Consider the following 57,671-nt stretch of genomic DNA (forward strand, 5'->3'; position numbering starts at 1 on the left):
TGTGGACTGAACCCAGTACATATCACTGCTCATGGTGCGCTTTATTGGTATTGGGTCAATAACGGCTATACAAGTACCTTGGGGTTTCCCACAACTGATGAGACTGTGCAGGCTGATGGTAGTGTGACTTTGAAGTTTTCTAGTGGTGTTGAGCTGCGGTGGACTGAGGCTGGTGGGGTGAAACGAGTCCGCTAGGCCGCAAAATCATCGCCGATAGGCAATAGCACACTGGGGTCTTCAAGTCCCAGTAGGAGCAGGGGGTTCGTGTAATCGAGCCCCCTGCGCGCTGTTTCAGAGCCAGGAGCTGGTTCTCGCACTCCCCAGTGCAGGCAAAAGTTGGGGGCACAGTGCTGAATTTCAGAATCTAGCTGGGCGATGACGTCACCCGCCTGCACGCGGGTGCCCACGGGGAGTGGCTCGCTCACCGGCTCGAAGGACGACCGCCGCCCGTCCGGGTGCTCAAGGGTGAGCACCTGCCGATCCACCACGGTGCCGGCAAAAACTACCTCACCTTCATAAGGAGCAAGGACGTCCCCACCTGGCCCCAGCGCCAAATCAACCCCGCGGTGCCCGGAAGACCAGCGGACGGCGGGTTTCTCAAAGCCGCGCAGCACCTCAAGCTGGCCCTCCACCGGAGCCTGCCAGGGCGGCGTCCGCCCCTCAACAGCAGCAGGCGCCACAGCACCCACCAAGAACAGGGCGCACAACCAAACCCCTAGAAACCTAAGAAATGATCTAGAGGGCGATACGAGAGAAAACATAGCAAAACCTTCCGGCCGGAACCCGCACCTTACCCCTGGCAGCGCCAACCGTTGGTTGCCTCTATCTTTACCACTGGAAACCTGCCACCACAAGAGCCAAAACCCCGGTGATTAAAGCCCAATCATGCGGTATAGTTGTTGATTGCAGTTTGCCCCTGCGCCTGCCCAAAAAACGGGTAGAGCTAGGGCAAGGGGAATCCCTTTACATAGAGACCCCTCCTGAGCGAACCGTTCATGCGAGCCTCACCCAGGGTCTGACGTCGCGTAACGCGAAGCAACTAGCCTCTAGTTGATAAGGAACTCTCGGTCCGGCACATATGCCGGTGAAGGTCTGAGACTGGCTTCGTCACTCCAACGAACAGGTCTGAGCGTTACCAGGGGAGCGGGTTCACGCCCACAGGCTCCACATGTAAACCGATAACTACTATGCGCGGAGCGGAGCTAGCCTGGAATCAGGGGCCCGCCCGGCACCCACACTAATAAGGAGACGACATGCCCGTCGTAACTATGCGCCAGCTTCTCGATTCAGGTGTCCACTTCGGTCACCAGACCCGCCGCTGGAACCCCAAGATGAAGCGCTTCATCCTCACCGAGCGCAACGGCATCTACATCATTGACCTGCAGCAGTCACTGGCCTTCATCGACCAGGCCTACGAAGCTGTTAAGGCAACCGTTGCTCACGGCGGCACCGTTCTGTTCGTTGGTACCAAGAAGCAGGCTCAGGAAGCCATTGCTGAGCAGGCTACCCGCGTGAACATGCCCTACGTCAACCACCGCTGGCTCGGTGGTATGCTCACCAACTTTGCCACCGTTTCAAAGCGCATCGAGCGCATGAAGGAACTCGAGCAGATCGACTTTGACGATGTTGCAGGCTCACAGTTCACCAAGAAGGAACTGCTGCTTCTGCGTCGCGAGCACGAGAAGCTCGAGAAGACCCTCGGTGGTATCCGCAACCTCACCAAGGCCCCCTCACTGATCTGGGTTGTTGACACCAAGAAGGAACACCTGGCTGTTGACGAAGCTCAGAAGCTGGGTATCCCCGTAGTTGCTATCCTCGACACCAACTGCGACCCTGACGAGGTTTCCTTCCCCATCCCCGGCAACGACGACGCAATCCGCTCTGTCAATCTGCTCACCCGCGTCATCGCGGACGCAGTTGCCGAAGGTCTGCTGGAACGCGAAAACAAGAAGGCCGGCAAGTCAGCTAATGCTTCTGAAGAGCCCATGGCTGAATGGGAGCGCGAACTGCTCGAGCAGCACGAAGCTGCCAAGGCAGAAGCACCCGCTGAAGAAGCTAAGTAAAGCCTCATAAGAGAAACGGCACCCGCCCACATTCGGTGGGTGCCGTTCTCACCTTTCTTACCAGCACCACCGGTAAGAGCCCAATAGATTTCCCTAATCTGTTCAAAATATAAGGAGTTCACCATGGCGAACTACACCGCAGCCGACATCAAGGCTCTGCGCGAAAAGACCGGCGCAGGCATGCTCGACGTCAAGAAGGCCCTCGACGAGGCCAACGGCGACCAGCAGAAGGCAATGGAAATCATCCGCGTTAAGGGCCTCAAGGGCGTCACCAAGCGCGAAGGCCGTGCAACCGCAGAAGGCCTCGTTGCTGCACGCGTAGAAAACGGCGTTGGCTTCATGATCGAAGTTAACTCAGAAACTGACTTCGTTGCTAAGTCCGAGCCCTTCATCAAGTTCGGTAACGACGTTCTTGAAGCAGCAGTTGCCGCTAACGCTTCCACCCTGGAAGAACTCAAGGCAGCTTCTTACGAAGGTAAGACCGTTGATGAGCTCACCACCGAAGCAGGCGCCCTGCTCGGCGAAAAGATCGTTGTTCGCCGCGTAGCTCGCGTTGAGGGCGAGAACGTTGCTGTTTACCTGCACAAGACCTCCAAGGACCTGCCCGCTCAGGTTGGCGTTCTGCTCGCAGTAGCTGGCGAGAACACCGAGGAAGTTGCTCACGACGTAGCTGTTCACATCGCCGCTATGAGCCCCAAGTACCTCAACTCAGACTCCATCTCAGCTGAGGACATCGAGGCAGAGAAGCGCGTTGCTGGAGAAACCGCACGCGGTGAAGGCAAGCCCGAGCAGATCATCCCCAAGATCGTTGAAGGTAAGCTCAAGGCTTTCTACAAGGAAAACACCCTGCTTGACCAGGACTTCGCTAAGGACTCCTCCAAGTCCGTAGCTGCTGTTCTGGAAGAGAACGGTGCAACCGCAACCGCTTTCGAGCGTTTCCGCGTCGGCGCCTAATACTCGTCAGGTGTGATTGAGCACCAAAAAAGCTTATAGCTCAGGGGAGCCCCGCACAGGGGCTCCCCTTTGCCGTATGCTAGAAACAAAGCGCGCAAGGGATGCCGCAAAAAAATTTTTGACCTTTTCAGGAGGGCCACCATGGCAGAGTCAACCCGAACCATCCACCGCGACGATACCGGCCGACGCCGCGTCCTACTCAAGCTCTCCGGCGAGGTCTTCGGTGGCGGTGAAGTCGGCATTTCTACCGAGGTCGTCCGCGGTATCGCAGAACAGATTGCCTCAACCATCGGTCGGGTCGAAGTCGCAGTCGTTGTGGGTGGCGGCAACTTCTTCCGCGGCGCGGAGCTCTCAGAGGCCGGCATGGACCGCTCCCGCGCCGATAACATCGGCATGCTGGGCACCGTCATGAACTCCCTGGCCCTGCAGGACTTCCTGGAACAGGCCGGTATCGACACCCGCGTCCAGTCAGCTATCTCCATGCAGCAGGTCGCTGAAAACTACATCCCCCGCCGCGCCATCCGCCACATGCAAAAAGACCGTGTGGTTATCTTCGGCGCAGGCGCAGGCCTGCCCTACTTCTCCACCGATACCGTCTCCGCCCAGCGTGCCCTCGAAATCCACGCCGACGAGGTCCTCGTCGCCAAGAACGGCGTTGACGGCATCTACACCGCAGACCCCAACAAGGACCCCAACGCTGAGCGCCTCTACAAGCTCACCTACGACGAAGCCCTAAAGCGCAACATCCGCGTCATGGACCAGACCGCCTTCTCCCTCTGCAAGGACAACAACGTCACCATGCGCGTCTTCGGCATGCAGGGAGAAGGAAACGTGGCTCGAGCCATCCTCGGTGAGGAGATTGGCACCTTGGTTACTGCCTAGGTGCCTCGGATGATTCCGTGCCCTCTTGCGTGCTCGGTCGCTCGCACCCGGGCACTTCATTCGGTGAAGAAATCGGCACCTTGGTCACTGCCTAAACGCGCCACGACCACTAGACTAGATAAAGACTACCTATATCGCGCCCACTGACGGGCACAACCCTAAAGGACTAACAACAGATGGTTGAAGAAACCCTACTCGAAGCCGGCGAAAAGATGGACAAGTCCGTCGAGGCCCTCAAGAACGAATTCGCCTCAATCCGCACCGGACGCGCCAACCCCGCCCTCTTCGCAAACCTCACCGCAGACTACTACGGTGCCCCCACCCCCCTGCAGCAGCTGGCGTCCTTCCAGACCCCCGAAGCTCGCACCGTCCTGATTACCCCCTACGACAAGAGCGCCCTGGGTGCCATCGAAAAGGCGATCCGCGACTCAGACCTCGGTGCTAACCCTGCCAACGATGGCAACGTCGTGCGCGTTGTCATGCCCGAAATGACCGAAGAGCGCCGCAAGGAATACATCAAGATGGCCGGCCATAAGGCTGAAGAGGGCCGTGTTGCCGTCCGCAACACCCGCCGCCACGCCAAGACCGCTCTCGACAAGCTGGTTAAGGACGGCGAAATCGGCGAGGACGAGGGCTCACGCGGCGAAAAGGAACTCGACGCCCTGACCAAGAAGCACATCGACACCGTTGATGCTCTGCTGAAGTCCAAGGAAGCAGAACTGCTCGAGGTCTAAAACCGCATGACTGTTCACTCTCAAGAACAGCAGCCCCAGGCCTCTAAAGCCGGCAGGAATCTACCCGCCGCCATCACCGTCGGCCTCGTGCTGGGCGCGTTGCTGGCGGTGGGTTTGTTTTTTGTTCCCCTCATCCTTGTGCTCCTTGCAGCAGCTGCTGTTTCTGTGGGCACCTGGGAGGTCTGCCACGGGCTCAACCAGAAACGCGGCATGGGAATCCCCGTTATCCCCGCCGTCACCACCGCATTCATCATGCCGTTTGCCGCCTACTATGGGGGCGGTCCCTGGCTGATTTTTACGGTGGTCGCCTCAATCTTGGTGCTGATTGGCTGGCGCATCGTGGGGGAGCGCGACGGCATGATTATGTCGATCATGGGGTCCATCTTCGTGATGTCCTGGGTGCCCTTCATGATTTCCCTGGCCCTGCTGCTCTACCGCGAAGACTCAGGCCCCGGCAAGGTGCTGATGATCCTACTCATGGCTATCGGCAACGATACCTGGGGTTACATCGCTGGCGTCAAATGGGGTAAAACCCCCATGGCCCCCAAGATTTCGCCCAAGAAAACCTGGGAGGGCTTTGCCGGGTCGATGGTGGGCTCGATTATCGTGGGCATGATCTGTTCCCTCTTCATCGGCGATCCCTGGTGGTACGGCCTGGTCGTGGCAATCTTCCTGGTGATTGCTTCTACCGCGGGCGATTTGGGTGAGTCTATGGTTAAGCGCGAAATCGGTATCAAAGATATGTCGAATATACTGCCCGGTCACGGTGGCGTGATGGACCGCCTAGATTCCATTGTCTTTGCTATTGCTATCGGCTACGTGATTTTCTCGGTGCTCTCAGCCCTCTTCTAGAGCGGCACTGCTAGATATTGGAGGCTCAATGAAACATCAGGCTGAATCTTCCGGAGAGTTCCGGCGGGCCGGTGCCCAGGAGAAGGGCTACTCGGTTGCCGCAGTAGATTCTTTCTTCACCCGCCTTGCCGACGACTATGAGCTTATACTCTCAGGCTCTGAGCTGGGGAAAGACGTTCATACCTCATGCACGGTACGCGAGGCGGTTTTTGAGTCTGAGAAGGGCGGTTACGCCCCGGACGATGTGGATGCGGCCCTCGATAAGGTTGAGGATCGTTTCTGTGAGCTGGAACGCCACCTTTACGTACAGCGTTACGGCCAGCTGGCCTGGGACCAGGCGGTTGAGGAACTGCGGGAACTGCTGCTTGGCCGCCTAGAGCGCCCCGCCGGGCAGCGCTTTCGCAGGCCTGCCAAACGGCTGACCAAGGGGTACTTCACCAAGGAGGTTGATGCTCTCTGCGAGCGTCTCTTGTCCCATCTGAAGGGGGCGGACGTTCTCACCCCCGCTGATATTAGGGCAGCAGCTTTTAGTCCGGCAACGGGGGATATCTGCTATGAGGAAACTCAGGTTGATGCTTTCCTGGGTCGGGCTATCGAGTACCTCAAGGATACGGCCCAGTAAGCGAAGAAAAGCTCAATTGTGCGGACCACCTGAAATATTTCAGGTGGTCCGCACTTTTTAGTCCAGATACTTGTGTGTAATGCAGCTAACAGGCTAATGTGTTTTCAGTTACACAAAGGAGGTAGTGATGGCACACACATCACCTGAGTCTCATCAGCCCGTTATTGACGCTGAGGATGTTGACTTCCGGGCCGCCCAGAAAAGCGGTGAGTTTAAAGAGCTTCGCGCAACCCACAGGTCCTTCGTCTTTCCCATGACTGTGGCGTTTTTGGTTTGGTACCTGCTCTACGTCATTCTGGCGGTCTACGCCCCAGGTTTCATGGCAACTAAGGTGCTGGGCAACGTCAATATCGGCATTATCTTTGGCCTTTTACAGTTCGTTACCACCTTCACTATTACCGGCTGGTACGTAGCTTTTGCTAATAAGAAGCTTGACCCGCGCGCAAGCAGCCTTCGCGCTGATATCGAAGCAGGGCGCTACGCCCATAAGACTCACTAAGGGGTGAATCTCATGACGTCAACAGGAACTCTGCTGGCTGCTGAAGCTAGCACTCAGACCGTGGGCACCCCCTGGGTGAACATGGCGGTTTTCGGGGCTTTCGTCTTGGCCACCATGGTGGTGGTGCTTCGCGCCTCAAAGAACAATAAGACAGCGGCAGACTACTATGCAGGCGGTCGCTCATTTAGCGGTACCCAGAATGGTCTTGCTATCGCGGGTGACTACCTCTCGGCTGCTTCCTTCCTGGGTATCGTGGGTGCTATTGCTCTTCAGGGCTACGACGGCTTCCTTTACTCGATTGGCTTCCTGGTCGCCTGGCTGGTGGCCCTGCTGCTGGTGGCTGAGCCCCTGCGCAATACCGGTAAGTTCACCATGGCAGATGTGCTCTCTTTCCGTCTGCGCCAGCGCCCCGTCCGTATCGCCGCCTGTATCTCAACCCTGGCGGTTACCCTCTTCTACCTGCTGGCCCAGATGGCCGGTGCAGGTGCCCTGGTCTCCCTGCTGATGGGTATTAGCTCTAAGGCAGGTCAGTCGCTGGTCATTATCATCGTGGGTGTACTCATGATTGTGTACGTGCTCATCGGTGGCATGAAGGGCACTACCTGGGTTCAGATTATTAAGGCAGTTCTGCTGGTCTCTGGTGTTGCCATTATGACCATCTGGATTCTGGCTATCTACGGCTTCAATTTCTCTGCCATGCTCGGCTCGGCGGTTGAAACCTCCGGCAACCCGGCGATTCTTGAGCCCGGTCTCAAGTACGGTCTAAATGACCTGACCAAGCTGGACTTCATCTCTCTCTCCCTGGCTCTGGTTTTCGGTGCAGCTGGCCTGCCTCACGTTCTGATGCGCTTCTATACCGTTCCCACCGCCAAGGAAGCGCGTAAGTCTGTGGTGTGGGCTATCGTGCTGATTGGCCTCTTCTACCTCTTCACCCTGGTGCTCGGCTTCGGCGCTGCAGCTCTGGTGGGTGCGGACGCCATTACGGCAGCTCCCGGTAGCGTCAACTCGGCAGCCCCCCTGCTGGCCTTTGAACTGGGTGGCTCCCTGCTCATGGGTGTGATTGCTGCTGTTGCTTTCGCCACCATCCTGGCTGTGGTGGCGGGTCTTGCCATCACTGCGTCCGCCTCTTTTGCGCATGACATCTACACCAACGTTATCTGCAAGGGCAATGCTGACCCTGCCAAGGAAATCCGCGTTGCAAAAACCACCGTGGTTGTTATCGGTCTGCTCTCTATTGCAGGCGGTATCGGTGCCCAGGGGCAGAACGTAGCCTTCCTGGTGGCCCTGGCCTTTGCGGTAGCAGCTTCTGCTAACCTGCCCACCATTGTTTACTCCCTCTTCTGGAAGGGCTTCAAGACCCGCGGTGCCCTGTGGTCTATGTACGGTGGTCTGAGTATCTCGGTCATCCTGATTATCTTCTCCCCGGTGATGTCCGGTGCAGAAAGCTCCATGATTCCCGGCGCGGACTTTGCCTGGTTCCCCCTGGCTAACCCCGGTATCGTAGCGATTCCCGCTGCCTTCCTGCTGGGCTTCCTCGGTTCCCTCGGTGGCGATAAGGAAGATGAGATTAAGCAGGCTGAGATGGAAGTTCGCTCCCTCACCGGTGTCGGTGCAGAAGGAGCTATCGACCACTAAGAAGCAGTAGGCTCCTACCTCTCTGCCCCCATCGCTAGCAAGCTGTCAAAGGTGAGCTGGCGGTGGGGGTAATTTTTGCCGGGGCTGGCCCAGCCTGAGTGATTGCGTAAATAGTAAGTCAACACACTTGTAGTTTACTTAGTATTATCTTGGAATCTGATATAAACTTGAAGCACACTGAACAACTCGGGCTAGCCCCCGTAACCTCATGAAAGAAGGAAAACATGTCAATCTTCGGTTGGATCGTTCTTGGCCTCATTGCTGGTGCCCTCGCTAAGCTGATTATGCCCGGCAAGCAGGGTGGCGGCATCCTGGTCACTATGGTGCTCGGTATCGTCGGTGCACTGCTCGGTGGCTTCATCGGTAGCTTCATCCCCGGCCTGTCGGACGGCATCCAGAGCTTCAGCATCGGCACCCTCTTCACCGCCGTTGTAGGTTCACTGCTGGTCCTCTGGATCTACGGTGCTATCACTAAGAACAAGGCCTAAGCCCTAGCAGCTTACCCCTAAGTACCTAAGCCCCGGAGGGCGTCCTCGTGCAAGAGCAGACGCCCACCGGGGTTTTGTGTTGCCCGCGTGGGCAAGAGAACACCGGCACCTCAGCTCTGCGGGCGGACGCCGGCGGTAGGGTAGTGGGGCGCCACTAGAACACCGGCAGGCAAGGACCCCATGAAAAGCATCGCCAGAATCGTCAAAGCCACCAGGGAGCTATGGCCCTACTTCATTGGCATCATCATCTGCGCGGTGCTGACCAGCGCAACCTCCCTGCTAGCCCCCTTCATCATCTCCGGGGCAACCGATACCGTGGTGAACCACCTGAACGGTTCCACCCCCACAACCGGAGCAACCATCGCCTGGTTTGCCGTGGTCTACCTGGTGGCCCAGCTGGTGAGTGTGCTGACCACCAACATTGGTGGCTACATTGGTGATGTGATGAGTCAGCGCATGCGTACTATCCTGTCGGTGCGCTACTACGAGAAACTGCTCTCCCTGCCCCTGTCCTATTTCGACACCGAGCTGACCGGCACCATCATCGCCCGTCTCAACCGCTCCATCACCGAAGTCACCAACTTCGTCAAAACCATGAGCAACACCTTTATCTCCCTGGTGCTCACTACCGTGTCGGTGATCGTGATTAGCTCTCTCTACTATTGGCCCCTGGGGCTCCTGCTGATCGTTATTTTCCCGGTCTACTTCTGGCTCACCAGCAAGACCAGCGAAAAATGGCAGGTCTGGGAAGGCGAAAAGAACGAGAACATCGATATCGCATCAGGTCGGTTTGCCGAGGTCATCGGTCAGATTCGCGTGGTTAAATCCTTTGGCCGAGAGCGCCGAGAACTTAGCGACTTTGGCGGCCGCTTTGAGAAAACTATCGGGCTCACCCGTGCTCAGTCCAAGTTCTGGCACTCTATGGACGTTGCCCGTCTCTCTTTCCTCAATCTCATCTTCTTTGCCCTCTACCTGCTGATTTTCCTGCGGACTCTGGCCGGCGATTTTAGTATCGGCGACATGGTGCTGCTCATTCAGCTCCTTGCCATGGCCGTTGCCCCCATCAACTCACTTTCCTGGATTGTTGACACCGCCCAGCGCGCTATCGCCGGTTCTAAGGACTACTTCGAGGTCATGGAGCGCCAGTCGGACGCCCGCGCCCTGGCTATTACCGCAGGAGCTGCCGGGGCGCGTCCTGCTTCTGTTGCCCGCGAGGCAGCCACCCAGCTTTCAGCAGAGCCGGGGGACGAGCTCGTCCGCTTTGAGGGCGTAACCTTTGGCTACGAAGGTGAAGCAGATGTGCTGCACGGAATTGATCTTTCGGTACAGAGTGGAGAACGCATCGCCTTTGTGGGAGAGTCTGGCGGCGGTAAATCCACCCTCATGGCTCTGCTCGAAGGGCTCTATGACCCCCGTGAAGGCCGCGTGCTGGTGGACGGCATGGACATCGCCGGTAGTGATCTGGCCAAGGTGCGCTCGCTCATCGGTATGGTCTTCCAGGACTCATCACTCTTCTCGGGTACCATTGCCGAGAACATCGCCTACGGCCGTCCCGATGCTACCCGAGAGCAGATTATTGAGGCCGCCACCAAGGCGAACGCCCACGATTTTATCTCGAAGTTTGCGGACGGCTACGAGTCACTGATTGGTGAGCGCGGCCTGAAACTGTCGGGCGGGCAAAAGCAGCGCATTGCCATTGCCCGGGCTATGCTGAAGGACGCCCCGATTCTGATTCTGGATGAGGCCACCAGCGCCCTGGACACCAAGGCCGAGCAGGCCGTGCAGAAGGGGCTGGAAGAACTGATGGAGGGCCGTACCTCCCTGATTATTGCTCACCGTCTTTCCACCATTGCTACCGTGGACCGCATCGTTACCCTCAAGGAGGGACGCATCGATGAGGTGGGCAGTCCGGCTGATCTGGCGGCATCCGGCGGTATCTACGCTGAACTGCTGGGTCTGCAGACCGAGGGCGGTAAGGCGAGTAAGAAGAAGCTGCAGAGTTTCGACATCGTCGGTTAGGCAGGTAGGTACCATCTCAACAAGAAATGACCACCAACTAGGTGGGTTTTTCTCACCTAGATGGTACCTATCGGGGTGTAAAACTTAAAGGTATGAAGAAAACCATCCTCCCCACCCTGGCCTCTGGCCTGGCCGCGGCCACCGCTGGCCATTTCGCCTTTTGGGGCTACCAGCAGTATAAGTACGTCCACCCGGAGCTTTACCACTGGCGCCTCTTCATTGCCCCCCGCCCCGGCTACATGGCCTTGAAAGGACGCTACTCGCGCGAGCCCCGTCGTGCCTTTGAGCCGGTCGGGCCCCCGGCCCCGGGCGTCCGCGTCGAGGTCGTCGACGTTGCCCAACCCGGCCTGCCCGGGGGTCTGCCCTGCTTCCTCAACCTGCCCGAGCACAGAAAATATGACGGGGCTGTGCTCTGGATTCACGGGGGCGGTCATGTGCTCGGTTCAGCAGGCCCCGATCAGACCAAGGTCTCTCAGTTGGCTGCTGACCTGGGCGTGCCCGTCCTGTCGGTGGAGTATCGCAATGCCGGTGAAGCCCCCTTCCCCGCTGACCTGGATGACTGCTACGCTGCCCTGCGCTGGCTCCAAACCCAGGCCGAGGACTACGGTATCAACCCCGCCAAGATTGCGGTAGCTGGCTCCAGCGCCGGTGGCGGCCTCCTTGGCACAAAAAGCCCTGGATACCGGCCACCCGGTGGGCTTCCAACTGCTGGTCTACCCCATGCTCGATGACCGCACCGACCGCCCCGCCCAAGCCGGGCAAGGCCGCTGGCTCTGGACGGCCCTCGATAACAAACTGGCCTGGTCAGACTATCTGGGCGGACGCGCGGGCGCAGCTTCCCTGCCCGACTACGCCGCCCCCGCCCGCAGACAAAACCTTCAGGGCCTGCCTGCGGCCTGGATCGGGGTGGGCGATATTGACCTCTTCTACTCTGAGGACCACTCCTACCACCAGCATCTGCTGGCAGCCGGGGTCGAATCGGCCTTCTATGAGGTTCCCGGTATGTACCATGCCGCCCCCTCCCTCAACCCCCAGGCCCCCGTGATCAGGGACTTCAAAGAGGCCCAACGCTCAGCCTTGCGGGCCTTCTTTGAGGACTAAGAGGCCGGGGCAATCGGAAGACCTGTGAGAAAATAGGTGTATGCGATTTGGCTCAACTCAGCGCTTTGGCGCCTCCCGCGAAACCCTCACCGACCAGCTAGCAGACTTCCTGAAAGATGGGCGGACGGTCACCCTACTCGGCTCCACCGGCTCTATCGGCACCCAGGGGGTGAAGGTCATTGACCACCTTAACTCCCTGGCCGGGGCCGAAACTGGCAGCAAGGACGCTCCCGTGCGCGTCCTTGCCATCTCAGCCGGGTCCCGCTCCCTGCCGCTTCTGGCAGAGCAGGCGGCGCGTCTGCGTCCGCACCTGGTCGCCACCAGCGGTACCGAAGCGGACGCAACCACCCTGCGCTCGCTGTTGGCTGAGCTAGCACCGGGCTACAGCCCCCAGATTGAGTGGGGGGCGGACGCTGCCACCGCAGCTGCCCGGGCCGGGGCGGATGTCGTGCTCAACGGAATTACCGGCTCTATCGGCTTGGAACCCACCCTGGCTGCCCTGCACGCCGGTTCCCAGGTGGCCCTGGCGAACAAGGAATCCCTGATTGCCGGTGGTGAGCTGGTCAAGGCTGCCGTGGACGCCTCTGCCTTGGACCAGCCCATGATCCCTGTGGATTCTGAGCACTCGGCCCTGGCCCAGGCCCTGGCCTCGGGTACCGACCGGGAGATTGACCGGCTGGTGCTCACTGCTTCGGGCGGCCCCTTTAGGGGCATGACCTATGAGCAGCTGCGGGAGGTCACCCCGGCCCAGGCCCTGGCTCACCCCACCTGGGATATGGGCCTGGTAGTGACCACCAACTCGGCTTCTATGGTCAATAAGGCCCTGGAGGTGCTGGAGGCCCACCACCTCTTCGGCATTGACCTGGACCGCATTGATGTGACGGTTCACCGCCAGTCGGTGGTGCATTCTATGGTGCAGTTTGTGGACGGCTCCACCCTGGCCCAGGCATCCCCGCCCACCATGTTGCTGCCCATCGCCTTAGGGCTAACCTGGCCCCACCGGATTCCGGGGATCGCGCAGCCCTGTGACTGGTCGCAGGCCAGCGAGTGGACCTTCGAGCCCCTAGATAACAAGGCCTTCCCCGCGGTGGAGATGATTAAGCAGGCTGGCCAGCGGGGTGGCACCTTCCCGGCTGTTTTCAATGCGGCGAATGAGGAGGCGGTTGCTGCCTTCCACGCCGGCGCTATTCGTTTTACCGACATGATTGAGGCAACCGGGCGGGTGCTCGATGAGCACGCGAGTTCTTCGGCCCTGGCCGAGTCAGGTTCTCTGACCCTGGAGACTGTACTGGAAGCCGAGCGCTGGGCCCGCACCCGCGCCAACGAGATTCTGGGGCAGGCATAGACCTACCCCTGCGTAGGCGTATCTAAAGAGATGACCCCCTTGTTTCTCTCTTCACCCTGAGATAATCCATGGGGTGAAGAGAGAAGCGAGGGGGTCATCGTTTGATGTATGGAGTCTAGAAGACGGTGAGGCCGCGGGCGCGGAAGATGTCGCGGGCGGCTTCGGTGGCTTCTTTGCTGGGCGGGTGGACGTCCTTGAGCTTGTAGTCGTAGCCCAGGGACTCCCACTTGTCGGTGCCCATCTGGTGGAAGGGGAGTACCTCCACCCTCTCAACCACATTCCGCCAGCGGCAGACGATGTCGGCTACCTTCTCAATGTTGTCGGGGGCGTCAGTGTAGCCGGGCACCAGCACAAAGCGGATCCAGATTTTCTTGCCGAGGGCTGAGAGCCTGTCCCCAAAATCAATCGTGGGTTGCAGGGCCCGGCCGGTGAGCGCCTGATACACCTCTTCAGAGCCCGATTTAACATCGAGTAGCACCAGGTCTACATTATCGAGAAACTCATCTGAGGCGTGGGCCCCCAGGAAACCCGAGGTGTCAATACAGGTATGGATCCCCAGGGACTTGGCACTGATGAGGATATTCTCAGCGAAAGCCCGCTGCATGAGCACCTCGCCACCGGAGATGGTGATACCGCCGCCGGTGGCTTTGAAGACCTTGCGCATGCGCTTGATTTTTTTGATGAGGTCGGCTGCCATGACGGGTTTGCCGTCCTTCATGTTGAAGGTGTCGGGGTTGTGGCAGTAGAGGCAGCGCAGGGGGCAGCCGTTCATGAAGATGGTCATGCGGGTGCCGGGCCCGTCGACGGCGGTGACCAGTTCCCAGGAGTGTACAGACCCTAGCTGGCCTTCGCGCATGAGTTTGAGCTGGGCGCTGCGTTCGAGTTCTGTCAGCTCACCGAGGCCCCAGGTGCCGGCCCCGGAATGCCGGTCCGCCGGCGGAGTAAATGCTAGCTCGCCGGCGGTATCGGTTATCTCGTGAGAGATATCAAGTGACATGAAGAATCACTAAGCTCCGTGGTGGAAGGTGCGGGAGAGTACGTCCAGCTGCTGTTCGCGGGTGAGGCGCACGAAGTTGACGGCGTAGCCCGAGACGCGGACGGTCAGGTTGGGGTACTTGTCGGGGTTCTCCATGGCGTCCTCAAGGGTTTCGCGGTTGAGGACGTTGATGTTGGCGTGGTAGAGGCCCTTGGGCGCGGTCTTGTTGGCGCGGTTTGCCTTCATGGAAGCGAGGCGCTCTTCGTAGGTCTTGACGGCCATGATGTTCTCCTTAGTGGTGAGTTGATGAGGTTGCGAGCCCGGTAGAGGGGTGCCAGCCAGCTGGCTCGGGGCTGGCGTTTAGGGTGCTGGTGGGCACCCCTCTACCGGGGTTGCTGAATCTATTGAGTTTTAGTCCTCTTCAGGAATAAATCCTGCGTCCAAGATTCCGACCAGGTTGGTGACCTGTTCTTCCTTGGTGCGGCCGAGGGCGGTGGGGGTGATGGTGTTGGTCAGGGAGATGCCGTCGAGGGCGTCTTCGTAGTCCAGCTTGCCAACCGAGAGCATGGAGGCGACCATGCCGTGGGTGTCCATGCCGTTTTCGGGGTTGGCGCCGGGGGAGAAGGGGGTGCCTGCGCGGTGGCCGGAGGGGAAGTTACCGGTTGCCTTGCCGTAGACCACGTTGGAGGTGATGGTCAGCACGGACTGGGTGGGGATGGCGTCGCGGTAGAGGGGGATGGCCTTGATTTTCTCCATGACGGTGTGGACGATGGTGGCGGCGATGTCGTCGGCACGGTCGTCGTCGTTGCCGTAGGCGGGGAAGTCGCCTTCGGTGATGTAGTCGACGATGAGGCCGGTTTCGTCGCGGACGGGGGTGACGGTGGCGTACTTGATGGCGGCCAGGGAGTCGGCGACGATGGAGAGGCCTGCGATGCCGCAGCCCATGGCTCGGATGATGTCTGAGTCGTGCAGGGCCATTTCAATGGACTCGTAGGCGTACTTGTCGTGGCTGTAGTGGATGATGTTGAGGGCCTCGACGTAGGTGGCGATGACCCAGTCGAGCATTTCTTCGTACTTGAGCCAGACTTCGTCGAAGTCGAGGGGGCCGTCGCCCTTGATGGGTTCGTAGCCTTCGACGATGAGTTTGCCGCTCATTTCGTCGCGTCCGCCGTTGATGGCGTAGAGCAGGGCTTTGGCGGCGTTGACGCGGGCGCCGAAGAACTGCATCTGCTTGCCGATTTTCATGGGGGAGACGCAGCAGGCGATGGCGACGTCGTCGCCCCACTGTTCACGAATCTGGGGGTCGGATTCGTACTGGATGGATGAGGTCTCAATGGAGATGGCGGAGCAGAATTCCTTGTAACCGGTGGGGAGGTTTTCGTCCCAGAAGATGGTGATGTTGGGTTCGGGGGCGGGGCCTAGGTTACGGAGGGTCTGCAGCAGGCGGAAGGAGGTTTTGGTGACCAGGGTGCGGCCGTCGTCGGCGAAACCGCCGTCTGACCAGGTGGCCCAGTAGGGGTCGCCGGAGAAGATCTGGTCGTAGTCGATGGTGCGCAGGAAGCGGACGATGCGGAGTTTGATGACCAGGGCGTCAATCATTTCCTGGGCGTCGGTTTCGGTGATGAGGCCTGCGGCCAGGTCACGTTCGAAGTAGACGTCGAGGAAGCCGGAGAGGCGGCCGATGGACATGGCGGCGCCGTCCTGGGACTTGACGGAGGCCAGGTAGGCGAAGTAGGTCCACTGGACTGCTTCTTGGGCGGTGCGGGCGGGGCCGGAGATGTCAAAGCCATAGAGGGCTGCCATCTTCTTGAGGCGCTTGAGGGCCTTGATCTGTTCTGAGTGTTCTTCGCGGAAGCGGGCCCAGTGTTCTGAGAAGCCCTGGTCGCCTACAGCGTGCTTGGCGCGTTCTTTATCGGCGATGAGGTTGTCGACGCCGTAGAGGGCTACGCGGCGGTAGTCACCGATGATGCGGCCGCGGCCGTAGGCATCGGGTAGGCCGGTGATGATGTGGGAGGAACGGGCTGCGCGGATGCGGGGGGTGTAGATGTCGAAGACGGCATCGTTGTGGGTTTTGCGGTATTCGGTGAAGATTTTCTTGATGTTTTCATCGGGTTCTTTACCGGCTTCGCGGATAGCGGTCTCGACCATGCGCCAGCCGCCGTTGGGCATCATGGCGCGCTTGAGGGGCACGTCGGTCTGCAGGCCGACGATGACGTTGTCGTCCTCTGAGATGTAGCCTGCGGGGAAGGCGTCGATTTCTGCGGGGGTGTGGGTGTCTACGTCGTAGACGCGGTTTTTGCGTTCGACGGAGAGGTAGTCTTTTTCGAGGGTGTCCCAGACGCGCAGGGTCTTGTCGGTGGGGCCGGCGAGGAAGGCTGAGTCGCCTTCGTAGGGGGTGTAGTTAGCAAGGACGAAGCCGCGCACGTCGATGCTGTCTTGCCAGGGGCCGGGGGTGAAGCCTTCCCAGGCGCTTGCGGATTGTTCGTTGACAAAAACTCCCGTTGTGGGGGCTTCAACCTGTGCAGTCATGATGAGTGCTCCTCGTGAAGTGATGGGGTGGCGCCTCTGCTGAGGTGGCGCGCTTTCTCCTTCTATTGTGCCTAGTTTGCCCGATGAAGCAAAATAGGTATGGTAAATGCTTAAAAACGCTAATGTGTACTATTGTGTAGTATTTCTCCATGTCAAAGCGACTATTCTGGGCTTATGGCCCCTTGCGGGGTACCTGCCCCCTGCCCGAATGAGGCAGAGAAAACCCCTCTTTAACACTTTGTGACGTAAAGGCTTTTTTGACTCAAAAGTAAAGGTAAAAACCACCTCAAAGACCCACCTGCCCTACCTCTTTGTGGGCAAATTCTAAGGCCCAGTAAAGGGACAGCTCCCAGCCCCATAGCGTACTCTGGCAGATGACCTGCCCAAGCACCCCGGGCGCCGCATCTACAAGGAGCACCCCCGCGTGACTGTCCTACTGTTCATCATCGGTGTAGTGCTGATGGCCCTGGCTATCGCCGCATCTATTGCCCTACATGAGCTGGGGCACCTGGTGCCCGCCAAACTCTTTGGCGTGCGTGTACCCCAGTACATGATTGGCTTTGGCAAGACGATCTTCTCCTGGCGGCGCGGGGAAACCGAATACGGCTTCAAGGCCCTGCCCCTGGGTGGCTACATCTCCATGATTGGCATGTACCCGCCCGGCAAAGACGGAACGGACGGGCGCGCCGGTGGCACCAGCCCCCTACAGCAGCTTGCCCGCGAAGCACGGGCGGCGGACGCTGAACGTATCACGGAGGCTGACCAGGGCAGGCTTTTCTACCAGCTGCCGGTCTACAAGCGCATCATCATTATGCTCGGTGGGCCTTTCATGAACTTGCTCATCGGTGTGGTGGCAACCATGGTGCTGGTCACCGGTTTTGGCTCCTATCAGCCGACCACCAGCGTCCAGACCGTTGCCCAGTGCGTGCAAACCGTGGACTCCACTAACGCCAACACAGCCAACTCCACCGAATGCGGGGTCGAAGACCCCCAGTCACCCGCTAACGCAGCGGGCCTGCAACCGGGGGATACCATCACCGTCTTTGCCGGGCAGACCATTACCAGCTGGGACCAGCTGACCGAGATCATTCGCACTAACGCCGATACCGAGGTGCCTCTCACCGTAGAACGCAGTGGGCAGAGCCTAGAGCTGACCATCACCCCCATGCTGACCGTGCGCCCCATCTACGACGAGCTGACCGGAACCTATCTGACCAACTCCGACGGCAGCTACCAGACCCAGGAGGTTGGCTTCGTTGGTGTCAGCCCCTCCAGCCAGCTCACCCCCGGAACTATTGGCGAGGTGCTGCCCACAGTTGGTGAATCGCTAGAACGCATTGGAGCGACCCTCATTAAGCTACCCGCCCGCGTCTACGGGGTGGCGGTCACCCTGGTCACCAACGGCGAGCGTGACGCCAACAGCCCTGTCTCTGTCGTGGGTGTAGGTCGTATCGCCGGGGAAATCGCTGCCCATGACCAGATCATTCTGCGCGATAAGGCAGCCTCCTTGGTGTCCCTGGTCGCCCAGATGAACCTCATGCTCTTTGCCTTCAACCTCATCCCCCTGCTGCCCCTCGACGGTGGGCATGTGCTGGGCGCCCTTTGGGAGGGCTTCCGCCGCAAGAGTGCCAAGCTGCTGGGTCGGCCCGACCCCGGCCCCTTCGACCCCGTCAAGCTCCTGCCCCTGACCTACCTGGTCGCTGGTGCTTTCTTGCTGATGACCGTGATTTTGGTAGCCGCCGATATCTTCAAGCCGGTGAGCGTGTTCTAGGAGCTGAGTAGGTGGGGCGTCCTTGCCCCTGTGTGCTTTAGCTCAACCGCTCTTTGAGCTGAAGCGTGGCACAATAGATAGTTGAACAGGTGCGCATTGACCGCACCGCCAAAGAACCTTTGGAGGAAGATTTGACCTCGGTCGCCCTTGGAATGCCCGCTGCTCCGCCGCCCGTTTTGGCCCCGCGCCGTAAAACCCGCCAGTTTAAGGTCGGTAGCGTAGGCGTTGGCTCAGAATCTCCTATTTCGGTGCAGTCCATGACCACCACTAAAACCCACGATATCGGTGCGACCCTGCAGCAGATTGCCGAGCTAACGGCTGCCGGTTGCGATATCGTGCGCGTTGCCTGCCCCACCGATAAGGACGCAGAAGCCCTGCCCATTATCGCTAAGCAGTCCCAGATTCCCGTGATTGCCGATATTCACTTCCAGCCCAAGTACGTCTTTGCCGCCATCGAGGCTGGCTGTGGCGCTGTGCGCGTGAACCCCGGTAACATCCGTAAGTTCGATGACCAGGTCAAAGAAATCGCGGCAGCCGCTAAGGACCACGGCACCTCCATCCGCATTGGTGTGAACGCCGGATCGCTCGATAAGCGCCTGCTGGAAAAGTACGGTAAGGCCACCCCCGAGGCTCTGGTTGAGTCAGCTGTCTGGGAAGCCTCCCTCTTTGAAGAGCATGGCTTCCAGGACTTCAAGATTTCGGTCAAGCACAATGACCCCGTCATTATGGTTGAAGCCTACCGGCAGCTGGCTGCCGCAGGGGATTGGCCCCTGCACCTGGGCGTCACCGAAGCAGGCCCTGCTTTCCAAGGCACCATCAAGTCGGCTACCGCCTTCGGTGCCCTGCTGTCAGAGGGTATTGGCGACACCATCCGCGTCTCCCTCTCGGCTCCTCCGGTGGAAGAGGTCAAGGTCGGCTCCCAGATTCTTGAGTCCCTCAACCTGCGCCCCCGCAAGCTCGATATTGTTTCCTGCCCCTCCTGCGGCCGTGCCCAGGTGAACGTGTGGGAACTGGCAGAAAACGTCACCAAGGGCCTGGAAGGCATGAAGGTGCCCCTGCGCGTGGCCGTCATGGGCTGCGTTGTGAACGGCCCCGGTGAAGCTCGTGAAGCCGACCTGGGCGTAGCTTCTGGCAACGGCAAGGGCCAGATTTTCGTCAAGGGTGAGGTTATCAAGACCGTGCCCGAAGAAGACATCGTGCAGACCCTGATTGAAGAGGCCAACCGTATCGCCCGTGAGATGGAAGAACGCGGCGAAATCGACCTCTCAGGCGAACCCACCGTTTCAGTCTCCTAAGCAGCTGAAGAAAAGCCCACCGTGACCGTCTTTTCACGTTTCTCCCGCGGGGCAGAAGATGCCCTGATTCGCCCCCTCACTAACGATGACCGGGCGGAGCTTGAAACCATGATTGCCTCGGACCCGGTGGGCTTTCTCTTTGCCGCCGAACACCTGCATCACTTTGGCCTACCAGCCACTAGTGCCCTGACTTCTTTGAAAACCCCCCACGGTTTCATGGGAATTTTTGCCCCCCGAGATCTCCCCGGGGAATGGGGAAGCAAGGACGCCCCCGCCGGCTCGGCTGCGCACCTCACCGAAACCGTGGGGGAGAGACTACCTGGTCGTGTGCGTTCTGCCCTAGAGGGGCTTCTTGCGAAAGCTGCTACCAAAGTGGGCAGCTCAGCTGGAGCCCACTTTGCCGAGGAAGCTACCGTTCCACGCGCTGCCATGCCGGGGCTGGCAGAGACCTTGGCCCCGGCGTCCGCGTCTCTATCGGGGCCTGTCGAACCCCGCTACTGCCTGGTCGGTGCCTTTTGGCTGGGAGCTAACTGTGTACCGCTGACCGTACCCGAGCCCTACCAACGCCAGGTAGCGGCGTACATCTGGCGGCACAACCGTCGTATCGGCTCCATCTTTGGGCACAGCGAACCTGTGCTGGGTATCTGGTCCCACCTGGCTTCCCGTATGTCCACCCCCTTTGACGTGCGAGAAAACCAACCCCTGCTTGAGCTACCGCCAGCAGCTGACCTGAGTGAGCTCGTCCGTGCTCCTCTCACCCGCCCCTCCCTGGGCGCTCCAGCCATCACAGAGCCGGTGCGCTGGGCTCGAACTGACGATAGACCCAGCCTGTTGCGGGCCTCTGTTGCGATGTTTACTGAAGAGGTGGGTTACGACCCCATGACGCGCGACCCGGCCGGTTATACCCGCCGCATCGACGAACTTACCCGCACCGGACGAACCCTGGTCGCTGTTAACAGCGAAAATGTGGTGATTTTCAAGACCGACCTGGGCCTAGCTCACGACTCCACCTGCCAGCTTCAAGGGGTTTGGTTGCACCCTGCCTATCGCGGCCAGCGCCTAGCCCCCGTGCTCCTGGCTCAAGCCTGCCACCTGATTCGCCAGCGCTTCCCCCACCTATCCCTCTACGTCAACGAGTACAATGCTCCAGCTCGCGCCCTCTACGAGGCAACAGGCTGGCAACAGCGCTCAACCTTTGCCACGGTGTTGTTTTAGGTCAGAGCTGTTCCCTCGCGCTGTTTGTACCGCGCTGCTATTAGCAGACATATCCCCCCAGTGGGGCCACACTTGTCCCCTAAATGGTCGGTTTCTTCCCTGTGCATAAGCTGGTAGTTTTGAGGGTGCACACTTTTTACTCTGCATCGCAGGCCTGAAGCCCCACCCACCTCTTTCAGGCGCAGAGCACTTGATCACCACAAACTTTTAGGGAAAGCATTGAAGAGCCTTCGTACACCTCTTGGCGTATCCACCCTCCTCGGCCTTTCGCTGACCATGGCTCCCGGCGCCTTTGCCGCAGAGGCCGTAACAGTGGATACCACCACCCCCATCGGCGCTTACTGGGAAAAGAATAAGGACGCCCTCGGCGCAGCAACCGGCGCCCAGCAGACCTTCGCCAACGGCGCTACCCAGCAGACCTTCGAAAACGGTGTTGTCACCCAGGGCAAGTACGGCGGCGTGCAGGCAGTAACCGGCGCGGCCGGCGAAGCCTTCATGAAGGCCGGTGGTGCTGAGAAGTTCGGTAATGCTGAGTCAGCCCCCTGGAAGCACAGCCACTGTGGCCTGTCCATCACCACCCACGACGGCAAGACTCGCTGGCTCGTTGTGCTGGATGAAAAGACCCAGGCTGGTTCCTACATCAACCTCAACTCTGCTGAGGCCAAGACCTGGCAGGCAGAGCGCTCCAAGACCCGCGCCTGCTTCACCAACAACGCCGTTGTTGAAACCACCCCTGTCCTGCCTGAGACCCCGGCAGAACCTGTTGCACCCGAGACTCCCGCTGAGCCCGAGGCCCCGGTTGCGCCTGAGGCGCCTGCTCAGCCTGAAACTCCGGTTGCACCCGAGGGTCCCGCTGAGCCTGTAGCTCCTGAGACTCCTATTGAGCCCGAGACTCCGGTTGTCCCCGAGGTTCCCGCTGAGCCCGTAGCCCCCGAGACTCCTGCCGAACCCGAAACCCCTGCTGAGCCCGAGGCTCCTGCCGACACCAACTTCGGCGATGCTGCCAACAAGATCGCCGATGCCCGCGCAGTTGCCGCCGCTAACGGTGTTGCCGTAGCTGAGACCGGTGGCGAACTGACCCAGGCAACCGCTGACCTGGTCACCCAGGACTTCGGCGGCAACGTCTCTGCCATCTACTCCGTTGCCCAGGACCGTGCGCTCATGATCAACACCGATGCGCTCGCAGCCTACCTGGCTCAGCCCGCTGAGTACGGTACCTACCTCTACCAGAACGAGTACACCAAGCACTGGAAGACCGGTGCCCTAGAACTGCGGGCCCTCTTCTACAACACCACCGCTGAGCAGTGCTCTACCCCCGTTACCTGGGATGACCACGGCTACGCCCTGTACTCCACCGGTACCGCTGTTATCTCCCACTACTTCATCCAGTACGACGACTACGGCACCTGCATCAACTGGGACAACCAGACCACCGCATCCCCCGTTACCTGGGGTGCCGGTCTGATGGATCGCACCGCAACCGGCACCGAGATCGATGCCACCTACGACTGGTCAGCAGCTAAGTTCATTCCCCTGCAGCAGGTGCTTGAACTGCGCGTAGACGCTAACAAGGTGGTCTACATCAAGGCCGATGCCCAGGGTAAGCCCCTGGCTGGCGCCCAGCCCTTTGAGTCCTCAGCCCTGACCGAGGCTCTGAACCTGGCTGACCGCGGTCGTTTCTCCTCCTACAATGACTGGGCTAACGGCAGTAACTGGAACATCTGGAACGAGATGACCATGCTGGGTGCCCCCGTTGCTGAGGCAACCGAGGCAACCGCTAACGGCACCACCATTGTCACCCAGCAGTTCGAGGGCGGCACCCTGGTCTGGACCAAGGGAACCGCTTTCATGACCGCTGAGCTCAACGACCTGGGCCAGGCAAAGCTGGCCTGGTACAACGCTCTGAGTCTCTAAGCTCCTGGGTTTTCGCAGAACCTTCTGCGCGGACGCCGGCCCCCACCTCCTTGCCCGTAGGCAGGGGGGGTGGGGGTCGGCGTCCTGTCATAAGCACCATCGGTGCAGTGGGTACACGTTCAGTCAGTTGGCGGTAAACTGGTAGGTAAATATGCCCGACTCGGCCAGGTTGCCGGGTAGAGCGGGCCCCGTACGAGAGAAGCGAGAAATCACTTGGTCCAGCGCCTGTCACACCTGTTCCTGCGCACCCTGCGCGAAGACCCCGTCGACGCCGAAGTAGCGAGCCACAAACTGCTGGTTCGTGCCGGTTACATTCGCCGTGCCGCCCCCGGCGTGTACACCTGGTTGCCTCTGGGACTGAAGGTGCTGGGCAAGATCGAAAACATCGTGCGTGAAGAAATGAACGCTATCGGTGCCCAGGAAGTCCACTTCCCGGCCCTGCTACCCCGCGAACCTTACGAGGCTACTAACCGCTGGGAAGAGTACGGCGATAACCTCTTCCGCCTGAAGGACCGCAAGGGCGCAGATATGCTGCTGGCCCCCACCCACGAGGAAATGTTTACCCTGCTGGTCAAGGACCTCTACACCTCTTACAAGGACCTACCGGTTTACCTCTACCAGATTCAGACCAAGTACCGCGACGAGGCCCGCCCCCGCGCTGGCCTGCTGCGCGGCCGCGAGTTCATTATGAAGGACTCCTACTCCTTCAACATGGATGACGAGGGCCTAGAAGAGGCCTACCAGGCCCACCGCGCCGCCTACATCAAGATTTTTGAGCGTCTGGGTCTTGAGATCGCTATCGTTCAGGCCCAGTCCGGTGCCATGGGCGGCTCCCGTTCCGAGGAGTTCCTGCACCCCACCCCGATTGGTGAGGACACCTTTGTGCGCTCCGAGGGCGGCTACGCTGCCAACGTTGAGGCTGTGACCACCGTGGTGCCTGAGCCCGTGGACGCATCATCAACCCCGGCTGCCCGTGTTGAGCTGACCCCCGACTCACCGACCATCGAAACCCTGGTTGACCAGTCCAATACTCTGCACCCGCGCGAGGGCGAGCCCTGGACCGCCGCCGATACCCTCAAGAACGTGGTGCTGGCTGTTATCCTGCCCGACGGTACCCGCCAGCTGGTTGCTATCGGCGTACCCGGCGACCGTGCTGTTGACCTGGGCCGCGTTGAGGTTAATGTTGGTGCCCTGCTGGGCGTTGGTGGCGAAGTTGAGGTTGAAGCTGCCAGTGAAGAGGACTTCAAGAAGTTCCCGGAGCTGGTTAAGGGCTACATTGGCCCCGGCCTGACCCTGAATGAGAAGCTGCTGGGCGTTGAGTCAGCTACCGGCATCCCTTACTTCGTTGACCCCCGCGTGGTTGAAGGCTCAGCCTGGATCACCGGCGCTAACGAGGATCAGAAGCACGTCTACGATCTGGTGCTGGGTCGTGACTTTGAAGCTGACGGCGTGATTGAGGCCTGCGAGGTGCGCGAGGGTGACCCCGCACCGGACGGCTCCGGCCCCCTGATTGCTGCCCGCGGTATCGAGATGGGCCACATCTTCGCCCTGGGCCGCAAGTACGCAGAAGCCCTGGGGCTGAAGGTACTGGACCAGAACGGCAAGCTGCAGACCGTCACTATGGGCTCCTACGGTGTGGGCGTCACCCGCGCCCTGGCTGCCATTGCCGAGGGTAACCACGATGAGAAGGGCCTGATTTGGCCCCGCAACCTGGCACCTGCCGACGTTCACGTGGTCATGACCGGTAAGGGCACCGAGGTCGCTGAGGGAGCAGAGCAGCTGGTTGCCGACCTTGAAGCAGCCGGCCTGGATGTCATGTTCGATGACCGCCCCAAGGTATCTCCCGGGGTTAAGTTTGGCGATGCTGAACTGCTGGGTGTACCCACTATCGTGGTGGTCGGTCGAGGTTTTGCCGAGGGCAAGGTCGAAATTAAGGACCGCCGCAGTGGCGAGGCCCGCGAGGTCGCTGTTGAGGACGCCGTAGCAGAGCTGCTGGCTGAGATCCAGCGCTAAGCACCCCAGGTAGGTACCATCTACGTCAGAAAAGACCACGAACTAGCTGGTCATTTCCGACGTAGGTGGTACCTTGTGCTTTAACCCCACTTTCAGGAAAGGCCTATAGCGTGTTAGAAATTCTTGGTCTTGAGGCCCTTGGCCTAGAACCGTTCACGCTACTTCTGCTCCTGCTAGCGGCTCTGGCTGCTGGATGGGTGGACGCCGTGGTCGGCGGCGGTGGCATGATTCAGCTTCCCGCGGTGCTCATGGTTCCGGGGCTATCGCCAGTGCAAGCCCTGGCTGTTAATAAACTGGGGTCTGTCTTTGGCACCCTTACCAGTGCCGCAACCTACCTGCGGCGCACCCCGGTCGATGTGCGCACTGTGCTGCCAGCGGCGTCCTTGGCCTTTGTGACCAGCATGGGCGGGGCCCTGGTTGCCACAGCCCTGCCCGAAGAGCTCTTCAAACCCATCATTGTGCTAGCTCTACTGGCTGTGCTGGTCTACACCGTCTTCAAGCCGTCGCTGGGTGAGCTTACCCAGCTCAAACACCAGGGCCTGAAACACCTGATGGTGGGTCTAGGCATCGGTGCAAGCATCGGTTTTTACGACGGTCTGCTCGGGCCTGGTACCGGCTCTTTTCTGATGATGGCTATGGTGTCTTTGATGGGCTATAGCTTCTTGCAGGCAACTGCCCAGACCAAGATTATTAATGCCGCTACCAACCTTGGAGCCCTGGTGCTCTTTGCGGTGGCAGGCCAGCAGGTCTGGGTTCTTGGCCTGCTTCTGGGTATGGCCAATATGGTGGGTGGCTACCTTGGAGCACGCACGGCTCTGGCCCGTGGAAACGGCTTTATCCGCTGGATGATGATCGCGGTGGTGAGCGCCCTCATTATCAAGCTGGGTGCCGATATTCTGGGGTCCCTTTAAGCGGCAAGCTCCTGGCTGTCGAGGGCCAGAATGAGGGCGAGAGCTTTGATGTCGTCCGCCGAGGTGGCAAGCGTCTGGTCAGCTAGGGTTGCTCTCGCATTCTGCTCAAGAGCCGCGGTGAAGTCGGTGAGTTGCTGGGGTGCGTCCGCTGCTTCGGCGAGGGGGTAGGACGCCGCCGGCGCCTCAAAGGCCCCGTAGCAGGTCAGGACGGGGGCAGCTAGCTGCCCTATGCGGTCTGTAGCGAGTGCCAGCTGAGCAGCCTGTTCCGCTACGGGTGCATAGCCCTGCTCCGCCCGGGCAAGATACACTTCGCTAACGTAGTTGAGCTGGTAGATACTCTCTTGCAGGGGAAGCAGCGAGGCAGGCTGGGCTACCTGCCCAGCGGTAGAAGAATCAGTGACGCCCGCAGTAAGTTGCTCATCACCGCAGCTGTAGCTAGTCACTTGCTCTAGCTCATCGGAGAGAGCGTCAGGGTAGGCCTGCTCAGTCAGCTCGTCCTGCTGGGCCGCGCCCCACACATCAACAACGGCGGTGAGAGCCCGGGCCCGATCACCGGCGTCCTGGGTTGTAAAACCTACCTCAAGCAGGGCTGAAACCGTGCTCTGTAGCTGCTGTTCAACAGGCTCATAGTCCGTGACAGTCACATCTTGAACCGCGGGAGCCAGGGACTCAAGAGCGCTCTGGCTTGCCTGGCTCAGTTCGGTCTTGCCCGAATCATCGGCAGCCTGCTGCAGGGCGGTCAGCTGGGCAGCCATGGTGCTCTGATCGAGAAGCTCGGCCCTCACCTGCTCTGCCTGGCGCTGTGAAAACCACCCGAGGGCAAGGAGCACCACCAGCAGGCCAGCTAAAAAAATGGCAGCGAGTACCGGGGCCAGACGGACAGAGCGATTCATAGGGAGCAACCTTCCACACGATAGAGGCGGGCTAAAGCCCACCTCCCATTCTGCCAAAAAGTCAGCTACCCCGCCCGCCCTCAGCGAATTCCCGGCAACGGGGTTAGGTGCGAGTGATAGGCTTGAATAAATCTACTTGCCCCTCAACGTCAGGAGTTACGCGCGATGGCATCACCCAAAGCCAGCAAAAAGGACGCCCCCAACGCCCGCGAGCGCCGGGCCGCTGCCCGCGCTGAGCAGGGCATTACCCAAAAGGCTCCCGCAGGTAGCTTTGTGAGTGTTGAGGGTGTGCGCGAGGCCGTCACCCAGGTCGTGGAGCAGGACTTCAAACTGGTGCTGGAGAAACTGACCGCTAGGGGAAGCGGGGCTAACCGTACCCTGGAGATTGTGGTGGACTACCCCGAGGACCGCACCGATGCCCTGTCACTCGATACTATCGCTGAGGTGTCGCAAGCCCTATCGTCTGCCCTGGATGTGGCTGACGATGGCGAAGTGCCCTACTCATTAGAGGTTTCCTCCCGCGGTGTGACCAGCCCTCTGGCTGAGACCCGCCACTGGAAGCGGTCTATCGATCGTCTCATTGAGATCACTGAGACCGGGGGAGAGAAGTACCTGGCCCGACTCGATTTTGTGACCGAGGAAGGCCCGGTCCTGCGCCGGAAGAAAGAAACCAAGAAGGGCCAGCCCGAGAGCTACCGCGATGCCGTCACCCTGCCCTGGGTCACAATTTCTGCCGCAAAGGTAGAAATTGAATTCAACCGCTAGCAAGTACTCGCTAGAATAAAGAAACAAGACCACAACTCAATACTTTTGAGGCCGCGTGCCTAGGCGCGCGAACATACACCGCAAACGGTGCCGGAGCTTTTTGCCCCGGCACCGTGTTACACGGAAGGGCCAACCATGGACATTGATTTGAGCAACCTCCGCCTGCTCGAAAAAGAGCGCGACATCTCAATCGACAACCTGATCCCGATGATTGAGAGCGCCATCCTGCTGGCCTACCAGAAGCAGCCCGGTGCCATCCGTGGCTCACGTGCAGAGCTTGACCGCACCAGCGGTAAGGTCACTATCTGGGCTCCTGAACTCGATGAGAACGACCAGCAGATCGGTGAGTTCGACGATACTCCCAATAACTTTGGTCGTATCGCGGCTTCTACTGCCCGTCAGGTCATCCAGCAGCGTCTGCGCGATGCCCAGGATTCAGCCGTGCTCGGTGAGTTTAAAGACCGCGAGGGTCAGCTGATTTCAGGCGTTATTCAGCAGGGCCCCAACCCTCGCATGATTCACGTCGACCTCGGCACCCTTGAAGCTGTTCTCCCTACCGCCGAGCAGGTACCCGGTGAGCGCTACGCCCACAACACCCGCATCCGCGCCTACGTACTAGAAGCCAGGCGTGGTCCCAAGGGTCCCTCCATCGTGCTTTCCCGCTCCCACCCCAACCTGGTGCGTCGCCTCTTTGAGCATGAGGTTCCCGAAATCGCCGATGGCTCAGTTGAAATCATGGCCATTGCCCGAGAAGCCGGCCACCGCACCAAGATTGCTGTACGCGCCACCAAGCCCGGTGTTAACCCCAAGGGCTCGTGCATCGGCGAGATGGGTGCCCGAGTTCGTGCGGTGATGGGTGAGCTCAACAATGAGAAGATCGACATCGTTGACCACTCCGAGAGCCCCGAAGAGTTCATTGCCGCAGCTCTCTCACCGGCTCAGGTCAGCGAAGTTACCGTCACTGAACGCAAGACCTTCTCAGCCCGTGCTATCGTGCCCGATGACCAGCTATCCCTAGCCATCGGCAAGGAGGGGCAGAACGCCCGTCTGGCCGCTAAGCTCACCGGCTGGCGCATCGACATCATCTCAGCCTCCAAATACGAAGCCGCAATGGCAGCAGCCGGAGCAGCCCAGGAAGAAAGCGTTGAAGAAACGCCCGAAGCTGACGCTGAATAAGAGAGCTGACTAACATATTTGCCGTTAGCCCCCGCAAGGGGGCTAAACTGGTCTATAGAGGTCACATCACCATAGAGTGCTCATGACTGGTCAGTAGCCAGCCATGCCTGCCAGCTCGCGCTCATGAGCTGGCCGTAAACAGGTCAACAACACGAAGGGAGCGCCCCAGCTGCACACCCCCGTCCGCACCTGCATTGGCTGCCGAACCACAGCACCCGCCCACGACCTCGTCCGTATCGCCCTGACTCAGACTGAACCACCGCGTGCAGTCTTTGACCGGGCCAAAAACCTCCCGGGGCGTGGAGCCTGGCTCCACCACACACCCGAATGCCTTGCCCAAGCGCTCAAAAAAAATGCGCTCGCCAGGGCCTTTAGAACCCGGGTCGAAGCCAAGGAACTGGTGATCCCAGCATAGTGGGGCACCGGTTCAACCCCGCCAGGGGTGGCGAACCAACAATGTCAACGAGTTTGACGACTTACTGTGTACGAAAGCGAGTCAGAAAACTGATGGAAACCCGATGAGTGCCGCGCAATGAGTACTTTCCTGTGCTCGCCCACCGGCAAAAACCCAGCTGCAACCCAGCTGACACCTCATACAAACTGAAGGTTCGCCCCTGTTCGGTGCGAACCAGAACAGGAGAAAAGTGGCTAAGCCCCGCGTTCACGAGATCGCTAAAGAACTCGGAATCCCCTCAAAAGAAGCTGTCGCAAAGCTTCAGGAACTTGGCGAGTTCGTCAAGGGTGCATCATCTACCCTTGAACCGCCCGTTGTAAAGAAACTGCGTGCCGCCTTCCCCAAGGCTGCTGCCTCTGCAGAGGCTCCCGCAGCCGAGAAGAAGGACGCCGCAGCCCCCAAGGCAGCAGCTCCCAAGCCCGGTGCATCCGCACCTAAGCCTGGCGCAGGTGCTCCTAAGCCCGGTGCCGCAGCTCCCAAGCCTGCCACCCCGGCAGCTCCTGCTGCCCCCAAGCCCGCAGCTGAAGCTGCACCTGTCGCTGAGAAGAAGGAAGCCGCCGCGAAGCCCGCTGGCCCCCGCCCCGGCAACAACCCCTTCTCAACCACTCAGGGTATGTCTGCTCCTAAGCCGGCAGCTCCCAAGCCCGCGGCCCCCAAGCCTGCTGGCGCTAAGCCCGGCCCCCGCCCCGGCAACAACCCCTTCGCCCCCTCACAGGGCATGGGCAAGCGCAACGACCGTAATGACCGCGGCGAGCGTTCAGGCGGTCCCCGCCCCGCAGGCGGCCGTAACGCCCGCGGTAATAACCCCGGCGGCCCCCGTCCTGCCGGTGCAGGTGCCGGTGGCCCCCGACCCGCAGGCGGACGCAACAACGCACCTCGCCCTGCAGGCGCTGGTGCTGGCGGCCCCCGTCCTGCTGGCGGTGCACCCCGCCCCGCACCCGCAGGTGGCGGCAACCGCCCCTCACCCAACATGATGCCCACCAAGATGAGCGGTAATGTCGGTGCCCGTGGCGGTGCCGGTGCTCCTGCTGGTGGCGGCCCCCGTCGCGGCTCAGGTGGTCCCGGCGGCGGTAACGGTGGCGGCGGCTTCAACCGCGGTCCCGGTCGCGGTGGCCCCGGCGGCGGTCGCGGCAACGCCCAGGGTGCTTTCGGTCGCGGTGGCGGCAAAAAGAAGAAGGGCAAGACTAAGTCAGCTCTGCGTCGTGAAGAGCAGCTGCGTCAGCCTACCATCGGTGGCGTAGCCGTACCCCATGGCGACGGTACCACCGAGATTCGTATGCGTCGCGGTGCCTCACTGATGGACTTCGCCGAGAAGATTGGCGCAAACGCCGCAGCCCTGGTGACCGTTCTGATTCACCTGGGTGAAATGGCGACCCAGACCCAGTCCCTCGACGAGGAGACCTTCGAGCTGCTCGGTGCCGAACTTGGCTACGTCGTCAAGATTGTCTCCCCCGAGGACGAAGAGCGCGAACTGCTCGAATCCTTCGACATCAACCTGGCTGCCGAAGCCGAGGCTGAGGACGACGAAGTACTTGAAGTACGCCCGCCCGTTGTCACCGTCATGGGTCACGTCGACCACGGTAAGACCCGTCTGCTCGATGCCATCCGCAACACCAACGTCATCGACGGTGAAGCCGGCGGCATTACCCAGCACATCGGTGCTTACCAGATCCACACCGAGGTTGATGGCGAAGAGCGCTACCTGACCTTCATCGACACCCCCGGTCACGAGGCCTTCACCGCCATGCGTGCCCGCGGTGCCAAGGTCACCGACATCGCGATCCTGGTTGTCGCAGCGGACGACGGTGTTATGCCCCAGACCGTTGAAGCCCTCAACCACGCCCAGGCCGCTAACGTACCGATCGTTGTTGCCGTCAACAAGATCGATAAGGAAGGCGCTAACCCCGACAAGATTCGCGGTCAGCTCACCGAATACGGCCTGGTACCCGAAGAATACGGTGGCGACACCATGTTCGTAGAGGTCTCAGCCCGCCAGGGTAAGAACATCGACGAACTGTTGGCAGCTGTCACCCTGACCGCCGACGGCGCACTGGAACTGAAGGCTAACCCCAACAAGGAAGCCCGCGGTGTAGCCATCGAAGCTAACCTCGACAAGGGCCGCGGTGCCGTCACCACCGTCCTCGTCCAGTCCGGTACCCTGCGCGTTGGCGACGCCATCGTTGCAGGCTCCGCCTATGGCCGCGTTCGCGCCATGTTCGATGAGAACGGCAACAACGTTGAAGAAGCTGGCCCCTCACGCCCCGTTCAGGTACTGGGTCTCAACACCGTACCCCGTGCAGGCGACACCTTCCTCTCCACCGAAGAAGAGCGCACCGCCCGCCAGATCGCTGAAAAGCGTGAAGCAGCCGACCGCAACGCCCAGCTGGCCAAGCGTCGCAAGCGCGTTACCCTCGAATCCTTCGACGCCGCCGTGGCCGAAGGCAAGATGGACACCCTCAACCTCATCATCAAGGGCGACGTCTCCGGTGCTGTTGAAGCGCTGGAAGAGTCCCTCATGAAGATTGAGGCAGGTGGCGACGAAGTTCAGCTGCGCGTCATCCACCGCGGTGTAGGTGCTATCACCCAGAACGACGTCAACCTGGCAACTGTCGATAACGCAATCATCATCGGCTTCAATGTGCGCCCCGCCGAACGCGTGGCAGAACTTGCCGACCGTGAAGGCGTAGAAATGAAGTTCTACTCCGTCATCTACCGCGCTATCGAAGAAGTCGAAGCTGCCGTCAAGGGTATGCTCAAGCCCGAATACGAAGAAGTCGAACTCGGTTCTGCCGAAATCCGCGAGGTCTTCCGCTCCTCCAAGTGGGGCAACATCGCAGGTTCCATCGTCAAGACCGGCATCATCAAGCGCAATTCCAAGGCCCGCCTGGTACGCGACGGTGCGGTTGTCGCCGATAACCTCACCATCGAATCCCTGCGCCGCTTCAAGGACGACGCCACCGAAGTACGCGAAGGCTACGAGTGTGGTATCGGTCTGGGCTCCTTCAATGACATCAAGGAAGGCGATGTCATTGAAACCTGGGAGATGCAGGAAAAGCCCCGCGTCTAGGCTTCTACCTGGTTGATTATTAAGGACGTCGGCGGGCGGGACGCCCCACCTGCCGGCATCCCTTAACACCAGACCCGGCCAGCCGGATCTGGGGTATTCAGCCCCGTAGGCCTACTGGGTAAGCAACCTAGCTCTTCAAAAGCACCCTAGGATTCGCGCCAGCCGCCAAGATAGCAGCTTCGCCGCGAACCCTAGGGTGCCTTTACACTTAACATAGACACCTCTCTAGAGAAGGAGAACATCATGGCAGATCCGGCACGCGCCGCCCGCCTAGCAGACCGCATCAAGGTCATCGTTGCCCAGGCCCTTGAACGCCGCATCAAGGACCCCCGCCTCGGCTTCATCACCGTCACTGACGCCCGCGTCACCAACGACCTGCAGCACGCCACCATCTACTACACCGTCTTCGGCTCGGAAGAAGAGCAGGCCTCCACCAAGGCCGCCCTCGAATCAGCCAAGGGCATCCTGCGCTCAGAAGTTGGCAAGAACATTACCGCGCGTCTGACCCCCACCCTCACCTTTGTGCCCGACGAAGTGCCCGTCAACGCAGCCCACATCGAAGACCTGCTGCGCAAGACCAAGGAACGCGACGCCGAACTGGCTGCTGCCCGTGAAGGCGCCGAATACGCCGGTGGCGAGGACGCCTACAAGAACACTGACACTGAGGAAGACGAAGCCTAAACCGTGGCCAAGAAAGCACCTACCGGGCCCTCGGGCCTGATCGTTGTTGATAAACCCGCCGGATTAACCAGCCACGATGTGGTTTCCAAGATGCGGTGGATTGCTGGCACCCGCAAAGTTGGGCATGCTGGAACCCTCGACCCCATGGCCACGGGGGTGCTCATTCTTGGCGTCAATAAGGCAACCCGCCTACTGACCTGGGTGGTGGGGGAGACTAAAACCTACACCGCCACAATTCGTCTTGGCGTCTCCACCCTCACCGACGACGCGGACGGCGACGCCACCGCTATTGCTCAAGAGGGTACGCTAGCGGCCGTGAGCGAGGACGCCATCAGGCGGCACATCGCCGAGCTTACCGGCGACATTATGCAGGTACCCTCTGCTGTCTCTGCTATCAAAGTGAACGGGGTGCGGTCCTACGCCCGCGTGCGCTCAGGGGAAGACGTAGAGCTCGACGCCCGCCCCATCACCGTGCACTCTTTCGATCTGCACCAGATGCGTCCTTCCACCGCTAGCTACCAGCTAGGCGACGAAGAGATGAGCGCCGACGTCCTCGACCTCGACGTTACCGTTGTATGTTCAGCAGGTACCTACATCCGGGCCCTAGCCCGCGACCTGGGTGCCGCCCTTGGAACCGGCGCCCATCTTACTGCCCTGCGCCGCACCGCCATCGGCGACATCCGCGCCGAAGACGCTCACACCCTCGACGAACTCATCGCTGGGCGGGAGGCAGAACAGCCAGCCCCGCTGCTGCCCATCGAAGAGGCAGCCCGCCGTCTCTTTGAGGTCCGTCAGCTCACCGCAGCCGAAGCAACCGACCTCGCCAACGGCCGCCGTATTAGCCCTACTGAAGGCAGCGCGCCAGCTAGCCCCAGCCGCACAACCGGCTCCACCGGCGGGCACGACAAACCCACCACCGACGGCATTAGCGCAGCCTTCGCCCCGGACGGTACCCTCGTAGCCCTCATCGAAAACACCCGCTTCCGCCGCGAAAACGTCGCCGCCCCCGTGCTGGTCTTCGAAGCCGGTCGAACCTTCTAGGAGCCCCACACCATGATGATTGCCGGACTCGACCTCTGGTTCTGGATTAGCCTTGCCCTTGGTACCGCCTCTTTTCTGATCTGCCTCACCAGATTCCTCCGCGGTGCTGCCCCCGATGACTGGTCGCAGGGTTCAGTCATCGTTCTTGAAGCCTTCCTGATTGTTTACCTGGTTGGCTCCATCATTATGCAGACCCTCACAGACGGGCCTAGTGGCGACTGGCTCGAATACTACGGATATCTGCTCACCGCCATGATCATTCCAGTAGGAACCTTCATCTGGTCCCTGGCCGAACGCACCCGCTGGTCAACCCTGGTACTAGGGTTAACCGGGCCGGTGCTGATTATCATGGTGCACCGCATGAATATGCTCTGGTACTACTATTAGGGCGGTTTGGCAGAGACACGTAAGCGCAGGACGTGCGCTCTTGCCGACTAACCTTCTTGGGCTCGCGCTGGGGCGCTCACCCAATTCATGTAGCCTCGCAGGCTCGGCTGATTCGCGAAGATTTCTTTTTCGCTTTGCGGAAATGCTCGCTCATCCCAGCCAGTCGGCTACAAGCGCACGCCCTGCGCTTAAGGCCAGAAATGCCAATAAGAGCAGCATCAACATTGCATGGGAGATGGAAGAAGACAATGGAGCAAACACAGAACAAAGCTGCCGCTACGAAAAACAGTGGCTTCGGCCGCCTGCTCGTGGTGATCTACGGTGTCTTTACCCTGTCGGCGGGGGCCCGGGCCCTCTACCAGGTCATCCGTAAGTTCGATGAAGCCCCGCTTTCCATCAGCCTGTCAGCTCTCTCAGCCCTCATCTACCTGGTTGCCACTATCGCCCTGGCCAAGAAGGGGGAGGGGGCATGGAAGGTCTCGCTGCTTGCTGTCGGTATCGAAATGGTTGGTGTGGTCCTCATCGGTATCTTCTCCTACCTGCAACCCCAGCACTTTGAACTGGCCTCCGTCTGGTCTCACTTTGGCTCCGGCTACGGCTATATCCCTTTGGTTCTCCCCATGGTGGGCCTCTGGTGGCTCAACAAAACCCGCCCTGCCCGCACCCGCTAGAGGCCCGCGTCCGTCCGCCCCTCAGCAGAAGCCCCCAAATACGCGTAGTATAGACACGAAGTAACCCAACCGAGGAGCACCGTGAAGCGCTTTACCGATCTCGCCCAGATCCCCGCCGACTTCGGCCCCACCGTGGTCACCATCGGCAACTTCGATGGCGTACACATCGGCCACCAAAAAGTGCTCTCCACCCTGGTCAATACTGCCCGGGTCCATGGCCTGTCATCCGTTGCGGTTTCTTTCGACCCCCACCCCGCCCGTGTCCACGGGCCAGCCGGGGTACATATTGAAATTATGGGGCAGGACGGCCGCCAGCAGATTCTTGCCGACCTCGGCGTCGACTACTATCTGCTCCTGCACTACAACCTTGCCTTTGCCGCCCAAACCCCCGAAGAATTTGTCAAACGTACTTTCGTTGACGCTCTCAAGGCAAAGTTTGTGGTTATTGGCGACGATGTGCGCTTTGGCACCAAGAACTCCGGTGACCTCAGCACTATGAAAGAGCTTGGCCACAAGTACGGTTTTGAAGTGCTAGTGGTTGGAGACCTGCTTGCCCACGATGACCGCCGCTGCTCATCCACCTCTATCCGCCAGCTCCTAGCTGAGGGCAGGGTCGCTGACGCTGCCTCAATTCTGGGCCGTAACCACTACATGAGCGGTGAAGTGGTGCACGGAGCTGCCCGCGGCCGCGAGCTCGGCTTTCCCACCGCCAATATGGACGTTGACTCGGTCGGCCTGGTCCCCGGCGACGGAGTGTATGCAGGCTGGCTGATTGACGAGGCGGGCACCCGCCACCCCGTTGCCGTTTCGGTGGGCACCAACCCCACCTTCGAGGGCATCACCACCCGCCAGGTCGAAGCCCACGTAATCGGCCGCCCCGAAGAAAAGGTGGAAGACTTTAACCTCTACGGGCAACACGTCACCCTAGAATTTGTGGACTATCTGCGCGGTATGGTCGCCTACACCGGCGTCGAAGCCCTCATTGAGCAGATGCACGCCGATGTTGAAAAGGCCAAAACCATCCTTGGCATCAGCTAGAGCACAGAGAAAAGTTCCCGGAATAAGAACTCTTATTCCGGGAACTTTTCTACGAGAGATGATGTGCGCGGCAGCGAGCGTGAGGCTGCCCCCCCTCCTCTGTCTCTTCCTACATCTCTTCGTGAGTATTCGGGTCAAAGCCGCGGCCTACGCCTGCTTCGAGCGCATCGATGCGGGCGACCTGCTCCTCGGTGAGTTCCCAGTCGAAGACCGCCAGGTTCTCTTCCATACGCAGGGCATTGGAGCTCTTGGGCAGGGGCACCAGGTTCTTCTGGACCTCCCAGCGCAGGATAACCTGGGCCACGGTCTTACCGGTCTCAGCGGCGATAGTTTCGAGGGCAGCGTCCTTAAGCAGGTCGGTCTTGCGGCCCAGGGGCGACCAGCACTGGGTCAAAATGGCGTGGTCGAAGTTGTAAGCGGCCCAGTCCTGCTTTTGGGAGTAGGGGTGCAGCTCAATCTGGTTGATGGCCGGGGTTACACCGGTTTCTTCAATCAGACGGTCGATGTGCTCGGGCAGGAAGTTGGAGACGCCAATGGACTTGACCAGCCCTTCTTCCTGGGCCTTGATAAGTGCCCGCCAGGTATCGACGTAGAGGCCCTGGGAGGGGTTAGGCCAGTGGATTAGGTAGGCATCCAGGTAGTCAAAACCCATACGGCTGAGGGTGCCTTCGAGGGAACGGAGGGCGGTATCGTAGCCGTGGTCGCGCCCCGGCAGCTTGGACTGCACAAAAATTTCATCGCGCGGGGTGCCTGAGCGCAGCACGCCGCGGGCAACGCCCACTTCGTTCTCGTAGTTCACCGCAGTGTCGATCAGGCGGTAGCCGCGGGCGATAGCTTCAGAGACAGCGATTTCGGCATCTACGTTATTGAGCGGATAGGTACCTAGCCCTAGGGGAGGGATAGAGGTGCCGTCGCGCAGGGTATGGTTTTGCATTGGTTTTCCTCTCGGATGGAGTGGTGCGGACGCGGGCTAGCGGCTAATCAGATCGAGCACCAGGGTGGCGCTCCGCTCGGCCACGATGGGGGCGTCCATGTGGAAGTCCTGGTCGGCAGCCGGACCGCAGAGGTCAGAGATACCGCGTACCGCAATGAAGGGCAGGGAACGGCTGGAGCTAATCTGGGCCAGGGCGGTGGTTTCCATGTCGGTGGACAGAGCCTGGGGGAAGAGCTGGCGGGTGTCTTTGACATTGTGGGCGGTCACGAAGGAACCGCCGGCCAACATCTGCCCAAAGAGGGGGCTGCCCTCACCGGTGTAGGCCGCGGCTGCAGCGCGGGCCTTCTCAACCAGCGCCGAATCGGTGGCGTAGGTAGCGGGCATGCCTGGAATCTGCCCGAACTCGTAGCCGAAAGCGGTGGCGTCCGCGTCCGTGTAGGTGTAGTCGGTGCCGATAGCCAGGGCGCCCACATTCACGTCGGCGCGCAGGCCGCCAGCGGTACCGGCAGACACGATGACGCGCGGGGTGGGCACCAGGGCCAGGGCAGCGGTCAGGGCGCTAGCGGCATTGACCAGGCCAATCTTGGAGCGCACCAGCAGAATCTTCAACTCGTCAGTACCGGTGGCAAGCACCCGGGGGTAGAAGACAGCCTCACCCAGGGCATAGCCCTCACCGACCGGTTCGGTCTTACTCAGGAAGGGGGCAGCTTCTTCATCCATGGCTACCTGCACGATAGCGGCATTCTCAAAGCCAGAAGGGAGCGCAAAAGCCGACACTAGGCCATCACCTGCTCCCACTCGTCCTTCTTCTCCACAAAAGCACGAACCGCAGCCTGGGCCTCTTCCAAGGAGTGGTTAGCGCCCCAGCCACACTGCACCTCGTTCGCTGCCGGAACCTCATCGGCCTCCAGCAGATCATTCATGGTAGCTTCAAGAACCTGCATGAAATCGGCAGGCTCAAGACCCAGGGTCAAGGCGTAGAAACCGGTCTGGCAGCCCATGGGGGAGAAGTCAATCAAAGCGTCGGTGTGATTGCGCATGTGGTGGGCGGTCATGTGCTCAATCGAGTGAACCGCCTTCATGCCCAGGTGCCCCTTGTTCGGCTGGGTGAAACGCACATCGTACTTAATCAGGACGTCCCCACCCGGCAGGGTCTTGCGGTCAGCTACGCGCACGTAGGGTGCCGCCACAGCGGTATGATCCAGGTCGAAAGACTCAACGTTTGTCTTCTGCTTCTCAAAATTCTCAGTGATTTGCATGCTTACTATTCTCCCAGGCTCAGGGCACAAGCGCTAGCTGCGGAGTAATCTACTCACTGTAGGCATATTCGACAGGTCATGCAGGCTCGTGCACCGCAGGTTGCACAGGCTCACGCTCGCTGTCGACCCTCTCGTCTGGTTCGCTAGCGCTCACGAGACGATTCACGCCCCGCCTTGCGGCGGATTCCGTTCGCTCTTGTGTGCTGACGCACCTGCTCACTCTATCGAGCCAACAGCTTCGCTGTGAGCCTGCTTCACCTGCTCAAGAAACCCAAGAAGATTGTGGAGTGTAAACCATGAACGTACTGATTCCCACCGCTGCTGCCTCAGCCGGCCTGATGGGTGGCTACAAGGTTGCCCGTGTTACTAACGTCCGCGCCCTGGGCGGAGTAGCCCTAGCCGCCGGCGGTGCCGCAGCCTTTGCCGGATGGCAGAAGAACGCCGGAACCGGCACCGCTGCCGCCCTCACCGCCGTCTACCTGGGAGCCTTCGGCTACTCCCACGCCCTGCACAAGAAAATTGGCCCCTGGCCCGCTGTTTGCGCTGTCACCGGCGCTACCGCGCTCGCCTCGCTGGCCTTTGGGCGGGAAAAGAAGTAACCCGGGCAGGTGAGCAAGCTACCACCGGGGCCTCTCTTCCCGGTAGCTGGCTTGTACTGTAGAGTTGACTATGCATGTGACTGCAGTCCGTGGCAGTTACCTGCAGCGGCCAAGCCGCCCACCGGCGTCCTTGGCTCTCCACCCGGCAGCAAAAATGTTGACCGGGCCGTACACGGCACTAACTCTAGGAGTTAACCCATGGCTCTTGATCCCAAGATCAAGCAGGAAATCATGAAGGAATACGCAACCCACGAAGGTGACACCGGTTCACCCGAGGTTCAGGTTGCAGTTCTGACTCGTCGTATCACCGACCTGACCGAACACCTCAAGTTCCACAAGCACGACCACCACTCACGTCGTGGTCTGATGATTCTCGTTGGTCGCCGCCGCAACCTGCTCGGCTACCTCAAGAGCGTCGACATCGAGCGTTACCGCGCCCTCATCGAGCGTCTCGGTATCCGCCGATAACACCAGGTTTGTGAGCGTGAGGGCGACACCCCAAGCTACGCATCCGGCTGCCTTGCCGGGAGCCCGTGGCTGACGGTGACGCCCTCACCCACACCTACCACCCAAGAATAGAACTAAGTCGCCGCGTGCTTTGACGGTCCTCGGTAGCGGTTTACAGAAAGCCCCACAGGCGGGGTCTGTGAGCCTCAATCGATGACCGAAGGCGCGGCGCAGACAAGAGAAATGGAGGAACCTTGGAAGGTCCCGAAATTCAGTTTGCAGAAGCAATCATTGACAACGGCAAGTTCGGTAAGCGCGTAGTACGCTTCGAAACCGGCCGACTGGCCAAGCAGGCCGCAGGCTCTGCCCTGGTCACCATCGACGACGACACCACCCTGCTCTCCGCCACCGCTATTGGCAAGAGCCCCCGTGACGGCTTCGACTTCTTCCCCCTGACCGTAGACGTTGAAGAGCGCATGTACGCAGCCGGCAAAATCCCCGGCTCCTTCTTCCGCCGTGAAGGCCGCCCCTCAACCGAAGCGATCCTGGCTGCGCGTCTGATTGACCGCCCCCTGCGTCCTGCCTTCAAGAAGGGCATCCGCAACGAGGTGCAGGTCGTTGTCACCGTACTCACCATCGAGCCCGACGAAATCTACAACACCGTCGCAATCAACGCGGCATCCTGCTCCACCACCCTGTCAGGTGCCCCCTTCGCTGGCCCCGTCGGCGGCGTCCGCGTCGCCCTAATCGACGGCCAGTGGGTTGCCTTCCCCAAGCACTCCCAGCTTGAGAACGCTGTCTTCGACATGGCTGTAGCCGGTCGCGTTGTGACCAAGGCTGACGGCACCGAAGACGTCGCCATCATGATGGTTGAGGCGGAAGCTACCGATAACTCCTGGAAGCTCATCAAGGAAGACGGCGCCACCGCACCGACCGAAGAAGTTGTTGCTGAAGGCCTCGAAGCCGCCAAGCCCTTCATCGCTGCCCTTTGCAAGGCCCAGGCTGACCTGGCTGAGCGCGCTGGCAAGCCCGCCCTGGAACTGCCCATCTTCGGTGAACGCGCCGCAGAAATCGACGAAGCAGTCAAGGCTTTCGAGCCCAAGATCGTTGAGGTCTACTCCATCGCCGGTAAGCAGGACCGCGAAACCGCGTCCGCTGACCTGCAGCAGGAAATCATTGAAACCCTGGCCGCAGAAGGCAAGGAATTCGAGGGCCGCGAAGACGAAGTCAACGCAGCCTTCAACGCCCTGACCAAGCACGTTGTGCGTCAGCGCATCCTCACCGACCAGGTTCGTATTGACGGCCGCGGCCTAACCGATATCCGCCAGCTCACTGCTGAGGTTGAGGTTCTGCCCCGCGTCCACGGCTCCGCTATCTTCGAGCGTGGCGAAACCCAGATCATGGGCGTCACCACCCTCAACATGCTCAAGATGGAGCAGCAGCTGGACTCCCTCTACCCGGTCAAGTCCAAGCGCTACATCCACCACTACAACTTCCCGCCCTACTCAACCGGTGAAACCGGCCGTGTTGGCTCACCCAAGCGTCGCGAAATCGGTCACGGTGCTCTCGCCGAGCGCGCGATCACTCCGATTCTGCCCTCACGTGAGGAATTCCCCTACGCGATCCGCCAGGTTTCAGAGGCCCTGGGCTCCAACGGTTCAACCTCCATGGGTTCCGTATGTGCCTCAACCCTCTCCCTGCTGAACGCCGGTGTACCCCTGCGCGCCCCCGTCGCCGGTATCGCCATGGGTCTTGTCTCCGACGAGGTCAACGGCGAAACCCGCTACGCAGCTCTGACCGACATTCTTGGTGCTGAGGACGCCCTGGGCGATATGGACTTCAAGGTCGCAGGTACCTCCGAGTTCGTCACCGCTATCCAGCTGGACACCAAGCTTGATGGCATCCCCGCCTCCGTCCTAGCAGGTGCCCTGACCCAGGCTCGTGAAGCCCGCCTGCACATCCTCGAGGTCATCAATGCAGCAATCGACGCTCCCGACGAGATGAGCGACTACGCACCCCGCGTCATCTCCGTCCAGGTACCCGTTGCCAAGATCGGTGAGGTCATCGGCCCCAAGGGCAAGATGATCAACCAGATCCAGGAAGACACCGGCACCGATATCTCCATCGAGGACGACGGCACCGTCTACATCGGCGCTACCGACGGCCCCTCCGCAGAGGCAGCCCGCGCAGCAATCAACGCGATTGCTAACCCGCAGGTTCCCGAGATCGGCGAACGCTACCTGGGTACCGTCGTGAAGACCACCACCTTCGGTGCCTTCGTCTCACTGACCCCCGGTAAGGACGGCCTGCTGCACATCTCCGAGCTGCGCAAGCTCAACGACGGCAAGCGCGTAGACGACGTCGAGGACGTCGTCGGCGTAGGCCAGAAGGTCCAGGTAGAGATCTCCAAGATCGACGACCGCGGCAAGCTGTCACTGGTACCTGTCGTAGCCGAAGGTGAAGAAAGCGGCTACGAAGAGTAATTAATTTCTTCATACATTAGATAGCGCAGGAGCTAGCACGGCTTCTGTGCTATCTATTTTATGCTGTTAAAACTACTGGCGGATTAATCAACGACGGTATATGTGTGGCAAAAGCATACATGTTCAAAATAACAAGATATATATTTTTGTTACGTCTTTACCTATCGTTTTGTTCAGGTAGTCTTGACCGAGATTAGGGACGGCTTATAGCCAAGAGGAAATATGGGATTTATTGTTGGTCTGAATAGAGACCGAGACTCTTACCAGGTTCCACTCGCACTTGCGGAACTTGGGCAGCTGGAGTTGTTTGTTACCGATTACTATGAAGGTGTCGGTCTGTCTTTGCCCACGTTGGGGCATCGTATGAGTGAAGGCATTGCACCATCACTTGTCCGCCAATCACACCGCGCTTTTCTGGCACAGATGCCCTACGAAGTGAAGCGACGTATCGATCGTTCAACTGATTTCCCCACCTTTTTCGTAGAGAGGCAGTTGGGTAAAACCATTGCTCAGGCGGCACGGAAAAACCCTACAGCTGATTTATTGTTGTATTCAGGGTCGGCCAAATGGGCGTTCGAGGGGCCGAGCACTGGTAAAAGAATTCTTTTCCAGTATCACCCTTCACCGGGTTTCATCGTTGAGACCTTGCAGAGCATCGATGAGCTAGCAGGAGTACGCTCTTGGCAGGAAGAGGCCGAAGCGCTCAATCCCGCTATGCAGGCGCTCCATGCAGAGGAAGTTGCTCTTGCAGATTCTGCCCTGTGTGCCTCGACCTTCACGAAACAGGGTCTAATCGTACAGGGAATGCCCGAGGAAAAGGTGGCTATTGCTCCCTATGGGGGGCCCGCCGTAACTCGCTTTACACTTAATCAGCATGACGCTCGCTGCAACTTCCTTTTCGTAGGTCAGGGTATTGCGCGTAAGGGTCTCCACCATCTGATTGAGGCCTGGCGCCGGGCTAATCTGCGAAACTCTACGTTGACTGTGGTTGCATCACGCCTAGACCCCGAAATTCAAACATTTGCTGAGGGGCTCGAGAACTTTGAGTTGAAGAGTCGAGTGGGAGACGAAGAGCTTAAAAAGCTCATGCAACAGGCTGACACCTTCGTCCTGCCCTCACTTGTAGAGGGATTTGGTCTAGTACTCAGTGAGGCATTAGCTCAGGGCTGCCGCCTTATCGCAAGCTCAAATACCGGCCTAGTTGATATGCAGTTGCCTGAGTCTATTGGCACTGTAGTAACCGCTGGCTCTGTTGATTCTCTTGTAGAGGCACTCAAAAAAGCAGAAGATACACACGACCCTGCCCGCTCTTATATGGACCTGGCATTTGAAGAGGCCGAAAGACTGAGGTGGAAAAACTTCCGCAGCAAGGTACAAGAAGCTGCACTGACTACTTTGGAACGAGAGAACAAGAACTAATGCGTATCGTCATCATGGTTCACCGCTTCTACCCCGATTTTGGCGGTGTAGAAGTTACTGCAGAGCTTATCGCACGTGGCTTTGTCGAGCGCCATAACGCTGAAGTCATTGTGGTAACTCATACCAAAGAAGAAGCGACTGACAAGACTTTCCCCTTCAAGGTTCTGCGCGAACCTAGTCCCATGCAGCTATGGAAAGCTATCGCAGGCGCAGATGTAGTATTCCATAACAACCCCTGCATGCAGTTCTACTGGCCCCAGATCTTTATGAAGAAGCCCTGGGTCGTTGCATTGCGTACTTGGATTACTCTTCCTGACCAGGAGTTGAGCCAGGTAGAAAAAATCAAGTACTGGCTCAAGTACAAAATGGTTGAGCGAGCAGACCTACTCGTGGGTAACTCTAAGGTGCTTGCTGGACACGTTAACGCTAAAGCTGAAGTCATTTATAACAGCTACCGTGACGATATCTTCAAGGTCACTAACACCGAGGAACGCGATCCCGATTCTATCGTTTTTCTGGGTCGTCTAAGCGATGACAAGGGCATCGACCTGCTTCTAGAAGCTGTTTCAAAGCTCGTTGCGCGTGCGTTATCTCCCAAGCTATCCATTATTGGCGGCGGAGATTACCAGCCTGAGGTGGAACGTATCATCAATGAGCTGAACTTGCAGGATCATGTAGTACTTCACGGCCCGAAGACCGGCACCGATATCGCGGATATTCTGAATCAGAATGCTATAGCAGTAGTACCTTCTCGAATCCCAGAACCTTTTGGAACCGTCACTCTGGAAGAAGCAGCATCAGGCTGCGTAGTTTTAGTGGCTGACCACGGCGGCCTTCCTGAAGCAATCGGTGATGCTGGGCCTAAATTCACTCCTAATAACTCAGATTCACTAGCAGACCAGCTAGAGAAGCTCATCACTAACCGTGACTATTACGAGTCATTCCGCCAGAAGATTCCTGGTCACGTACAGAACTATAAAGAACATGTTTTTATCGATAAGTTCTACGATGCCATGGTTCGTGCTTATCAGAAGGTAAACGGGTAAAGCTATGTTGGAAAAAAACCAAAAGGTAGTATTGCTTGCAGCGCGCGAAGTTACTGCTGCCCGTACTGGCCGTATCGCTGTACTCGAGACAGCTGTTAAGGCCCTTCAAGCAGCAGGCTACCCCGTAGAGGTCATTGCAATTACGAACTCTGAGGGAGTATCAACTTGGTTAGGGTGTCCCGTCCATCGGGTACCTACTCCCTCCATTATCACCATGCCGTTTAGCGCTGTACGTTCGCTTGCATCGCGTAAGACTCTGAACGAAGCTCTCTTCGATTCACAGCAGGTAAGAAACTCTGTTAAGGCTATCTGCGATCAGATCGGCGCGACGGTGGTTATCGGCGATAACATCCGTACCTGGGAAGCCGCACAGGCCACCGGTCTGCCGGTCGTTATGCACCTCGACGATTTACTGTCTGCCCGCTATGCTTCTACCGAATTCAAAGAAAGTAATGATTCTGTCTTTGGCTACTTCGGCGAGCAGATTCCTGGCTTTATTCGCCCTCTCCTCGAAGGCGCTGTGAAGCACCTGCTGGGGATTGAGGCGAAGTTAGCCTACCAACGTGAAATTCAGGTTGCCCGTGAGGCCGCTGTGACTGCCCTGACTAGTGAAGCTGAAGCTGACGTCCTTGCCCTCCGTGCCCAGGCACCTGTGCTTGGCCTACCTATGGCTGTGCCGCAAAACGTCAAGTGTACTCCTAGCAATAATGCTGCTGAAAAACTGGTCTTCCTCGGTGTTATGCACTACGGCCCGAACATGGGCGCCTTACGCTACCTACGAGACGAGGTTCTGCCTGTCTTGGCCGAACATGGACGTAAGGTTGAGGTAACTGTGATTGGTAAGGCCGATGCAGAGCAAATGGCAGAATTCGAAGGAACTCCCATCACGTTCAAGGGCTATGTAGAAGACTTGCATGCTGAGCTGAGCAGTCACCGTGTTTTCGTATCTCCAATCCAGAGCGGAACCGGCGTAAAGACCAAGGTTCTGGACGCGCTAAGCGTAGGTATTCCAGTTGTAGCTACTCCGCTGGGCGTGGCAGGTATCCCCTCGTCACACGGTGATGAATACCTTGTTGGCCATGATGCAATAGAGTTTGCGCACCATATCGAATATCTCATGGATAATCCCGACCGCGCGGACGCCATCGGTGCTGCAGGCTATGAACTTCTGGGGCGTTCCATGAACCCCCAGAAGGTATATGATGATTGGGAATCAGCAGTTATCCAGGCAACCGGGGGGAACGCCGTCTATGCGTAGCCATCTTTTAACTCCCACTGAACTCGGTGAGTTCAAAGTAAGCCCCCTCGGCATTGGCACATCACGCTTAGGTGCTTTTTGGCAGAAACGCCCCATCAAAGAGGGCGAAGAGGCACTTAACCGTGCCTTGGATCTGGGCGTTGGCTTAGTTGATACTGCTGATGTTTATGCCCGCGGCATCAGCGAGCGAATCGTTGGACGAGCCGTTAAGCACCGCGATGATGTTGCTGTAATGACCAAAGTAGGCTTGCTCAAGACTCCGCGAGGCATCTTGAGCGCACGGAAACATTCAGGTAGGGCTGGAATCCAAGGGCTCAAGGCAGCCACTTCGGCTGCTACATGTTTCGAGCCGGGCTACGTGGAAGAGGCTGCGCTGGCCTGCATGCGCCGGCAGGGTAAAGACGAACTCGATATTTTACTGCTTCATGAGCCCACTGCCGCAGATTTTGAACGTACAGACGTAGTTGACCAACTGAATTCAATGAAAGAGCGTGGCCTCATTCGTGCCTGGGGCGCATCTGTTCGTTACCAAGGGGATGCTGTAGCAGCGGCTGAGGCTGAGGGCTTGAGCTGGCTACAGCTACCCATCAACCTAAGTAACACCGCTATTGCAGATGCGGTCCAGCCTTTGTCTGAAGATATCAATGTCGTTGGTATAGCCGTATTAGGCGACGGTTCCCTGTTGCCGCAGTTAACTGCGGGTGGCTTAAACCGCCCGAAGGCAGTAGCTGCCATGGTAGAGGGCGCCTACCAGCACCCCGCTATTGACGCTGTGTTACTGGGCATGAGCCGCCCGGCCCACGTCACCGAAAATCTTGCCGCTTTAGAACGCGGCGTAACAGACGCAGATATAGAATCTGCACGGAAAATACTAGAGAGTTAAGAGACTATTATGAGTTTCATCGACGCCCGTGAACTGCCTGAAAACGCACACCTGACAGGTACCGTAGTTATTGTTGGTACCGGTCCAGCTGGAACTACCGTAGCGCGTGAACTGGCGCCAACGGGTGTCGATATTCTCATGATCGAGGGCGGTTCTTTAGGGCGTTCCCCTGAGCATGACGAAACCTTGAAAGCTGATCAGCGTTCCCAGAGCGTTGAACCCATGGAAAAGGCCCGCACCAAGCGTTTGGGCGGTGCCTCGACTCAGTGGGGTGGGCGTACCTACCCCTTCGATGCCTTGGATTTCGAAGACCGTACAGAAGGTGGCCTGGACTTTAAAGGTTGGCCTATCAGCCGTGAGGATTTAAATCCTTTCTATCACCGTGCAACTGTGGCCGCTGGCGTGAAGAATATGCAGTACACCGCAGCCCAGGCCATTGAAGGCGCCCCCCAACATCTGATGGGGGAGTCTGATCTGGTCAATACACAGGGCATTTGGCGTTGGGGACCTCCGGTTAACTTTGGTGACGTGGTCAAGGATGAGTTAGCTGATCGTGGCAATGTGCGCGTGGTGCATAACGCGAACGTAACTCATGTGGTGCAAGACCCCGAAACCGGTCGTGTGACTGAGCTGAAAATTCAGTCAAAGCCCGGTAAGTTCTTAACCGTTAGCGGCGATGAAGTTGTGCTCGCTATGGGGGGGCTTGAAACCGCTCGTCTGTTGCTGAACTCTAATATTGGTAATGAGAATGACCAGGTAGGTCGTTACTACACTATTCACCCCATCGGTGAGGTCGGTAAGCTCACTATGGTAGACCCCAAGGCTGAGGGCAACGCTGTTACCTACACGAAGAGCCACGACGGGGTTTGGGTGCGACGAAACCTGCAACTCCATGAGGAGGTCCGTCGCCGCGAGGGCCTGCTAAATATGGGTTTTGCAATTTGGTATGACGAGCCTCGAAACCCCGATCACGGGGATCCGCTTCTGAGTTCTTTTGCTCTGGTGCGCAAGATGCTCACCATGACCGGGGGCTTTAAGGGAACAGGTATGCACCGCCGCTATGCTGAACTGGAGAACCCCAAGGCACATGTACTCAATGTTGTTAAGGGTTTACCTAGTGTCGGTGCTTTTGGCGTGCATTGGCTCCGGGACCGCGTCCTTGATCCCCGTACTCTTCCTTCTTTTACCCGTTATTCAAAGAAGGGCGTGTACCGCATCCGTTTTGATGCGGAACAGGCTCCACGCGCAGAGCAACGTGTCGTTCTTTCTGATTCGGAGAAGGACGCTTACGGCGTACCTCGACTGGACGTACAACATTTTATTCCTGAAGAGGACCGCCGGAATTACCACCGTTCCTTAGAGCTACTTGCTGAAGGCATTAATGCCACCGGCTTTGCAACCTACGAGCCGCCGACTTTGGAAGAGATGCTGACTCGCCCTATGGTCGATGCAACCCACCAGATGGGCCTGGTTCGTATGGGTAGCGCCCCTGAGGAATCGGTGATTGATGAGAATTTGAAGGTGTGGTCCTCACCTAACCTCTACCTCTCTACCACCGGTGCGTTTACCACAGGTGGTATGGCAGGCCCGACTTTGACTGTTATTGCTATCTCAATTCGCCTGGCTGATTACCTTGCGGCGAAACTTGGTCTATAAGGAGAAGAATGAAAGATCTTTCTGGCTTCCAGGGCTACGGCTACGACAAGGGCCGACCGAAAGCTGTTCAGGCCCTGTGGCTTCTGGCCCAGAGCACTCTTCTGCAGCACTGGTGGTTTCCGCCTAAGCTGCGTGTAAAGGTTTTGCGTGCTTTTGGCGCCAAGATTGAAGAAGGCGTGTTAATCCGTCACGGTGTAACTATTCATTGGCCCTGGAAACTAGAGATCAAGAAAAACTCTTGGGTTGGCGTGGGCACCTGGATTCTGAACCTTGAACAGGTCATTATCGGTGAGAACAGCTGCCTGAGCCAGGACACCTATATCTGCACTGGCTCACATCTGTTCAACCACGATAATTTTGAGTTTGATAATGCTCCTATCGTGATTGGTGACCGTGTATGGGTTGCTTCGCGCGCATCAATTTTGCGCGGGGTAACAGTAGGCGATGACAGCGTGGTCGGTGCTATGGCACTGGTGACTAAAGACGTACCTGCGGGGTCAAAGGTGCTTGCTCCTCTGGGTGACGTAAGCCCTTACCAGCCTAAGAAGTAGGTTTGTAGAGATACCTGTGTGGCTGTCCTGAAGGGGGCCGCCACACTTCTCTGGCCGGTGAGAGCAAAAGCTCAGTGGCAAGGTATAGGAAATAGGCTGGTTACAAAATAGTATGGTCTAGATGATTCGGCGTTGCTCCTGTAGAGGGGCGTTCGTGAGCGCTGAGAGACAGATTAGGGTAGGGAACCATTTATGAGGATTCTGCACGTTGTCACCGTGGTGACTCCTGATGGCTCGTTGGGCGGGCCATTGCGTGTAGCTGTGAACTTGATGAAGGCTTCGCAGAAACAGGGGCACGAGGTGCTTCTTGCTGCTGGTGCACAGAACTGGGGGAGTGAATTGCCCTCAGAATATGACGGCGTGCCGGTTCAGCTCTTTCCTGCCCGATTGGTCGTTCCTGGTACCGGTTTCGCTGGCCTGACCTCCACCGGTTTGCTATCGTGGCTGCGAAAGGTAGCGCAGACAGCCGACGTTGTCCACGTGCATATGGCACGTGATTTGGTGACTCTTCCTGCTACTTTGGTTGCTCAGGCTACGGGCGTGCCTACGATTGTTCATACGCATGGAATGATTGATGCTTCTGACCGCCTTTTAGCGAAGCCCCTAGATGCTTTGATGACTCGCCGTGCTTTGCGGGGGGCTGCTCGAATTATTGCTTTGACGGAGCAGGAGAAGCGGGATCTGCAGGTCGTTGATTCTTCTTTGCTGGCTTCTGATATTGAGATTTTGCGTAATGGCGTTCCCCTGTCTGAGTTGCAGGCTGACCACGGGCAGGAATCTCCTGAGGTGCTCTTTTTAGCTCGCTTGCAGGAGCGTAAGCGCCCTACTGTTTTTGTTCGTGTAGCCCAGCAGCTAGCTCGTGAGTTTCCGCAGGTTCGGTTTAGCCTGGTTGGCCCTGACGAGGGCCAGGGGAAGGCTGTTCTTGAGCTGCTGGCTCACGATAATGCTGATGGCCGTATTCGTTGGCAGGGTTCTTTGCCTGCTGACCAGACGGTAGCTCGTATGGCACAGGCACAGGTTTATGTGCTTCCTGCTGTTGAGGAGCCCTACGGTATGACGGTGGTTGAAGCTATGACGGTTGGCTTACCTGTCGTTGTAATGGACGACTGCGGTCTAGCCCCTGAGGTTGAGCAGTTTGGTACTGGGCTGGTAGCTCAGAGTGATGATACAGACAGCTTGGCTGATGCTGTGCGTTCTTTGTTGCAGGACGCGGATGCCCGCGCCCAAATGGGTGCTCGAGGTAAGGATTTTGTGGCTGAGTATTGTTCGATGCCGAAGATTGCTGACCAGCTTGAAGCTATTTACCGAAAGGTAAGTCGTTAATGGCTATGCTGGCTGTCTGGCTAGTGCTTTGTTTTGTGCTAGCTTCTGTTTTTGCGTCTCGTCCTGTTTGGTTGCTGTCAGCTGCCATTATTATCCGTATTTTGGTTCCCTTCTATGCCTCGAACGTGTGGATGGTTGGCCTTCATATGGCGGGGTATCTTGTTGCCGCCACGGCAATTATGCAGTTAATTCTGTATCGTCCTCGCGTTGTTCGTGTCTTGCTGAATTCGAAGACTGAGCTGGCTTTGTTTTCAGCCCTAGTAATTTTGATGATGGTGAACTCGGTATCTGCTTATTCGAGTATCATCGAAACGCTGATGAACCTGGCGATTATTTACCTCACCCCGGTTACTCTTTACCTTCTTTTGAAGATGGAGATTCATCGCTTAGGGCTACGCGCTGTCCAGGTTATTTCTGTGCCTTTCCACCTGACCATGTTGTACCAGTTTTGGCTTGCAATCCGTCAGGAGGAAACCGGGGAAATTCTGGTTTACTCCCAAATTACCCAGAACGCTTTGTGGTTTCAGACGAGTGATGATCTCGGGCGTAGCTACGGTACCTTGGAAGGCGGCCTAGAGCTTTCAACCCTCTGTATCTTTGCTATTGCAATGACCTACTGGGTTCGAAATAGTGCGCTTCGAATTGCGCTCATCATGGCCTATACCTACACGAATTTGCTGGGCAATGGTCGAGCCGCAGTGGCTATTGGCATCGTTGTTGCTATAGCTGTTATCGTTTGTGCCCGTTCGTCAGCTGCGGCAAAAATCTTTAGTATAGTCGCTGGAGTCTTTGGTTTCCTTTTCTTGTACTCTTCTGAAGCTGGCCAGTCAATTATTGAGAAAATGAATAATGACGGTGGCTCTAATCAGAAGCGTTTTGATGCGTTGACCTGGGTGGGTAATAATTTTCAGCACTTTATTATGACGGGGTACCCCGGTGACCGTGACCTGCGTGCTTCGGGGCAACTTTCTTCTTCATTGGAAAATGCCTACCTTATTGCAGCAATGGGTTACGGCCTTATTTTCTCAGCAATCCTGATTGTGCTTCAACTTTATATTGTTCTCCGTAATGCCCGGTCACTATCTGGGGCCGTAATGGGGGTGGCCGCACTTGGCGTTATCTTCGTTAATATGACGAATAGTGGCTTCACTACGAACTCCAACAGCGCTTATCTGATTTGGATTGCATTAGGCCTTTGTACTGTTGGCTCATGGGTGTCAGAGAAAGGTTACTTCCAGGAGATGAAGGGGAAGCGTCATGTATCAGCCTAGGCACTCTACGCAGCGTATCTCCGACAATAAAAGGTACGGATATATTGACTTCATCCGACTAGTCTGTATTTTTTTCATTGTCATTGGGCATGTGTGGACTGAAATACCTCTTACAGTATTTGTTTATGTCTTCATGATTTTATCTGGCTACCTCTGGAAGTCGGGTAGGGAACTTATACTTGAGGCGCGAAACAAATTTAAGATCCTGGTTTACCCTTATCTAGGGTGGGGCATTCCGCTGCTCATTATTCTGGTAATTCAATTGGTGTTTTTTGCACAAATTGGAACCTCAGATGTATTGAAGACTGTTGCAACAGTGTTGTGGGGAGGAGAGAAAGCTAAAGCTCCTTTTACCGCTTTCTGGTACTTTACTGCAATCTGGTTTTCTGGAATCTTCTATCGATACATTACGCAACGTTCTGCGTTCGTATATGGGGTATCTATTGCTCTATCTCTTATTGCAGGAAGTTTCTTTGGAGAAGAACTTGCTAACCTGCCTCTTGGCATAGGAGTAGCTTTTTGTTCTCTGGTTTTCTACGCAGCAGGGCATGCATTACAGGTGCTGCAGACTAAAATCACAGTACCTTGGTATATCTCTCTACTACTTCTTGGCGCTAGTGTTTACATGATAGCTACAGTGACTGTAGCTCCAATGGTCCTCAAATCTGGTGATTTTGGAACCCCTGTTTTGTCTACGTTGGTCTACTCCCTTCTGGCGCTTGCCTGGATCGCAAGCATGGAAGTTTTGTACCAGCCTCTAGAGGCTTTGCTGGAGAGACCTGTCGCCTGGTTTGTTGGCCTAGCTACGCCCGTTATTTTGCTTCATCCTGTCCCTATCTGGTTTTGGTACAACGTTGGATGGACAGGAAAAGACATGGCAGATAAGGTTCCGCTGTTTATTATCTGCTTGATTTTTTCGGTGGTGCTTGCTCTGCTCGCGAAGAACATCGTGCCACCTTGGGGCCAGAAAATTCTTGTCCCGTAATCCCTATACGTTTGCTATAAGGATTACAGCAAACCTTACCTAGCTTGTTTCTATAGTCACTCAATCACCTCCTAGAAGGAAAACACATCATGACCAAAGTTGTTGTTATCGGTCAGGGCTACGTAGGCTTGCCCCTCGCACAGGAAGCCTCACGCGCAGGCCTCACCGTCGTCGGCCTCGACCTATCACCCCGCATCGTAGACGGTCTCAATTCTGGCATCTCCCATATCGATGATCTCTCAAACGATGACATCGCAGAAATGCTGAAGAATGGCTACATCGCCACCAGCGACGCAACCACCATTGCGGATGCAGACTACGTCGTTATCTGTGTACCCACTCCGCTGGGCCAGGACGGCAACCCTGACCTCACCCCCGTCGAGAAGGCCAGTGCCTCAATCGCTCAGCACCTTACCCCCGGTACCACTGTAATTCTCGAATCAACCACCTACCCCGGTACCACCGATACCCTTGTCGCCGGCATTATCAACGAAGCGGGCCACACCCTGGGCGAAGATTACTACCTCGCGTTCTCCCCTGAACGTATCGACCCCGGCAACCCCGTCTACGGCCTCAAGAACACCCCCAAGGTCGTTGGCGGTGTAACCCCTGAATCAACCGAAAAGGCCGTAGCGCTCTACTCACAGTTCATTGACACTGTGGTACCCGTACGCGGTGCACGCGAAGCAGAAACCGCAAAGCTGCTTGAAAACACCTACCGCCACATCAACATTGCGCTGGTCAACGAAATGGCTAAGTTCTGCCATGACCTCGATATCGACCTCTGGGATGTTATCGACGCAGCAGCAACCAAGCCCTTCGGATTCCAGGCCTTCTACCCCGGCCCCGGCGTAGGCGGCCACTGCATCCCGATTGACCCCAACTACCTCTCCTATGAAGTTAAGCGCTCACTGGGCTACCCCTTCCGCTTTGTTGAACTTGCCCAGGAAATCAACCTTTCCATGCCCAAGTACATCTCGGAGCGTGTTATGGAGATGCTGAATGAAGAGAAGAAATCCCTGAACGGTGCCAAGGTGCTTCTACTGGGTGTAACCTACAAGGCCAATATCTCTGACCAGCGCGAATCACCTGCAGTACCTGTAGCAGCTGAACTCGCTAAGCGCGGTGCAGTGCTCTCTTACAATGACCCTTACGTAGAAAACTGGACCCCGGGCATCGACGGCATCGAAAAGGTTACCGACCTCGACAAGGGCCTTGCAGAAGCCGACATCGTTATCCTGCTCCAGAAGCACCGTGACTACGATGTAGACACTCTTGCTGGCAAGTCCAAGGTCTTCTTCGATACTCGCGGCGTTACTACCTCAGACAAGGCAGTTCGTCTCTAACCCGCTACTCCTTCGGAAGGCTCCCCAATGGTACAGCAAGCACAACACTCCTGGTACTTCGTATGCACCGGTAATATCTGCCGGTCAGCATTCGCAGAAGCCTACCTGCAACGTCTCTTCAACGGAGCAGCAACTGTACACAGCGGGGGGACCGGGGTCAACCAGGCTCTGGCTCCTACCGAAGAAATCAAAATACTTGCAGCCCGGCAGGGCCTCTCCCTCGATGAACACACCCCCAAATTTATCGAGGGAGAGGACCTCAAAGCGCACGATATCGTGCTGACCGCAACTGTGGCTCACCGGGCTCAGGTGCTAGTAGAGGCACCAACCCTGCTCAATAGGGTCTTTACCATCAAAGAGTTTGCCCAGCTTCTGCCCCAAATCGACGTAGAAGAAATTCAGCAGGCAGACCCCAGCAAATGGTGGAGAGCTGCAGCCCGTAAGGCCTCCCAGCTCAGATCACGGGTCAACGCTCCTGGCAACGATTTAGATATCGTTGACCCCTTCAAAAAAGATATGGACGTCTACATCGCAAGCACCCAGGAAATCATGGATGCGCTCGATGTTATCGCAAACGTCGAACATATGAGAGCCTCACGGGCCTAATCACACAGCACAACTGAACGGAACAATCTCAATGAACGAATCGCAAGCAGTAGCCGACTCGGCTTCTGAAAAATCGAAAGGCGCCATCGAAGGTTTCCTTCGTACTCTTCGCCGCCAGTGGTACATCCTTGTCATCGCCGCTGTTATCGGTGGCCTACTGGGCTTCAGTTTCTCACTGATGCAACCCAAGGTCTACGCTTCCGACGCAACCGGCGTCGTCACCACCGGTGATACCGGTAGTGTTGCCCTAGCGTCAGCCGCAGATACTTTGACAAAGTCAAAGGCTACCCAGTATCAGGCCCTAGCATCATCTCGTACCGTTGCAGAGCGTGCCCTTGAGATTTCTGGCTACCAGATGACTCCTGAACGCGCTATCGGCATGGTGTCTGCATCTGTTCCTCTTGATACCGCACAGATTAAGGTAACCGTCCGTTCACAGGATCCCGAACTAGCTAAGAACCTTGCAGACGCCTGGATTCAGGCCCTGGGCGAGAACGTACAAACCGTTGAAAACTCCGGCAACAATGCCACTACCGGGGAAGGCAACTTCGCGGTTCAGTCTGTCATGCAGTTCTCCGCTTACGTGCCGGCCAATCTTCCCCAGTCACCGGTCTCACCCAACGTTAAGCTCAACACCCTGCTCGGCATTGCTCTAGCTCTGATTGTTGGCGTGGTCTACCTCTTCATCCGTTCAGTTCGCGACCGATCAATCCGCTCAATGGATGCGCTGGTGGAAGTAACCGGCTCAGAAATTCCCGTTCTGGGCACCGTTCCTTTCTCCTCATCATTTGCCGATTCACGTCTAATCACTCCGAACGATGCAGCAGAGAATACCCGACGTGCTGATTTCCGACTCATCGAGTCCCTCAAAGAACTTCGCACCAACCTGCAGTTCAAGAACCCCGACAACCCCCCTCGCCGTATCGTTATTACCTCCTCACTTCCTTCAGACGGTAAGTCAACCGTTGCAGATAACCTGGCGATTATTCTGGGGCAGTCTGGCAAACCCGTATTCCTCGTCGACGCAGACCTCCGCCGTCCTACTGTTGCTAAGAGCTTCGGCCTGATCGAAGAAGTAGGCGTCACCGACGTCGTCATCGGCCGTGCTGACGTAGAAGATGTGCTTCAGACCGTAGAAGGCTACCCCAACCTCTACATTCTGGCTGCTGGCCGTATTCCTCCGAACCCCTCTGAAATCCTCAGCTCAGATGCCTTTACTCAGATGATTGACCGCCTCGCAGAAGAAGGCATGGTTATTCTGGACGCACCCCCGCTGCTGCCCGTAACCGATTCAGCTATCTTGGCAACTAAGTTCGATGGTGCCCTGGTTGTTGTGGAAGCAAATGGCACTAAGCGTGAAGAACTCGCAAAGTCCATCAGCAATCTGAAGCGGGTCAATGCGGACATTCTTGGTACCGTGCTTAACAAGGTTCCTGCAACAGGTTCTGAAGCAGGGTACTACCAGTACTACGGTCGTGAATATTACTACGACATCGAAGGTAAGCGCACTGGTCAGAAGGGTGAGAAAAAATCACGCAAGGACAAGAAAGCTAAGCGTAAAGAGAAGTAGTAGCACTGCATCGTTCATTGAGTAATGAGGGTGGGAGGACGTACCTCCCACCCCTGTGCTATACCGATCGGGTACGAAGAAAGACCTATGGCTAAAAAATACCAACCGAGGCATTTGGCAACCGACTTCACGGAAAAATATGAGAGCCACACCGTTGAAGAGCCAACTCAGGGCACCCCCCAGCCGAGTGTGCGTAAAAGCATGTTTTACTCGCTGCTGGGTAACCTCATCGCGCCTATAGCTGGTCTTGCCATTGCACCTATTCTTTCTAACTCTTTAGGCGATGCAGGGCGCGGTGCACTGGGCGGCATCACATCCTTAGTGCTTGTAGCGACTGCAGTTGGTGCATTTGGTATGCCAGAAGCACTGACCTTTCACGCTGCACGGTTCGTGAGACGTACCGGGTCGGTTCTGAGACTCGTTGTAGGCGTACTGGTGCTTTTGGGCGCTGTATGCGCAGGCATTATTTATGTGCTTGCGCCTTACCTGGCCGCAGATCATGGCCCCTGGTATGCGCAACTTGTTGTTCTCACCGCACTAGCTGTTGTGCCCAACATGCTGATCCTTATTCCGCGTGCTCTCGTAGCAGCTACTCATCAGTGGCACCTCCAAGCACTTGAACAGGGGCTATTCTCGCTGCTCCGCCTTGGCGCTATTCTTGTGCTGCTGTGGACGGGTAACCTCACCGTTCTTAGCGCCGTTATTGTTACTCTAGTGACCCCAGTACTTGGCGCTCTTGTATACATGCCCATGCTAGTGAAGATTCACCAGCAGAAGTACCGCTACTCGGGCGAAAAACAGCCAGTAGGGGAGGCCCTGGGGTACGGCGGCAAGGTCTGGTTTGGCTCCCTTTCTGGGATTGTGCTTTCACGTATTGACCAGACCCTCATGATTAAGCTGACCACTCTTCAAGAGCAGGGCCTCTACGCTGTAGCGGTGACTATCGGCGAAGTACCTTCGGTTATCTCAAACGCTATTCGTAACGTAGTTTTTGCCTTAGACTCACGTGATAGCGGCGATGAAGATAGCGCAGCGGCAGCCGATCAACGTTTGACCATGACTGCCCGGGTTACCACCCTCATTACACTCCTTATCTCACTCCCGATTGCTTTGACAGCTCAGTGGTGGATTGGCCCTATCTTCGGCCAAGAATTTGAAGCAGCAGTACCTATGACCTGGGTTCTGCTAGGAGCCGCGGTCATTGGGTCGGCAGGGTCCGTAGCGGGCGCTGGCCTCTCAGGGCGCGGCCACCCCGATCTGCGTAGCTGGTCTATGGCTATCGGCGCAGTGTTTAACCTGCTTGTGCTTATAACCCTCACCCCGCATATTGGAGGTATGGGTGCAGCGCTATCGACCTTGGTAGGTAGCGGTCTAGCTGGTTTCAGCAACATTGTTTTCTTGAAACTCAAGTTTGGGTTCAAGATTCATGAATTTTATGTCGCACGAGGAGCAGACCTTGCTCTTCTCGGACGAGCAGCTCGAGCAGTGCTGCGCAAAGCAAAGATTATGAAGTAGAAAGAAATACACATGGTTTCGATGGATCTAACCTACAGCCGACCGGTAAAAATTATTCTCAAATCAGCAGCGATGGGGCGGCTTCGCGCTCTCAACGCTGTGAGCAAGAAGAGTATTGTGGGCAAAGCCCCGATTACTCTGTCGCTCACTTCGTACGCAGACCGCCTGAAAACAGTGTGGTACACCATCGAATCATTGGCTCAGGGGTCGGTCTTGCCCGCGCGGTTTATTCTTTGGGTTGATGAAGAAGACTTTTCTGTCGACAACTACCCCGAGCTAAAACGACTGCAGAACCGCGGCCTTGAGATTCGGTTTACGAAGAACTACGGCCCGCACAAGAAAGCCTACCCCTACTGCCTTGAGACCGGGGGAGAAGAAAACCTTCTGGTCACCGCAGATGACGATATTCTTTACCCTAAGAACTGGCTACGCTACCTGAATGAAGCTGCCGCCCAGTACCCGGGTGAATTTCTGGGCTACCGTACGCACCGTTTCACTTTGGATGCCCAGGGTAAGGTTGCGCCCTACA

Annotated in this window: 51 protein-coding genes and 2 pseudogenes (1 of these 53 running past the window's edge); 45 read left to right on the top strand and 8 right to left on the bottom strand. The window is 57.9% G+C overall.

What is annotated here, in order from left to right; genetic code table 11:
- On the top strand, positions 1 to 195 hold a 195-nt coding region (locus ACRCJM_RS09015), incomplete at its 5' end, for a hypothetical protein (RefSeq protein ID WP_431464656.1).
- Here the strand turns inward: ACRCJM_RS09015 and ACRCJM_RS09020 are convergent.
- Entirely contained in the window at positions 192 to 680 is a 489-nt protein-coding gene (locus tag ACRCJM_RS09020; protein ID WP_431464657.1) for a M23 family metallopeptidase, read from the bottom strand. The two genes, ACRCJM_RS09015 and ACRCJM_RS09020, sit on opposite strands and share 4 nt — an antisense overlap.
- A gap of 573 nt (positions 681 to 1,253) precedes the next feature.
- Between ACRCJM_RS09020 and rpsB the strand changes: the two genes are divergently transcribed.
- From rpsB to dxr, 12 genes and pseudogenes are all read left to right on the top strand, one after another.
- Positions 1,254 to 2,063 (top strand): 30S ribosomal protein S2, encoded by an 810-nt coding sequence (rpsB, locus tag ACRCJM_RS09025; protein WP_185173307.1) that lies wholly within the window; start codon positions 1,254 to 1,256, stop codon positions 2,061 to 2,063.
- A gap of 123 nt (positions 2,064 to 2,186) precedes the next feature.
- The gene (tsf, locus tag ACRCJM_RS09030; RefSeq protein ID WP_431464658.1) at positions 2,187 to 3,017 is read left to right on the top strand and encodes a translation elongation factor Ts; all 831 of its coding nucleotides are present in this window, start codon (positions 2,187 to 2,189) and stop codon (positions 3,015 to 3,017) included.
- A gap of 141 nt (positions 3,018 to 3,158) precedes the next feature.
- Positions 3,159 to 3,899, top strand: a complete 741-nt coding sequence (pyrH, locus tag ACRCJM_RS09035) for a UMP kinase (RefSeq protein ID WP_237186888.1) — start codon at positions 3,159 to 3,161, stop codon at positions 3,897 to 3,899.
- A gap of 176 nt (positions 3,900 to 4,075) precedes the next feature.
- Positions 4,076 to 4,633 (top strand): ribosome recycling factor, encoded by a 558-nt coding sequence (gene frr / locus ACRCJM_RS09040; protein ID WP_431464659.1) that lies wholly within the window; start codon positions 4,076 to 4,078, stop codon positions 4,631 to 4,633.
- A gap of 6 nt (positions 4,634 to 4,639) precedes the next feature.
- Positions 4,640 to 5,485, top strand: a complete 846-nt coding sequence (locus ACRCJM_RS09045; protein ID WP_431464660.1) for a phosphatidate cytidylyltransferase — start codon at positions 4,640 to 4,642, stop codon at positions 5,483 to 5,485.
- A 28-nt stretch (positions 5,486 to 5,513) separates the two neighbouring features.
- Positions 5,514 to 6,107 carry a DivIVA domain-containing protein gene (locus ACRCJM_RS09050; RefSeq protein WP_431464661.1) on the top strand — a complete coding sequence of 198 codons (594 nt, stop codon included), beginning with the start codon at positions 5,514 to 5,516 and terminating at the stop codon, positions 6,105 to 6,107.
- 127 nt (positions 6,108 to 6,234) lie between these two features.
- The gene (locus ACRCJM_RS09055; RefSeq protein WP_431464662.1) at positions 6,235 to 6,606 is read left to right on the top strand and encodes a DUF485 domain-containing protein; all 372 of its coding nucleotides are present in this window, start codon (positions 6,235 to 6,237) and stop codon (positions 6,604 to 6,606) included.
- Positions 6,607 to 6,618: 12 nt separating this feature from the next.
- Positions 6,619 to 8,241 (top strand): solute symporter family protein, encoded by a 1,623-nt coding sequence (locus ACRCJM_RS09060; RefSeq protein WP_431464663.1) that lies wholly within the window; start codon positions 6,619 to 6,621, stop codon positions 8,239 to 8,241.
- Between the two features lie 224 nt (positions 8,242 to 8,465).
- Positions 8,466 to 8,729 (top strand): GlsB/YeaQ/YmgE family stress response membrane protein, encoded by a 264-nt coding sequence (locus ACRCJM_RS09065; protein WP_185173300.1) that lies wholly within the window; start codon positions 8,466 to 8,468, stop codon positions 8,727 to 8,729.
- Between the two features lie 180 nt (positions 8,730 to 8,909).
- The gene (locus ACRCJM_RS09070) at positions 8,910 to 10,748 is read left to right on the top strand and encodes an ABC transporter ATP-binding protein (protein WP_431464664.1); all 1,839 of its coding nucleotides are present in this window, start codon (positions 8,910 to 8,912) and stop codon (positions 10,746 to 10,748) included.
- Positions 10,749 to 10,987: 239 nt separating this feature from the next.
- Positions 10,988 to 11,849, top strand: a pseudogene (locus ACRCJM_RS09075) (alpha/beta hydrolase fold domain-containing protein).
- Between the two features lie 40 nt (positions 11,850 to 11,889).
- Complete coding sequence (gene dxr, locus ACRCJM_RS09080) at positions 11,890 to 13,194, top strand: 1-deoxy-D-xylulose-5-phosphate reductoisomerase (protein ID WP_431464665.1); 1,305 nt, start codon at positions 11,890 to 11,892, stop codon at positions 13,192 to 13,194.
- Between the two features lie 115 nt (positions 13,195 to 13,309).
- Here the strand turns inward: dxr and pflA are convergent, their stop codons facing one another.
- The 3 genes and pseudogenes from pflA to ACRCJM_RS09095 form a co-directional block, all read right to left on the bottom strand.
- Positions 13,310 to 14,191: a pyruvate formate-lyase-activating protein gene (gene pflA / locus ACRCJM_RS09085; RefSeq protein WP_431464666.1), complete on the bottom strand. Its 882-nt coding sequence runs from the start codon at positions 14,189 to 14,191 to the stop codon at positions 13,310 to 13,312.
- 9 nt (positions 14,192 to 14,200) lie between these two features.
- Positions 14,201 to 14,443, bottom strand: a pseudogene (gene grcA2 / locus ACRCJM_RS09090) (autonomous glycyl radical cofactor GrcA2); the annotation flags it as partial.
- A gap of 138 nt (positions 14,444 to 14,581) precedes the next feature.
- A complete protein-coding gene (locus tag ACRCJM_RS09095) occupies positions 14,582 to 16,699 on the bottom strand; it encodes a pyruvate formate lyase family protein (RefSeq protein ID WP_431464667.1) in 2,118 nt (705 codons plus the stop codon).
- 424 nt (positions 16,700 to 17,123) lie between these two features.
- On the opposite strand from ACRCJM_RS09095, the gene ACRCJM_RS09100 reads away from it, so the two are divergent.
- From ACRCJM_RS09100 to ACRCJM_RS09125, 6 genes are all read left to right on the top strand, one after another.
- Positions 17,124 to 18,470 carry a M50 family metallopeptidase gene (locus tag ACRCJM_RS09100; protein WP_431464668.1) on the top strand — a complete coding sequence of 449 codons (1,347 nt, stop codon included), beginning with the start codon at positions 17,124 to 17,126 and terminating at the stop codon, positions 18,468 to 18,470.
- 131 nt (positions 18,471 to 18,601) lie between these two features.
- A complete protein-coding gene (gene ispG, locus ACRCJM_RS09105; RefSeq protein WP_185173294.1) occupies positions 18,602 to 19,765 on the top strand; it encodes a flavodoxin-dependent (E)-4-hydroxy-3-methylbut-2-enyl-diphosphate synthase in 1,164 nt (387 codons plus the stop codon).
- Positions 19,766 to 19,786: 21 nt separating this feature from the next.
- A complete protein-coding gene (locus ACRCJM_RS09110) occupies positions 19,787 to 20,980 on the top strand; it encodes a GNAT family N-acetyltransferase (RefSeq protein ID WP_431464669.1) in 1,194 nt (397 codons plus the stop codon).
- Positions 20,981 to 21,199: 219 nt separating this feature from the next.
- Positions 21,200 to 22,894: a hypothetical protein gene (locus ACRCJM_RS09115; protein WP_431464670.1), complete on the top strand. Its 1,695-nt coding sequence runs from the start codon at positions 21,200 to 21,202 to the stop codon at positions 22,892 to 22,894.
- A 213-nt stretch (positions 22,895 to 23,107) separates the two neighbouring features.
- Positions 23,108 to 24,907: a proline--tRNA ligase gene (locus ACRCJM_RS09120; RefSeq protein ID WP_431464671.1), complete on the top strand. Its 1,800-nt coding sequence runs from the start codon at positions 23,108 to 23,110 to the stop codon at positions 24,905 to 24,907.
- Between the two features lie 110 nt (positions 24,908 to 25,017).
- A complete protein-coding gene (locus tag ACRCJM_RS09125) occupies positions 25,018 to 25,818 on the top strand; it encodes a TSUP family transporter (RefSeq protein WP_431464672.1) in 801 nt (266 codons plus the stop codon).
- On the opposite strand, the gene ACRCJM_RS09130 is transcribed toward ACRCJM_RS09125, so the two are convergent.
- Positions 25,815 to 26,711 (bottom strand): hypothetical protein, encoded by an 897-nt coding sequence (locus tag ACRCJM_RS09130; RefSeq protein WP_431464673.1) that lies wholly within the window; start codon positions 26,709 to 26,711, stop codon positions 25,815 to 25,817. The genes ACRCJM_RS09125 and ACRCJM_RS09130 overlap by 4 nt on opposite strands.
- Before the next feature lie 165 nt (positions 26,712 to 26,876).
- Between ACRCJM_RS09130 and rimP the strand changes: the two genes are divergently transcribed.
- From rimP to ACRCJM_RS09175, 9 genes are all read left to right on the top strand, one after another.
- Positions 26,877 to 27,476, top strand: a complete 600-nt coding sequence (gene rimP / locus ACRCJM_RS09135; RefSeq protein WP_431464674.1) for a ribosome maturation factor RimP — start codon at positions 26,877 to 26,879, stop codon at positions 27,474 to 27,476.
- 135 nt (positions 27,477 to 27,611) lie between these two features.
- Positions 27,612 to 28,652 carry a transcription termination factor NusA gene (gene nusA / locus ACRCJM_RS09140; protein ID WP_431464675.1) on the top strand — a complete coding sequence of 347 codons (1,041 nt, stop codon included), beginning with the start codon at positions 27,612 to 27,614 and terminating at the stop codon, positions 28,650 to 28,652.
- A 193-nt stretch (positions 28,653 to 28,845) separates the two neighbouring features.
- Positions 28,846 to 29,067, top strand: coding sequence for a YlxR family protein (locus ACRCJM_RS09145; RefSeq protein WP_272878328.1), 222 nt, complete (start codon positions 28,846 to 28,848; stop codon positions 29,065 to 29,067).
- A gap of 229 nt (positions 29,068 to 29,296) precedes the next feature.
- A complete protein-coding gene (infB, locus tag ACRCJM_RS09150; protein WP_431464676.1) occupies positions 29,297 to 32,173 on the top strand; it encodes a translation initiation factor IF-2 in 2,877 nt (958 codons plus the stop codon).
- 243 nt (positions 32,174 to 32,416) lie between these two features.
- On the top strand, positions 32,417 to 32,854 hold the full coding sequence (rbfA, locus tag ACRCJM_RS09155; RefSeq protein ID WP_431464677.1) for a 30S ribosome-binding factor RbfA: 438 nt from the start codon (positions 32,417 to 32,419) through the stop codon (positions 32,852 to 32,854).
- Between the two features lie 3 nt (positions 32,855 to 32,857).
- Entirely contained in the window at positions 32,858 to 33,895 is a 1,038-nt protein-coding gene (truB, locus tag ACRCJM_RS09160) for a tRNA pseudouridine(55) synthase TruB (RefSeq protein WP_431464678.1), read from the top strand.
- A 12-nt stretch (positions 33,896 to 33,907) separates the two neighbouring features.
- Complete coding sequence (locus ACRCJM_RS09165; RefSeq protein ID WP_237692981.1) at positions 33,908 to 34,282, top strand: hypothetical protein; 375 nt, start codon at positions 33,908 to 33,910, stop codon at positions 34,280 to 34,282.
- A gap of 248 nt (positions 34,283 to 34,530) precedes the next feature.
- A complete protein-coding gene (locus ACRCJM_RS09170; RefSeq protein WP_431464679.1) occupies positions 34,531 to 34,953 on the top strand; it encodes a hypothetical protein in 423 nt (140 codons plus the stop codon).
- A gap of 81 nt (positions 34,954 to 35,034) precedes the next feature.
- Positions 35,035 to 35,991 (top strand): bifunctional riboflavin kinase/FAD synthetase, encoded by a 957-nt coding sequence (locus tag ACRCJM_RS09175; RefSeq protein ID WP_431464680.1) that lies wholly within the window; start codon positions 35,035 to 35,037, stop codon positions 35,989 to 35,991.
- A 109-nt stretch (positions 35,992 to 36,100) separates the two neighbouring features.
- On the opposite strand, the gene ACRCJM_RS09180 is transcribed toward ACRCJM_RS09175, so the two are convergent.
- From ACRCJM_RS09180 to ACRCJM_RS09190, 3 genes are read right to left on the bottom strand one after another with little or no spacing between them, the layout of a single operon-like run.
- Positions 36,101 to 36,925: an aldo/keto reductase gene (locus tag ACRCJM_RS09180; protein ID WP_431464681.1), complete on the bottom strand. Its 825-nt coding sequence runs from the start codon at positions 36,923 to 36,925 to the stop codon at positions 36,101 to 36,103.
- Positions 36,926 to 36,961: 36 nt separating this feature from the next.
- The gene (gene mtnN, locus ACRCJM_RS09185) at positions 36,962 to 37,723 is read right to left on the bottom strand and encodes a 5'-methylthioadenosine/S-adenosylhomocysteine nucleosidase (RefSeq protein WP_431464682.1); all 762 of its coding nucleotides are present in this window, start codon (positions 37,721 to 37,723) and stop codon (positions 36,962 to 36,964) included.
- Positions 37,702 to 38,184, bottom strand: a complete 483-nt coding sequence (locus tag ACRCJM_RS09190; protein WP_237205511.1) for an S-ribosylhomocysteine lyase — start codon at positions 38,182 to 38,184, stop codon at positions 37,702 to 37,704. Before ACRCJM_RS09190 ends, mtnN begins: the two co-directional genes overlap by 22 nt.
- 296 nt (positions 38,185 to 38,480) lie before the next feature.
- Between ACRCJM_RS09190 and ACRCJM_RS09195 the strand changes: the two genes are divergently transcribed.
- The 17 genes from ACRCJM_RS09195 to ACRCJM_RS09275 form a co-directional block, all read left to right on the top strand.
- A complete protein-coding gene (locus ACRCJM_RS09195) occupies positions 38,481 to 38,783 on the top strand; it encodes a hypothetical protein (RefSeq protein WP_237197247.1) in 303 nt (100 codons plus the stop codon).
- Between the two features lie 198 nt (positions 38,784 to 38,981).
- Entirely contained in the window at positions 38,982 to 39,251 is a 270-nt protein-coding gene (gene rpsO, locus ACRCJM_RS09200) for a 30S ribosomal protein S15 (RefSeq protein WP_135012745.1), read from the top strand.
- A gap of 233 nt (positions 39,252 to 39,484) precedes the next feature.
- Positions 39,485 to 41,713, top strand: coding sequence for a polyribonucleotide nucleotidyltransferase (locus ACRCJM_RS09205; protein ID WP_431464683.1), 2,229 nt, complete (start codon positions 39,485 to 39,487; stop codon positions 41,711 to 41,713).
- Positions 41,714 to 41,935: 222 nt separating this feature from the next.
- Entirely contained in the window at positions 41,936 to 43,132 is a 1,197-nt protein-coding gene (locus ACRCJM_RS09210; RefSeq protein ID WP_431464684.1) for a glycosyltransferase family 4 protein, read from the top strand.
- On the top strand, positions 43,132 to 44,178 hold the full coding sequence (locus tag ACRCJM_RS09215) for a glycosyltransferase family 4 protein (RefSeq protein WP_431464685.1): 1,047 nt from the start codon (positions 43,132 to 43,134) through the stop codon (positions 44,176 to 44,178). The genes ACRCJM_RS09210 and ACRCJM_RS09215 overlap by 1 nt, the downstream gene beginning before the upstream one ends.
- 31 nt (positions 44,179 to 44,209) lie before the next feature.
- Positions 44,210 to 45,436, top strand: coding sequence for a glycosyltransferase (locus ACRCJM_RS09220; RefSeq protein ID WP_431464686.1), 1,227 nt, complete (start codon positions 44,210 to 44,212; stop codon positions 45,434 to 45,436).
- On the top strand, positions 45,429 to 46,319 hold the full coding sequence (locus ACRCJM_RS09225) for an aldo/keto reductase (RefSeq protein ID WP_431464687.1): 891 nt from the start codon (positions 45,429 to 45,431) through the stop codon (positions 46,317 to 46,319). Before ACRCJM_RS09220 ends, ACRCJM_RS09225 begins: the two co-directional genes overlap by 8 nt.
- A gap of 9 nt (positions 46,320 to 46,328) precedes the next feature.
- The gene (locus ACRCJM_RS09230) at positions 46,329 to 47,975 is read left to right on the top strand and encodes a GMC oxidoreductase (protein ID WP_431464688.1); all 1,647 of its coding nucleotides are present in this window, start codon (positions 46,329 to 46,331) and stop codon (positions 47,973 to 47,975) included.
- Positions 47,976 to 47,983: 8 nt separating this feature from the next.
- Positions 47,984 to 48,526, top strand: coding sequence for a DapH/DapD/GlmU-related protein (locus ACRCJM_RS09235; RefSeq protein WP_431464689.1), 543 nt, complete (start codon positions 47,984 to 47,986; stop codon positions 48,524 to 48,526).
- A 192-nt stretch (positions 48,527 to 48,718) separates the two neighbouring features.
- On the top strand, positions 48,719 to 49,849 hold the full coding sequence (locus ACRCJM_RS09240; RefSeq protein WP_431464690.1) for a glycosyltransferase: 1,131 nt from the start codon (positions 48,719 to 48,721) through the stop codon (positions 49,847 to 49,849).
- Positions 49,849 to 51,120, top strand: coding sequence for a hypothetical protein (locus ACRCJM_RS09245; RefSeq protein WP_431464691.1), 1,272 nt, complete (start codon positions 49,849 to 49,851; stop codon positions 51,118 to 51,120). The genes ACRCJM_RS09240 and ACRCJM_RS09245 overlap by 1 nt, the downstream gene beginning before the upstream one ends.
- Entirely contained in the window at positions 51,107 to 52,105 is a 999-nt protein-coding gene (locus tag ACRCJM_RS09250) for an acyltransferase family protein (RefSeq protein WP_431464692.1), read from the top strand. The genes ACRCJM_RS09245 and ACRCJM_RS09250 overlap by 14 nt, the downstream gene beginning before the upstream one ends.
- An 89-nt stretch (positions 52,106 to 52,194) precedes the next feature.
- On the top strand, positions 52,195 to 53,451 hold the full coding sequence (locus ACRCJM_RS09255; RefSeq protein ID WP_431464693.1) for a nucleotide sugar dehydrogenase: 1,257 nt from the start codon (positions 52,195 to 52,197) through the stop codon (positions 53,449 to 53,451).
- Between the two features lie 27 nt (positions 53,452 to 53,478).
- Entirely contained in the window at positions 53,479 to 54,057 is a 579-nt protein-coding gene (locus tag ACRCJM_RS09260; protein WP_431464694.1) for a hypothetical protein, read from the top strand.
- 31 nt (positions 54,058 to 54,088) lie between these two features.
- Positions 54,089 to 55,627, top strand: coding sequence for a polysaccharide biosynthesis tyrosine autokinase (locus ACRCJM_RS09265; protein WP_431464695.1), 1,539 nt, complete (start codon positions 54,089 to 54,091; stop codon positions 55,625 to 55,627).
- Positions 55,628 to 55,714: 87 nt separating this feature from the next.
- Positions 55,715 to 57,142 carry a flippase gene (locus tag ACRCJM_RS09270; protein ID WP_431464696.1) on the top strand — a complete coding sequence of 476 codons (1,428 nt, stop codon included), beginning with the start codon at positions 55,715 to 55,717 and terminating at the stop codon, positions 57,140 to 57,142.
- Between the two features lie 12 nt (positions 57,143 to 57,154).
- A protein-coding gene (locus tag ACRCJM_RS09275; protein WP_237222244.1) for a glycosyltransferase family A protein crosses the window boundary here: on the top strand, positions 57,155 to 57,671 show its 5' portion. 362 nt of this gene lie beyond the right edge of the window; 517 of the gene's 879 nt are visible here — the first part of the coding sequence; its start codon is at positions 57,155 to 57,157; its stop codon lies beyond the right edge, outside the window.

Source organism: Rothia sp. L_38 (assembly GCF_050689125.1).
In the GTDB taxonomy this organism is placed as follows: Bacteria; Actinomycetota; Actinomycetes; order Actinomycetales; family Micrococcaceae; genus Rothia.

Bases quoted from the DNA above. Each gene is read 5' to 3' on its own strand.
- ACRCJM_RS09235 (WP_431464689.1), top strand. From the start codon at position 47,984: ATGAAAGATCTTTCTGGCTTCCAGGGCTACGGCTACGACAAGGGCCGA.
- ACRCJM_RS09195 (WP_237197247.1), top strand. From the start codon at position 38,481: ATGAACGTACTGATTCCCACCGCTGCTGCCTCAGCCGGCCTGATGGGT.
- ACRCJM_RS09070 (WP_431464664.1), top strand. From the start codon at position 8,910: ATGAAAAGCATCGCCAGAATCGTCAAAGCCACCAGGGAGCTATGGCCC.
- ACRCJM_RS09170 (WP_431464679.1), top strand. From the start codon at position 34,531: ATGGAGCAAACACAGAACAAAGCTGCCGCTACGAAAAACAGTGGCTTC.
- ACRCJM_RS09260 (WP_431464694.1), top strand. From the start codon at position 53,479: ATGGTACAGCAAGCACAACACTCCTGGTACTTCGTATGCACCGGTAAT.
- ACRCJM_RS09255 (WP_431464693.1), top strand. From the start codon at position 52,195: ATGACCAAAGTTGTTGTTATCGGTCAGGGCTACGTAGGCTTGCCCCTC.
- ACRCJM_RS09045 (WP_431464660.1), top strand. From the start codon at position 4,640: ATGACTGTTCACTCTCAAGAACAGCAGCCCCAGGCCTCTAAAGCCGGC.
- ACRCJM_RS09055 (WP_431464662.1), top strand. From the start codon at position 6,235: ATGGCACACACATCACCTGAGTCTCATCAGCCCGTTATTGACGCTGAG.
- ACRCJM_RS09165 (WP_237692981.1), top strand. From the start codon at position 33,908: ATGATGATTGCCGGACTCGACCTCTGGTTCTGGATTAGCCTTGCCCTT.
- ACRCJM_RS09265 (WP_431464695.1), top strand. From the start codon at position 54,089: ATGAACGAATCGCAAGCAGTAGCCGACTCGGCTTCTGAAAAATCGAAA.
- ACRCJM_RS09250 (WP_431464692.1), top strand. From the start codon at position 51,107: ATGTATCAGCCTAGGCACTCTACGCAGCGTATCTCCGACAATAAAAGG.
- ACRCJM_RS09215 (WP_431464685.1), top strand. From the start codon at position 43,132: ATGCGTATCGTCATCATGGTTCACCGCTTCTACCCCGATTTTGGCGGT.
- ACRCJM_RS09210 (WP_431464684.1), top strand. From the start codon at position 41,936: ATGGGATTTATTGTTGGTCTGAATAGAGACCGAGACTCTTACCAGGTT.
- ACRCJM_RS09130 (WP_431464673.1), bottom strand. From the start codon at position 26,711: ATGAATCGCTCTGTCCGTCTGGCCCCGGTACTCGCTGCCATTTTTTTA.
- ACRCJM_RS09065 (WP_185173300.1), top strand. From the start codon at position 8,466: ATGTCAATCTTCGGTTGGATCGTTCTTGGCCTCATTGCTGGTGCCCTC.
- rimP (WP_431464674.1), top strand. From the start codon at position 26,877: ATGGCATCACCCAAAGCCAGCAAAAAGGACGCCCCCAACGCCCGCGAG.
- frr (WP_431464659.1), top strand. From the start codon at position 4,076: ATGGTTGAAGAAACCCTACTCGAAGCCGGCGAAAAGATGGACAAGTCC.
- ACRCJM_RS09230 (WP_431464688.1), top strand. From the start codon at position 46,329: ATGAGTTTCATCGACGCCCGTGAACTGCCTGAAAACGCACACCTGACA.
- ACRCJM_RS09240 (WP_431464690.1), top strand. From the start codon at position 48,719: ATGAGGATTCTGCACGTTGTCACCGTGGTGACTCCTGATGGCTCGTTG.
- ACRCJM_RS09180 (WP_431464681.1), bottom strand. From the start codon at position 36,925: ATGCAAAACCATACCCTGCGCGACGGCACCTCTATCCCTCCCCTAGGG.
- ACRCJM_RS09225 (WP_431464687.1), top strand. From the start codon at position 45,429: ATGCGTAGCCATCTTTTAACTCCCACTGAACTCGGTGAGTTCAAAGTA.
- ACRCJM_RS09060 (WP_431464663.1), top strand. From the start codon at position 6,619: ATGACGTCAACAGGAACTCTGCTGGCTGCTGAAGCTAGCACTCAGACC.
- rpsO (WP_135012745.1), top strand. From the start codon at position 38,982: ATGGCTCTTGATCCCAAGATCAAGCAGGAAATCATGAAGGAATACGCA.
- ACRCJM_RS09190 (WP_237205511.1), bottom strand. From the start codon at position 38,184: ATGCAAATCACTGAGAATTTTGAGAAGCAGAAGACAAACGTTGAGTCT.
- pflA (WP_431464666.1), bottom strand. From the start codon at position 14,191: ATGTCACTTGATATCTCTCACGAGATAACCGATACCGCCGGCGAGCTA.
- ACRCJM_RS09245 (WP_431464691.1), top strand. From the start codon at position 49,849: ATGGCTATGCTGGCTGTCTGGCTAGTGCTTTGTTTTGTGCTAGCTTCT.
- pyrH (WP_237186888.1), top strand. From the start codon at position 3,159: ATGGCAGAGTCAACCCGAACCATCCACCGCGACGATACCGGCCGACGC.
- nusA (WP_431464675.1), top strand. From the start codon at position 27,612: ATGGACATTGATTTGAGCAACCTCCGCCTGCTCGAAAAAGAGCGCGAC.
- ACRCJM_RS09095 (WP_431464667.1), bottom strand. From the start codon at position 16,699: ATGACTGCACAGGTTGAAGCCCCCACAACGGGAGTTTTTGTCAACGAA.
- ACRCJM_RS09050 (WP_431464661.1), top strand. From the start codon at position 5,514: ATGAAACATCAGGCTGAATCTTCCGGAGAGTTCCGGCGGGCCGGTGCC.
- tsf (WP_431464658.1), top strand. From the start codon at position 2,187: ATGGCGAACTACACCGCAGCCGACATCAAGGCTCTGCGCGAAAAGACC.
- rpsB (WP_185173307.1), top strand. From the start codon at position 1,254: ATGCCCGTCGTAACTATGCGCCAGCTTCTCGATTCAGGTGTCCACTTC.
- rbfA (WP_431464677.1), top strand. From the start codon at position 32,417: ATGGCAGATCCGGCACGCGCCGCCCGCCTAGCAGACCGCATCAAGGTC.
- ACRCJM_RS09270 (WP_431464696.1), top strand. From the start codon at position 55,715: ATGGCTAAAAAATACCAACCGAGGCATTTGGCAACCGACTTCACGGAA.
- dxr (WP_431464665.1), top strand. From the start codon at position 11,890: ATGCGATTTGGCTCAACTCAGCGCTTTGGCGCCTCCCGCGAAACCCTC.